This window comes from Faecalibacterium sp. An122, from assembly GCF_002160895.1.
GTDB lineage: Bacteria > Bacillota > Clostridia > Oscillospirales > Ruminococcaceae > Faecalibacterium.
This window is the reverse complement of the sequence record NZ_NFLL01000018.1, coordinates 1-48,515: the sequence shown is the minus strand read 5'-3', so window position 1 is coordinate 48,515 and position 48,515 is coordinate 1. Positions and strand designations below refer to the sequence as shown.

32 protein-coding genes and 3 pseudogenes are annotated in these 48,515 nt (G+C 54.7%); 8 read left to right on the top strand and 27 right to left on the bottom strand.

From position 1 onward, the window contains the following. Positions 1 to 192, bottom strand: a pseudogene (locus B5E67_RS15730) (mobilization protein); the annotation flags it as partial. An 837-nt stretch (positions 193 to 1,029) separates the two neighbouring features. Between B5E67_RS15730 and B5E67_RS10815 the strand changes: the two are divergent. The 4 genes and pseudogenes from B5E67_RS10815 to B5E67_RS10800 all read left to right on the top strand — a co-directional run bounded on the left by B5E67_RS10815 (position 1,030) and on the right by B5E67_RS10800 (position 4,615). Continuing rightward, positions 1,030 to 1,413 (top strand): GntR family transcriptional regulator, encoded by a 384-nt coding sequence (locus B5E67_RS10815; RefSeq protein ID WP_238317404.1) that lies wholly within the window; start codon positions 1,030 to 1,032, stop codon positions 1,411 to 1,413. A 41-nt stretch (positions 1,414 to 1,454) separates the two neighbouring features. Beyond that, complete coding sequence (locus tag B5E67_RS10810) at positions 1,455 to 2,330, top strand: ABC transporter ATP-binding protein (RefSeq protein WP_087385298.1); 876 nt, start codon at positions 1,455 to 1,457, stop codon at positions 2,328 to 2,330. Continuing rightward, entirely contained in the window at positions 2,327 to 2,971 is a 645-nt protein-coding gene (locus tag B5E67_RS10805; RefSeq protein WP_087385296.1) for an ABC-2 transporter permease, read from the top strand. The genes B5E67_RS10810 and B5E67_RS10805 overlap by 4 nt, the downstream gene beginning before the upstream one ends. Before the next feature lie 151 nt (positions 2,972 to 3,122). Further along, positions 3,123 to 4,615, top strand: a pseudogene (locus B5E67_RS10800) (recombinase family protein). Positions 4,616 to 4,674: 59 nt separating this feature from the next. Here the strand turns inward: B5E67_RS10800 and B5E67_RS10795 are convergent. The 23 genes from B5E67_RS10795 to B5E67_RS10685 all read right to left on the bottom strand — a co-directional run bounded on the left by B5E67_RS10795 (position 4,675) and on the right by B5E67_RS10685 (position 39,661). Further along, a complete protein-coding gene (locus B5E67_RS10795; RefSeq protein WP_158098881.1) occupies positions 4,675 to 5,763 on the bottom strand; it encodes a site-specific integrase in 1,089 nt (362 codons plus the stop codon). Between the two features lie 530 nt (positions 5,764 to 6,293). Further along, positions 6,294 to 6,755 (bottom strand): sigma factor-like helix-turn-helix DNA-binding protein, encoded by a 462-nt coding sequence (locus tag B5E67_RS10790; protein ID WP_087385292.1) that lies wholly within the window; start codon positions 6,753 to 6,755, stop codon positions 6,294 to 6,296. 1,345 nt (positions 6,756 to 8,100) lie between these two features. Beyond that, on the bottom strand, positions 8,101 to 8,271 hold the full coding sequence (locus tag B5E67_RS15945; protein ID WP_242956944.1) for an ABC transporter permease: 171 nt from the start codon (positions 8,269 to 8,271) through the stop codon (positions 8,101 to 8,103). Continuing rightward, complete coding sequence (locus B5E67_RS10780) at positions 8,252 to 9,727, bottom strand: PQQ-binding-like beta-propeller repeat protein (protein WP_087385290.1); 1,476 nt, start codon at positions 9,725 to 9,727, stop codon at positions 8,252 to 8,254. Before B5E67_RS10780 ends, B5E67_RS15945 begins: the two co-directional genes overlap by 20 nt. Before the next feature lie 60 nt (positions 9,728 to 9,787). Next, positions 9,788 to 10,108: a TIR domain-containing protein gene (locus B5E67_RS10775; protein ID WP_143405417.1), complete on the bottom strand. Its 321-nt coding sequence runs from the start codon at positions 10,106 to 10,108 to the stop codon at positions 9,788 to 9,790. Between the two features lie 42 nt (positions 10,109 to 10,150). Next, positions 10,151 to 10,819, bottom strand: coding sequence for a YdcF family protein (locus B5E67_RS10770; RefSeq protein WP_087366134.1), 669 nt, complete (start codon positions 10,817 to 10,819; stop codon positions 10,151 to 10,153). 14 nt (positions 10,820 to 10,833) lie between these two features. Beyond that, positions 10,834 to 12,150 carry a toll/interleukin-1 receptor domain-containing protein gene (locus B5E67_RS10765; protein WP_087385287.1) on the bottom strand — a complete coding sequence of 439 codons (1,317 nt, stop codon included), beginning with the start codon at positions 12,148 to 12,150 and terminating at the stop codon, positions 10,834 to 10,836. A gap of 46 nt (positions 12,151 to 12,196) precedes the next feature. Then, on the bottom strand, positions 12,197 to 12,769 hold the full coding sequence (locus B5E67_RS10760) for a hypothetical protein (protein WP_143405416.1): 573 nt from the start codon (positions 12,767 to 12,769) through the stop codon (positions 12,197 to 12,199). Positions 12,770 to 12,794: 25 nt separating this feature from the next. Continuing rightward, on the bottom strand, positions 12,795 to 14,228 hold the full coding sequence (locus tag B5E67_RS10755) for a hypothetical protein (RefSeq protein ID WP_087385283.1): 1,434 nt from the start codon (positions 14,226 to 14,228) through the stop codon (positions 12,795 to 12,797). Positions 14,229 to 14,237: 9 nt separating this feature from the next. Further along, positions 14,238 to 14,432 (bottom strand): hypothetical protein, encoded by a 195-nt coding sequence (locus B5E67_RS10750; protein ID WP_087366144.1) that lies wholly within the window; start codon positions 14,430 to 14,432, stop codon positions 14,238 to 14,240. A gap of 16 nt (positions 14,433 to 14,448) precedes the next feature. Beyond that, entirely contained in the window at positions 14,449 to 16,422 is a 1,974-nt protein-coding gene (locus B5E67_RS10745) for an Mbeg1-like protein (protein ID WP_143405415.1), read from the bottom strand. A 255-nt stretch (positions 16,423 to 16,677) separates the two neighbouring features. After that, positions 16,678 to 17,403 (bottom strand): hypothetical protein, encoded by a 726-nt coding sequence (locus B5E67_RS10740; protein ID WP_143405414.1) that lies wholly within the window; start codon positions 17,401 to 17,403, stop codon positions 16,678 to 16,680. A gap of 38 nt (positions 17,404 to 17,441) precedes the next feature. After that, positions 17,442 to 18,074, bottom strand: coding sequence for a hypothetical protein (locus B5E67_RS10735; protein ID WP_087385277.1), 633 nt, complete (start codon positions 18,072 to 18,074; stop codon positions 17,442 to 17,444). Between the two features lie 66 nt (positions 18,075 to 18,140). After that, positions 18,141 to 18,455, bottom strand: coding sequence for a hypothetical protein (locus B5E67_RS10730; protein ID WP_087366156.1), 315 nt, complete (start codon positions 18,453 to 18,455; stop codon positions 18,141 to 18,143). Between the two features lie 25 nt (positions 18,456 to 18,480). Continuing rightward, complete coding sequence (locus B5E67_RS10725; protein ID WP_087366159.1) at positions 18,481 to 18,774, bottom strand: WXG100 family type VII secretion target; 294 nt, start codon at positions 18,772 to 18,774, stop codon at positions 18,481 to 18,483. 50 nt (positions 18,775 to 18,824) lie between these two features. After that, complete coding sequence (locus tag B5E67_RS10720) at positions 18,825 to 19,076, bottom strand: hypothetical protein (protein ID WP_087366163.1); 252 nt, start codon at positions 19,074 to 19,076, stop codon at positions 18,825 to 18,827. Positions 19,077 to 19,090: 14 nt separating this feature from the next. Then, positions 19,091 to 23,668 carry an FtsK/SpoIIIE domain-containing protein gene (locus tag B5E67_RS10715; RefSeq protein ID WP_087385275.1) on the bottom strand — a complete coding sequence of 1,526 codons (4,578 nt, stop codon included), beginning with the start codon at positions 23,666 to 23,668 and terminating at the stop codon, positions 19,091 to 19,093. A 36-nt stretch (positions 23,669 to 23,704) separates the two neighbouring features. Further along, positions 23,705 to 27,616: a hypothetical protein gene (locus tag B5E67_RS10710; protein WP_087385273.1), complete on the bottom strand. Its 3,912-nt coding sequence runs from the start codon at positions 27,614 to 27,616 to the stop codon at positions 23,705 to 23,707. Next, positions 27,613 to 29,577, bottom strand: coding sequence for a hypothetical protein (locus B5E67_RS10705; protein WP_087385271.1), 1,965 nt, complete (start codon positions 29,575 to 29,577; stop codon positions 27,613 to 27,615). The genes B5E67_RS10710 and B5E67_RS10705 overlap by 4 nt, the downstream gene beginning before the upstream one ends. 41 nt (positions 29,578 to 29,618) lie before the next feature. After that, entirely contained in the window at positions 29,619 to 33,152 is a 3,534-nt protein-coding gene (locus tag B5E67_RS10700; protein ID WP_087385269.1) for a tubulin-like doman-containing protein, read from the bottom strand. Between the two features lie 63 nt (positions 33,153 to 33,215). Further along, positions 33,216 to 35,594 (bottom strand): vWA domain-containing protein, encoded by a 2,379-nt coding sequence (locus B5E67_RS15635; protein ID WP_158098880.1) that lies wholly within the window; start codon positions 35,592 to 35,594, stop codon positions 33,216 to 33,218. Between the two features lie 24 nt (positions 35,595 to 35,618). Further along, positions 35,619 to 38,003: a hypothetical protein gene (locus B5E67_RS10690; RefSeq protein ID WP_143405413.1), complete on the bottom strand. Its 2,385-nt coding sequence runs from the start codon at positions 38,001 to 38,003 to the stop codon at positions 35,619 to 35,621. A 1,067-nt stretch (positions 38,004 to 39,070) separates the two neighbouring features. Continuing rightward, on the bottom strand, positions 39,071 to 39,661 hold the full coding sequence (locus B5E67_RS10685) for a hypothetical protein (protein ID WP_087385263.1): 591 nt from the start codon (positions 39,659 to 39,661) through the stop codon (positions 39,071 to 39,073). 146 nt (positions 39,662 to 39,807) lie between these two features. On the opposite strand from B5E67_RS10685, the gene B5E67_RS10680 reads away from it, so the two are divergent. After that, on the top strand, positions 39,808 to 44,238 hold the full coding sequence (locus B5E67_RS10680) for a DUF4062 domain-containing protein (protein WP_087385261.1): 4,431 nt from the start codon (positions 39,808 to 39,810) through the stop codon (positions 44,236 to 44,238). Positions 44,239 to 44,388: 150 nt separating this feature from the next. Next, positions 44,389 to 44,679, top strand: a complete 291-nt coding sequence (locus B5E67_RS10675; RefSeq protein ID WP_087366191.1) for a RyR domain-containing protein — start codon at positions 44,389 to 44,391, stop codon at positions 44,677 to 44,679. A gap of 108 nt (positions 44,680 to 44,787) precedes the next feature. Here the strand turns inward: B5E67_RS10675 and tnpA are convergent. From tnpA to B5E67_RS10660, 3 genes and pseudogenes are all read right to left on the bottom strand, one after another. Then, positions 44,788 to 44,990: pseudogene (gene tnpA, locus B5E67_RS10670) on the bottom strand (IS200/IS605 family transposase); the annotation flags it as partial. Between the two features lie 198 nt (positions 44,991 to 45,188). Then, on the bottom strand, positions 45,189 to 45,380 hold the full coding sequence (locus tag B5E67_RS10665) for a hypothetical protein (RefSeq protein WP_087385259.1): 192 nt from the start codon (positions 45,378 to 45,380) through the stop codon (positions 45,189 to 45,191). Positions 45,381 to 45,449: 69 nt separating this feature from the next. Continuing rightward, a complete protein-coding gene (locus B5E67_RS10660) occupies positions 45,450 to 46,184 on the bottom strand; it encodes a MurR/RpiR family transcriptional regulator (RefSeq protein ID WP_087366194.1) in 735 nt (244 codons plus the stop codon). A gap of 304 nt (positions 46,185 to 46,488) precedes the next feature. Here B5E67_RS10660 and B5E67_RS10655 point away from each other — a divergent pair, with 304 nt between their 5' ends. Beyond that, entirely contained in the window at positions 46,489 to 48,213 is a 1,725-nt protein-coding gene (locus B5E67_RS10655) for a PTS transporter subunit EIIC (protein WP_087385257.1), read from the top strand. A 46-nt stretch (positions 48,214 to 48,259) separates the two neighbouring features. Next, a partial coding sequence (locus B5E67_RS10650) for a hypothetical protein (protein ID WP_143405412.1) occupies positions 48,260 to 48,515 on the top strand: 256 nt, incomplete at its 3' end.

Genomic DNA, 48,515 nt, shown 5'->3' with positions numbered 1-48,515 from the left:
GGTTTGCTTGATGGACTGACTGCGCAGGGAACGGCGGATAAGAGTGGAGATGTTGACATGGAGAATCTCGCACATGATCTCCAGTTCCTGCTTTTCTTCTGGGGTGACTCTGAACTTGATGAGCTGCGTTTTCCTCGGCGATCCGCTGTGCTGGGGTTTGTGGCTAGTCGAACGAATGCTAGGCTTGGTCATTGTACCTCCTTGTCGTTTGAGTAGCTCCTCCTTGGAGCTATGTAGACAAAGACGGCGCAGCCGAGAATCACGGGGAGCGTGTAGAGCAGGGGTTGGGGAAGGCACTCCCCAACAAGTACGACCGGAGCGTGGGACGCAATTTCAATTTGTGAAATTGTGGCCACGGGTCGATACTTGCTTTCCGCTTTTTCCGTAAGTTTTGAAAATCCAAATAACAAAACAAATTCGGTTTTGAAAGCCGGGAGTGTAAATGTGAATCGAGATGTCTCCTGCTTGTGTGGTCGCCGTTCACATCCGAATTAAGTTCCTGCCCCTGTTTTGCAGCGGCGCTGTCAGGCTCGCCCACATTTCTGCGGAGTCATGGCGCTATATCCTATCCGGACGGCTGATACAATTGTCAAGGTACGTATAAAGAATTGCGAACCGGTTGCCCAGCTGCAAGTCTCTCGAAAAGAAAAGGCTCCACAGCACCAAAAGATTTTGTCGTGGGTGGATGGCGGCAAAATGGTTTGGTGAAGCTGCGGAGTGGCTGCTTTAAAAGGCAAAAGATTTATTTCATAGTATCATATATAAAATGTTATTGTCAATACAGAAAATTCTGTGAAACTCAGATAAATATAGATAGAAATAGAGAATTTCGACAGAGAAATCATCTACATATTGAAGTGTATCACACGATTCTGTAAAACATTCGAAATGCAGCACATGGTTGAATTGCACAAATTTTATGTAAAAAATTATAAAAACCAGAGAATGCGCCCTTTCATGTTGACAGGGAAAGAGCAAAGTTATACAATGTACTTAATCAAATAGATACATTTACTGAAGGGGTTTTATGTGGATATTAATATTATTATAAGCAGTAGTTCAAGTATCCCCATTTACGAACAAATCGCAAAACAAATCAAAACGATGATTCGTTGTGGCAAGTTACTCCCAGGAGATAGTCTCCCTGCTATTCGCGTCATGGCAAAACAGCTTCAGATTGGCGTGGTAACGGTGCAGCATGCATATGAGCTTCTTCAAAAGGAAGGATTCATTGATTCTACAGTGGGACGCGGAAGTTTTGTAGCCAATATCAATCCAAATGATCCATATGATTATAATTTGTCTGAGATAAAAAAGATGTTGATGGAAACCGTAAAATTGGCAAAGGACGCTCACATTGGAAAGACAGAACTGTTGGAACTGCTGGAAGAGTGCTACAAAAAACACATTTAATTATATGGTCATGTACTATCAAACAACTACGGAGGCTGGCTATGGGCACAAATATGTTGGAAGTTTGTCATATATCAAAAGTGTACCAGAATCATAAAACCGCCTTAGATGATATCAGCTTTTCTATCCCTTATGGACACATTATAGGATTGGTTGGTGAAAATGGCGCAGGAAAAACAACTCTGCTAAAATCCATCATGGGTATTTTAGCAGCAGATTCAGGGAACATTTTCTTACTTGGAGAAAAATACACACCACAAAGGACAGCTATTTGGGAAAAGATTGGAGTTTGTTTAGATGAAAGCTGTATTCCGATCCAGTTTCATGCAATGGATTTGAATCTGATTATGAGTCATGTTTACAACCAATGGGATACGAATCTTTTTGATTCATTGTTGGATCGGTTTTCCATTCCGAAGAAAAAAAGAGTTGGCGAGATGTCCAAAGGAATGAAAAGTAAGTTTTCCTTTTCTCTTGCATTGGCGCATCATCCTCAACTTTTGGTGCTGGATGAGATTACCAGTGGTTTGGACCCATCATCCAGAAAAGATATTTTATCAATTCTGCTTGATTTTATTCAAGATGAACGTCATGGGGTTTTGTTATCCTCACATACAACCAATGATCTTGAAAGAATTGCAGATTACATTATTTTTCTGGTTCACGGCAGAGTTGGATTATCCATTCAACGGGACACCTTAATGGATCAGTACAAAGTGATTCGATTTTCCCAAAACGATTTAAAACCGCTTGAAACATGTGACTATATTACATATTGTATTCAGTCAGGTCAGGTGAACGCTTTGGTTTCAGATTCTGCCAGATTTATAAGTGCAAATAAAATCGACCATTATGTAGAAGACAAAGTGTCAATAGATGAAGTTTTAGTCATGCTCAACTGGGAGAAAACCGTATGAAAGGGCTTTGCATAAGTTATTTAATCAATGTACTTAAAGAAGAAAAATGGGCTTTTAGTGGTCTTGCAGCAATTGGAATAATCATTTCATTGTTTGCCGATTCCCAGGTTCTATTGTATGGTTATGTGGTCCTTTTGTCTGTATCCGTGATCTATCTTATTCTGCAAGTATTGGTTTCAAACGAATCGGTTGTTTGCTGGGATCAGTATGAAATGATTCTTCCGATATCACCTTATAAAACCATTTTGGCCAAATATGTATTTTCTTCGATATTTGCAGGGTTATGTCTATTTTATATCGTCATTCTGCTTTATGTTGCAGATTTCAGGAATGGCTCTTATTTTCTTGATTTGGGTATAAAAGATGCGTTGACCCTTGTGTGCATGTCCTTTTCCTTTATGCTAGATTCCTTGGCCGCCTTTTTTATAACTTCCCATGGCATACTGAAGATTTATAAATCCTATCGAATCCTAACTTCTTTGATTTTTTCAACCGCATTTTTGGCTTTTATGATTTTCATTACAAATCAGAAAGAAATGTCACTGTCTATCGGTAGAATTTTCTTCATGGCAATCTCCCTGGCAGTTTATCTTTTAAGCTATTTCATTGTATTGTTACAGTATAGAATGAGAAAGGAGTAAAACTGATGTTTTCATTGGTGCAAATTCTATTTGACATAAATTCAGGCAACCATTTGCAGGATTGGGAATTATATGAAGTGCATCCGTCAATCGGAGCGAATTGAAATCAAATCAATGATTTGCAAATTTCTGGAAACGAGAGGTAATCACCATGACTGCCGTCATCTATGCCCGCTATTCCTCCGACAACCAGCGGGAGGAGTCTATCGAAGGCCAGATCCGCGAATGTACCGCCTACGCTGAAAAGAACGGTATTACCGTGGTCAAGCACTACATTGACCGCGCCTACTCGGCCAGAACTGCAAACCGGCCAGAGTTTCAGCGAATGGTAAAGGACAGCGAACGGCGGCTGTTTGACATTGTCCTGGTCTGGAAACTGGATCGCTTCGCCCGTGACCGGTACGATGCAGCCCACTACAGGCACATTCTTCAAAAGAACCATGTGAAACTGGTGTCTGCTACCGAACCCATTTCGGACAGTCCCGCCGGCATCATGATGGAAAGTATGCTGACCGGTATGGCTGAGTATTACTCGGCTGAACTCTCTGAGAAGATTGTCCGCGGCATGACTGAAAATGTCCTGAAAGGAAATATAACGGCAGCACTGTCCCGATCGGCTATGTGATTGATGCAGACCGTCACTTTCAGATTGATCCTTTGAAAGCCCCCTTTGTAGTAGAAGCCTTCAAGCGTTACGCAGAAGGTGCTACCATGAAGGATATTATGAATTGGCTCAATAGGCAGGGTGTGAAGACTGGCCGAAATCGTGTCTTCACCTACGGCAGCGTCCATACCTTGCTGACCAACCGGCGCTATATAGGTGAAAACCGTTTTCAGGATATGGTAGTGCCAGATACGATTCCGATCATTATTGAGAAAGAACTGTTTGACCGTGTTCAGGAGAAGATGGCCAAAAATCGCCGGGCCCCGGCCCGGCACAAAGCAGAGGACGACTACCTGCTTACCACCAAGCTGTTTTGCGGGATGTGCGGGGCCATGATGTTCGGCGAATGCGGCACCGGTCGGAACAAGGTCGTTCATCACTATTACAAGTGTTACAATGCTAAACGCACTCACAGCTGCAAAAAGAAAACGGTCCGCAAGGTCTGGCTGGAAGACCTGGTGGTAAATGCCACAATGGAAATGCTCAAAGACGACCAGGCCATCGACGCCATTGTGGAAATGGTGATGCAGCTTCAAGACCAGGAAAATACCACGCTGCCCCTCTTGGAAAAGCAGCTGAAGGAAACTGAAACCGGCATCCAGAATATGCTCAACGCCATCCAGGCCGGCATCCTGACCAGTTCCACCAAAGAGCGTTTGGAAGCTCTGGAGGCCCAGAAGAAGGAGCTGGGAATCAGGATCACCGAGGAAAAGCTGGCCAAGCCTAAGCTCAGCGCCGACTTCGTCAAATTCTGGCTGACTCGGTTCCGCAAGCTGAACCCGCAGATCAAGAGCCACCGGGAAACCCTGGTCAACACCTTTGTGAATGCCATTTACCTTTACGATGACAAAGTCCTGCTCACCTTCAACTACAAAGAAGGAACCAAAACAATCTCACTGGATGATGTAGCCACCTTGGCTGCCTCCGGGGAAAGTGGTTCGGATTTGGGGTGCTTCGCTCCACCACTAAAAACAGCCTAGGAACGCAAGTTTCTGGGCTGCTTTTTTTGGCTTTGACCGCACTTTTGACCGCACCCCATTCAGCCATGTGCAAGAAGTCTCGAGAAAACAGCGTTCAATGCGTCGGCCTGCTGCTGTGCGTCTCCATCCAGCTCATGACTATAAACGCCGAACGTATCCATATCCTGGGAATGCCCCACCAGGGACTTGACAAGTCCTGCGGGCAGTACCTTTGCAATGCTGACAAATGTATGCCGCAGCTCATACGGTGTACAGACCGGAATATTATTGTACTTGCAGTACCGCGCCAGATGCTGCTCAAATTGTTTGGCCGTCGGAATATCAAAGACCAGCGTGTCCCGGGTCACTTTCCCCGACTCCCGGCGCTGTGCTTCCAGTTCCATGCGGGCCAGGTCAGACAGCTCCACACACCGGCGGGCATTTTGGTTTTTGCCATCGGTGATTTCGTTGTAGCTGTTGGTGGACCGGTGCAGTTCCAGACGATCCTTTTTCACATCCCGCCAGCGCAGGCCCCGCAGCTCCCCCGGCCGGAGGCCGGTCAAAACCGCCAGCCTATAGGCGTGGATCATGTCATCCTGTACCACCTTCCTATAGTACATGGTACGATCACTGTTGAACAACACTACAAAGTCCTGTGGCTGCAGTACTGTCCTTTCGCCCCGGGCTGCTGCCGTTGGTATGGTCAGGGACTCCGGAAACAGCGTCGTCAGCCGGGCTTTCCGGCAGTATTTCATAAAACTGCACAGGTCAGCCCGCAGAGACACCAGTGTCTTTCTGGACAGTTTGGACCGGGCATAGGCTCGATCCAGTACATCCTGCAGATCCTGTTCGGTCAACGCACCGATTTGTTTGCGGGCAATCACCGATGAAATATGGTTGTTCCAGCGGCTCATCATCGGTGCCCAGTTGGACCGGCTCGTAGTCTTCTGCTTTCCTTCCAAAAATTTGAGGTACGCGGCACCGACTTTCATGCGCTGGTCCTCTATTCCTTCATCCAGCCAGGCGTCCGCCTTTCGGTTTGCTTCCCGCTGGCCGTTCCGGCCCGGTTTGGAGCTGTAAAAACTGCGCCGGACCCCGTTCTTTTGCACATTGATCCGCCAGCGCTGGGATGATTCAAGCCATACTGCTGTATTGACGCGGACCCCCATATTCACACACCTCCTTCCAATCTGCCCAGTGGCCGCCCAGGCCGGATGCCGCCAATGCGGCACCGGGCCGTTCCACGGGCACTTTCTTCCAAAATGTACGCATACAAAGACCTCCATCCTGCCCCGGTCAGGTGGCACGGCGGACATACCGTTCGTTTAAATTGTTTTCACACGCAATTCTTTCTGAAATACGTTCAGCATTTTCTTTGTGGACATTTTGTCCACGCCTACTTTTGTCTCCTGATGGGTCTTGCGATCCTGGGCGGTGGGCTGAAACTGTTTTTGGGGTTCCTCCCCCATTTGTCCTCGACACCCTGGGGAGGGTTGGGAACCTTCTGGCGGCGGATTTGCACCGCTCCATCGGCCTTTCGGCCGCCCCGCCTTCTTTGTGGCCGGGCCGCGAGTTACGGAAGTATCATTGTCTGGAAGTACCAGGAGGCTGCTTATTCAATTTCCAAGGTCCTGAAACTTTTCTCCTTTGGAGAAAAGTTCCTTACACTTACGAGCCATCGAAAAGGGCACTCCCAAAATTAAAACTTTTTCAAAAATTTAGTTATTTTGCAAATTCCCTTATAAACACTCCACCTTGCGATGCCATATACTTTTGAAATTTCAGCAAGCGTGTATCCTTCAACGAAGTACAATGTCAACAGTTTCAAATCCTCCTCCGATAGCTTTTCAATGCCGGAACTCAGTCGCTCATCTTGGATTTCTCTCACACATGCAAACTTGGCTTTGGTTTCATGGTAGGTATCTTTCACTTCACAGGCTTTTTTGAATTTGATGAGGTCTGCGTTGCTCTCATCATCTCCGGTTTCTTCGACCTTGACGGTATTTGTCGAGTATGCTCGCTCGATGTTGAGAGTGTTCAAGTCAAACTCATACATGGCTTGAATCGCTTCCTCAGACATCCCGGCCTGCCGGTACGTCACTCTCAGACGTTCCCATTCAGCATTGAGCTTGCGGCGTTCGCTTCCGTTATTGAATCCCATGGCAAACCTCCAAATTTTCGCTCAAACGTGAAACGTCAAAAATCTGGAAGGCTACGGATATTTGGCTATCTGTGGGGTCCACCGAAATCGGAGAAACATAAAAAGCCTTTCCCTTTCTCGGGAGCAGGCTTCCTGAAGCTAAAAAATAGCCGGACAACAGCGAACAGAGACCCTCAAATGAAAAATCTCCATCCGCTGCTGCCCGGCTATTTGGTGCTACGTTTCATACATCGCCTGAGAGTGATGGCCCATTGCTCGGTGCCAACAGTCCTTATTCAGGGTGCAAGCACCCGATTTATGTAAATGTTTTGTACTATCGTGGTTGCTGGGAAAGATCGATCCGCAAGATCTCACGACACCGCCAGCACTTCATGTAAATGATCCCGCTGCATTTTTTGGTTATCTTATAGAGTCTCAGTTTGCACTTTGGACAGAACTTCCAGTATGCTGAGGCTTCATTACCGAAATGATTGACCATGTTTCTCTCCCTTCTGGAGGAAACTGGTGTTCATCATAGCGAGATGTTTTATTTCTTCGTTTCCTACACATTCTGCAGCAAGTGCAACCTTCCTGCCAAACAGAATAAAGCCGTACAAGATAAACGAATAAAAAGACGCAGTCACCCTCCAAGTTATGGAGTTGTGGTAACTGCGCCCTCATGCACACGTAAACGCCCTCGAACGAGTTACCTTTTTTAACTCGCTCAAGTTTTACTACAAAGTGTTCAATGCAACGCTACTTGTATGTGCTACTGTGCGTTACAAGTGATTACACAGAAAAAGTTTCGATTTATCAATATTATTTTTTGCCGAAATAACAATGCTGAAGATTTTTTTATTTTTTGTTGCTATCACCGGCCGCTTCTTTAGACGAATCAGCTTGTTTTTTGATAAACCATCGCCCTAGCTGGCCCGTAAATCGAGGGTCAATATGTTTAAAATATAGAGCTTTCTCCTTTTTCCGAATCACAACCGTAAATATGTCCTGTGGTGAATTGTTCCCTGGCATCCCAGCCAAGCAGAACTCCGTCACCAGACCCTATCAGAATAGCGACTCCCCACGTGAGCTTCTGATCCTACAAAGAGAGCGGTGGCCTTGATTTTGTCAGAGCCGCTGCAGGGTTGCACGAGTGTGGCAAAAGGCTGCTTGTAGGGCGGCTTTTTTCTTTTGACATCGTCCAGATAGATTGCATTTATTTCGTCTTGCGGTTCAATCCTTTCAAAATGAACCATGGCAAAACCGCACAAACCATCCGAATTCCAGCACCGATTAAAACCTGAAACATATTTGCATCGTAATAGCCGGAGAGATTGAAAACAGCTGTGATGGGATATACCGTCTTGAGTTAACTGGACATACTTGCGAATAGTTCGGCAAATACCAGCGCCAGCCAATACCCCTTTTTGATCCGGGCCACCAAAGCAGTGATTGGCAAAATGGCAAAGAATGCGCCAATCCCATCCAGAAGATATCGTTTCATATTTTCCAAAACGAGGTCAATGGACAGAGCTTCCAAGTGCAAAACAGCCTCCATGAAAGCGGAACTGAGCCTCCAATTCCATCTCTTCCAGAACAAATCCACTCTGTGCATCCAGCCGCAAGAATTGATTCCCCATCAAAAGCAGCACACAGGGCTGCTCCCCTACCGTTCTGACCAGCACCTGCATGTCATCACAGGTTCCGCTGGAAAATTGTTTTTGCCAGACCCACCGGCCGCTTTCCAGATCCACTCTGCCGCAAACAATTTGGGCCATGGTCTGAAGTTTGTACACCCAGGGCTCCCCGGGATAATTTTCACTCTCCAGCCAGCTTTCGTCTTTGTTCCACATTCCCACGGCCAGCGCTCCATCCCCCAGGAAGGACAGTGTTCTTCCCGCGCCCATCTTCCATGGGAAAATCTGTGTCTGCCTCTCCTCCAGGTCGTAAACCAAAGCCGCACTATTCAGCGGTTCACCGGGGAGCGTGTCGATAAAGAACGCAATATAACGTCCATCCTCTGACGATTCCAGAGCACTGTCGCTCATAGAATATCCATCTATTTTCACTTCGTCCTGGTAAATTTCCCGGCCGGTGGTTCGATCTACCAGAGAGACAGCAAGGGTGCTCTGGATCAAAGAAGTCCAGATCACCACCACCTGATCCTTCTTTGGCAGATACAGTGCATAACAGTCACTGTAGGGTTCATCTCCGGTCGCACGCCAGATTTCGGTCCCTTCTGCATAGTCATAGCACACTGCATCTTTCCCATCCGTATAGATCAGTTGACGGGCATTGTCCACCAGCAAGTGCTCGGAAAGGTTTTGGACGCCTGTGCCGTTTACCGGCAGCTTCTGATCCAGTTTGCCTGTCTGGGTATTCCACAGATAAATGTTGTTTCCATCCCGCGCAAAAAGAATTCCATCTGCTGCAAAAAATCCCCCTGTATGTTTGTTTTCTCTCACAAAAACGCCGGTTGTGAACGCCTCATCGCCGATTTGATTTTCGGTTGTATAGACTTGCAAGGCCTTGCTCAGGGCGTATTCTGCCTCTGGCACGGCCGGCCGTGGATCCCCATCACGCTGTAATCCCCGCAGTGCCAACTCGATTGCACCCATTGCATCATTGGCCTGGAGTTTTTCTTCTGCATTGAAAGCCTGCAAACGGGACTGCTCGATCAGCGTCGCTGTATACTGCTGCTGAATTCGCACATTCTGCATCATGGCATAGATCAAAAAAGACGCCATACAGCAAAACACACCCACGCCGGCCACTGTCATCCGTTGCAGGCGATAAAGCCGATGCCGCTGTTTCAGGGTATCATAAGTTGTGTCCAGCATGGGCGCAGCAATCCGCAGCAGCACATCTCTGCGCAATTTCCGCCGTATCTGCGACACTGTCATGCCGCGGGCATCTGCCGCAAGCGCTTCGCCGTGAACGCCTTCCCGTTTCCGAAGCTGCTCCGGGAAGGCATTTTCCGGCCCGCCTTCAATCAATACCGCCAGAACACGGGAACGATCGTGATGCTCCAGGAAGGTTTCGATTTCCCAGTTGACTCAAACCGAACCGGCAGACCGCGGCGAGCAGATGACAATCAGCCATGGCGTTTTGGACAGGACGTCTTTCAGCTCCTGTGCAAAATCTGCACAGCTGGACATCTCCCCCTGGTCCAGAAAAACCCGCCGGAACGGATGCCTTTGGCGATTCGGCCCGCTCTTTCCGACCGCCTTCGGAAGCCTGAACTCCTCCAGCATCCGCTGCACCTCGGCTGCCACCACGCTGTCGACAGCGCCATGCGAATAACTGATAAACGCGTCATAGTTCTGGTCTGCCAAACTGGCGGAAACGTTCGATTCCATGCTTTTTCGTTTCATCATACAATCCTCAGCCGGGCAAAACCGCCCTGTTCGGTGTCCGGGTTATTCGCTCTTTGATTCTGCAATCAGCTGCTTGTCATACCCCTGCTGCACCAGAGCCAGATAGGCTTTCCATACGTCGTTCGGGATCTGCTGGGGAATTTGGAATCCATTTTTTCCGTAAAGCCTGATCCTCTGCAAATCTCCCACCATGATGTTGATAAAGTCATCCGGGCTCACTTGGGCGGAAGACCGATAGTACTCCAGATATTCTTCAAAGCTGTTCTGGGGAGAGGTCACCATAAACGACAGCGCAGGCCACTGTTTTTTGAGCGTTGCATACAGTCGCCGCTCCTTGAAGGGCTTATCCACCACAATCACCGAATGTACCGGGAGCTGCCGGTCCAGAATCAACTTCTTTGTATATTCTATGTTTTCACCGGTGTTTGTGGACTGATTTTCGATGTAAATTGCCTGTTCCGGAACGCCCGCAGCCATTGCCACTTCGGCAAACTGGTCTGCCTCCGGTTTGTTCCAGATGGCGCGGGTAATCCTGCCCAGACCTCCTGTAAAAATAAGATATCTTCCATAACCGGACAGGTATAATTCCGCCGCCCGCTCAGCCACATGGAGATCGTGGCTTCCAAACGCTATGATCCCCTCTGCGGGCACAATTTTCTGATGGAGATGATGATACTCCCAAAGTGTTTTTGCATCGTCCATAGCCGACATTTCAGCTTTCTCCCCTATTCAAAGACTTCTTTTAAATGCGCCAGCTTTTGTTCTTTTCCTTTCCAATAGTTCTTCTTTGCATTTTCCAGAGCCAACCGATAATACTGCTCCGCTGACTCTTTATCCCCTACATAGCTGTAGTATTCAAACAGATTTTGGTACAGACCAACGTGATAAATTTCATCCAGGTGATTCCTGCACTTTTCAAAGGAAGCTACAACTTCCGGCAGCAAGTCCCGGGCTTTCTCAAACTCATTGTTCAAGAGGAACAATTCCAGAAGCCGCCTCTGGGTATAAAAAAGTTCCTTTGGATTCATCCGGATTTCTTCCATGTGCGCCATCAGATAATCACTCATGATTTCCTCTTTGTTGATGACCGCCAGTTCCCGCTGCGGCAGCAGCAAAGCATCACTGTATGGAACATCAAAAATCTGATTTTCCTCTTTTATATATTCCACCAGCTTTTCGCACAGGTCATTGGCACAGCCAAAATTTCTTTCCTGCTTGTAGGTGACAGCCATCAGCCACCTTGCATACACGATTCGCTTGAATCCCACCTCATCGCCGCCCGCCTGGCTGCTGTAGATCGTCACCGCCTTTTCGAGCAGTTTTCTCGCTTGTTTGATGTATTGTCTGGATCCGGAATGAATGTAGATTACCGCCAGCCGTATATAGATCTCTGCCGCGCCTGTAAGATTGACCGAGCATTTTTCCAGCGCCTCCAAAACATTCCCAATCCCATACCGATCCAGCTGATACTGTTTTATCCAGCTGTCAATGTATGCTGCATTCGGATTCTGCTTGTATGCAGCTTTCAGGGCGGACAAAAAACGCATCAGCTCTCTGTTCAGGAAAGTCCGGTCTTTCCCTATGATCCAGATCTCAACCTCTGAAATCTCGCCTGGCTGCACAACTGAAGCGGCGCCCTCATAGGTTCCGCATTCCAGTTTGATTTTGTCAATCAAATCTTTCAGCGCGTCAGAACTGATTTCAAAGGCGTAATACCGCTGCACGTCGGTCAAAAAGAAGTTGAACACATCGGTCAGGGTACAATCTTCCAGCACAAACGGGATGACACACTTGGACTGGGTAAGGGCAAGGCTCATTTCCTTAGGGACCCATTGGGACTGCTGCGCACTGGAGGTCACCATCAGCAGAAATACCTTGCAGGATTTGATGGCAACCGGAATTTCTTTCGCATAGCTTGACCCGGTTGGTATGCTTTGCGGCGCCATCCAGCAGGAAATACCATTGAATTCCAGAATTTCCTTGATGGCACGGACCTTATGAAAGTCCTTTGAACTATAGCTTATAAATACAGATTCTTTCATCGTTTTTATCTGTTTACAGTCCTTCCCGGGACAGGGTCTTTTGCTGTCAGGCGGTGGGATCTGTTACCGAGACTTCCGCGTCCATAATATACCATTGATCTTCTATGTAAGACATATAAAATGTGATATACCGTGCAAAAGTCTGATCCCGCACCACAAACGAGCACCTTGTATCCACATAGGCCCACTTGCCCTGAATTTGTTCATCCAGAATCTCCGCATCCATGCTGCTGGAAATTTCAGACAAGCTGTCCATCATCTGGTCCGAGCCGGTGAGCTGAACCAGCAGCTCTTCCATCGCTTCGGTCCCGCTGTAGCCACTGACCGCCAGCAGCAGCCGAATGGGGTCGGCAATTTCAGGATTCAGGATCGACAGCATCGAATCTGCATCCAGACTATCCAGACTGTATTCCAGCTCTATAACGGTATTTTCCAGCTTATCCTTGCGCTGCCCGGCTATGATCCGGCCGCCCAGAAACACCACCAGCGCAATAATAAGCACCACGCCGGCTGCCGCAGCAATCCAGATCGGTAATTTTGTGCCGCGATGCCCCCTGCGGCGAGAACGCGTTCCCCTATGCCTGCGGGTTCGCGGACGGGTAGCCGTGGTATGTGCCATGATCCATCATTCCTTTCGTGTTGCTTTATTCCATGGATGCCGCATATTCTGCGGTCATCCTCTGTGCCAGCTGGGCACACGCCTCATTCTTTTGGGAAAAATCTTCCAGAAAGCCCCGCACTCTGCGCTGATAGCCACCCGCTATGCCCTGCTGTACCAGCTGTTCCACCCGCTGTTCCTCTGGAACCACAGCGGAACTGTAATACTGGGCCGCCCACAGTGCTTTCAGAATATCGCCGTCCTCCAGGCGGTCATCAATATAGATGTCCACCAGCTCGTCCACATTTTCGCCGTTCTGATACCCCGTCTCAATCTGCTCCAGCGCATTGGCATCATTGCCAGCTTCCAGGCTCTTTTGCAGGCTGAAGGGAGCGCTGAACAGGATCACCACCGTGATGACCACAAACACAGCCGCCACCAGTCCCAGGATGCTTCCCATCGCAAGCTTATCTTTCGATTCCGATCCGATGTTCTGCTGCTGCGCCTTCTGTTCTTCCCGCTCGGCCTGGGCCCGGAGCCTCCTTTCCCGGCGGATTCGCTTTTCTTCTTCGCTTTGGCGCTGTTCCTCCGCACGGCTGCTGCGCTCACGCTGATCCCGGCGGCGTTCCCATTCCGACCGCTGCCGGCGGTCCAGTTCCAGTGCAAACCCCCGCAGCGTCTTTTCCTGGCCCAGCGGGATACAGCACCAGGGCAAAAGCAGCCGAACCAGCGGATTGTCTCCGCAGACCGGATGCGGAACGGCTCTGCCTTGCAGCCGTTTCTCCTCTGCATCAGCAGTGCTTACTGCCTCCCGGGCAAAGGGCGGTTCGCCCTCATTCAGCACCCAATACAGCAGCACAGCCAGCGAATACAGAGTTTGCCTCTCTCCGTCTGCCTCCGTCCAGAATCCTTCCGGCCTCCATTCTGCCCGTCCCGGCCACCAGGGCGCCAACAGTGCCTTCTCCTCCGAGCTGAACAGCACCAGATCCGGCGTCAAGCATCCCGGCCGAAAACCGGCGTCGAGCATCTGTCCACAGCTGCTGCAAAGACCGCTCCAAATCTGACACAGTCGATCTTCATTCCCCTTGAATTCCTGCCAGACCCGGCGCAGAGGCTGCGCCGCCGGGGTCAGACAGAACAGCATCATCTGCTGGGGATTGATCAGATTGACCCGGAACTCCGCCTGTAGAACCGGAAGGATCCCTTCCGGCACCCTGGCGTGCATCTCCTGCATGGTTTGCAGATACCATGCGGCGGCTCCCTCCAGCGCCGCATCCCGTTGCGCCGGTGCTGCCTGATCGATGTCCACTGCCTGCTCCAGGTCTGTGCGATGTATCCCAATTCTCCACAGCAGTCCCCTCTCTTCCCCTGACAGGGAAACGCTCCAGCAGCTTGCCGCATCGGTTTGTATCAGCGGCTCGCTGTCGGTTTGAATGCCAAAGGCAGAGACTACACTGCTGTATCCGTAATACTGTTCCATGGGCTGACCTCATCCCAGGCGGCGGAGCTCTTCTGCCGCCGCACGATATTCCCTTGCATAGCTTCTCATCTTCCGGCAGGCTTCAAAGTCTCCCAGGCCTGTGATGGCCTCTTCCAGTTCCTCTGCTGCCTGCTCCAGCTGGGCCGCTGTGTCTTCCAGCTGACGGCGCACGCTGCCCACCTCATTTTTCAGGCTCCAATCCATCGGCTACCATCCTTTGTCATTGTTCCTGCGGCACTGCCCTGCGGATTCTGCTGCATGTATCTTCGTAATCCTGCGCCACCGACCGGACATTCTGCGCGGTCTGCCGGATCTCCGCCGCATGGTTGACCCGGCATCTTCTGCTGTCCAGCCGGTACAGCGCAGCATAGCTGTGGAAAATCCCATTTTGATCCCGCTCTCCGGAACTGTTCAATCTGCGGGTCAGACGCGCCAGGCGGCTGTCCACCCGATCGGCCAGATCGGAGGCCTTTTGAATTGCTGTCAGGGCATCGCTCAGGTGTTGAGAGTCCACCTTCAGGGTGGTGGCCGGGGCATAGCGCACACAATACCCGCTGACATACCGCTCTCCACCGGTCAGCAGACGGTCGCTTGCCCGTTCCAATCCGATCAGCACCGCGCCGGAAGCAGCGTCCTGCCAGTTTCCTCCCGGCCGCACAGATGCAGCCCTGGATTTTTCCAGCACACTGCACCCAAACTGCCGCAGCATGCCAGACGTGGTATCCCGCAGCCAGTTTTCCAGCTTGTTCAGTGCACCGGTACAGCCGTCCCGGAAGCTATCCACCCACTGTTTCAGAGTGCGAAACGCCCCCGAACGGGTAAAGCCATCCCACAGACTTCGCACAAATGCAGAAAAACGGTTTTTCGCCTCCTGGATGACTGCGCTTACCTGACCGCAGATCCGCTGGATGGTCTTGGCAGTCTGTTCCACGCCGCGGATCACAGTCTTTCCAAATGCTTTGGCCGTCTGTCCAATCCAATCCCGGATGGCAAGTACCGCCCGGGCCCATTCGGCCCCAAGGGCCGCCATGGATGCCGCCGCAAAGATTCCCATTGCAACCACCACGGCCGGCCCCGGAAACACAATGGAAAAAAGGCCTCCTGCACTGATCTGATCCTGTAAATAGGCCAGCGCCAAATCCCGGATATTTTCGGGTGTGAGCAGGGTCCCCAGAATTTTGCGCAGGACCAGCCGTTCCTCTTCCGAAAGTTCGTTCCAGACTGCCTGCATCCCCTCCTGGAAGGCTGCCGGCAGCTGGCTGATATGGAATCGGCCTTCTTCGTCGGTACACTGTTCCCACAGGGTCTGCTGTAACTGCTGAAGCCAGGGTCCGAGATCCTCCAGTTCGTAAATCCCATTCGCATCGCAGATGCGCGCAACCAGCCCGATTGCTGTGTTGAGCTCTGCATCCGAGAAGGTCAGCAGCTGTTCAAAAACCCGCTCCATCTCAATGCTCAGCCGGGTGCGCTCCTGGCCGAACACCAGCGAACCATCTTCCTGGAAATACCAGTTTCGGGAATCATGCGCCATGAAAACATCTGTAAATTTTCCCTCCGAAGATTGAAAATACCGGTAGCCGTCGTGGTCGTTCATCAACTGTCCCACAAACGAGTTGCTTGGAGACAAGGCGTACAGTCCATCTCCCAGCCTTTCACGCAGTGCGTCATACCGCCGGACGAAATCCGGGTTCTCCAACAGGCTGTTGCCGAACCCCGGCCCGTCGTAGTTGTAGATTCCCAGAATCCGATCCTGCTGCTCTGCGCAAATACCCGCGTACAGGGCCTCGTTTCCGCCTTTGGAGTGCCCTGACAGGATAAAGCCTCCTTCCGGATACTGCTGCATCAGGGCGTTCACATATTGGGCGCTGATTTCCTGCGCCAGGACCCCCGTTTCAGTGGTCTGCATCAGACCGTCTTCCAGCCAGGAATCCACCTGCGGGCCCGTGCCTGCCCAGCTGCAAACCTTGGTTCCATCCGGCAGCACAAAGGTTGCCATCTGTGCATAGGACCCGCAGACCGAGTCCGTTCCTTCAATGGCAAAAGAGCCCTCGTAATCAACGCAGTTGGTAATTTGCAGCTGGGCATAGCGCGGGCTGTCAATCAGCATCTGGTAAAGCGCTTGCTTTTGCTGCAATTCGGCACGTTCCGATTCGGACAGGCCTTCCACTGACAATTCCAGCTCAATCTGATCCAAACGGGAGCGCAGCGCATCCGCCAGCTTGAGACCCCGGCGGTTATTTTCTGAAATCGCCGCGTTTGAGATTTCATGGATCGGGGTATCCTGCTGCGCCACCTCATGCAGAAGCTGTGTATCTCCGGCCAGCTGAAAAAACACAACTCGGTCAAAATCAGTCAGGTTATCTGCGCGCAGCCCCTCCCTGCGATACTGCTCCGAAAGGCTGTTCGTTCTGTCAAAAAAACTCTGACTCAATCTGGACGCCTCCCTTTTTCAACCTGCCACAAGTTCGCTGAGAATCTGTTCGGCGCTGCGCCCTTCCTCTGGCGCAACACGGACCCGCAGCCCGCCCTGGATGGCATCCTGCCAGTCCGCCTGTACCGGCTCAGCCTGCTCCCGCAGCTCATTCAGCTTCTCTGCCGGAACCGCAGCTGCATACAGCGTGCCTGTAAACCCAAGCTCTCCCAGCTGGGCGCCCAGCCGGGCCGCCCTCTGGGCCAATTCTCCGGCATACTGTTCCTCAACCAGCAGATACCACCGGGCATAAATGGCATCCTCCTCCTGCACCAGGGACAGCGGATCGTCCGCGGTCCACTGCCGGGCAGGCAGCTCCCGGATAAATCCAACCCAGGCCGAACAAAATTCGCCGTCTTTCAGATGCTCGCCGGACACCTCCGTCATCTGGCGGCTGAGGCTCCGTAGGGACAGGTTATCCCGTATCTCACCCGCGCCGGAGCGGGTGATAAATACGTCAAAGGTCCCTTCTGAGCTGCTTGTCACCTGCACCGAATACCAGCCCTCCTGCTGGCGGCCTACCAGACCGAGTGTAAAATCCTCCACCCCCAGACTGGTCAAATACTGTCCGGCCTGTGCCCGCAGCTGATCGTAAAAGCTTCCTTCTGTACCGGCGGCGCCGCTCTCCAGGCACCCGCAAAGGCCCAGACAGACCAAAATCCCCACCAGAAGTCTTTTCAGCCGTACTGCACCCTTTCTTTTCATACAGCCTTCCTCCTTGTCCGGCAGCTTCCCCCGCGGGGTCATCCGTCCTGCTTTTCCAGTTCCCGCAGGATCTGCTGTGCTGTGCGGCCCGGCACCGGGGCCACCCGCAGCCGCAGTCCTCCCTGTGCCCATTGCATCGCCGACAGAAACCCCATCGACCCGCGGGCCTCCAGAAGGTTCATGGCCTGGTCCGGAATGCAGCCGACATACAGGGTGCCCGTCCGGCCCAGACGGGCCAGGGCTGCCGCCACTGCGGCAGCGCGGGGCGCCGGCTGGGGTGACGTGGTCAGAAATACCCAGCGCACGCCCAGCGCATCCCCCTGCGCCACCTGCTGTATGGCTGCCGTATCAGGCCATGGTTTTGCCGGCACTCCCCGCAGAAAGGAAACCTGCGCCCAGGCTGCTTCGCCCTGATGCAGCAGTTCCCGGCATTCTGCGGTACACTGCCGGTCCAGTGCTTCCAGCACCCGATCACTGCGCAGCTCCCAGGGGTCTTTCGCAGGCCGGACAAAAATCTGGAAATCCCGCTGCCCCGGGCTGCTGATCCGAAGGGCATACCATCCCCCCGGCCGGCTGGAAGGCGGCCCCGCGGCTGCATCTTTGATTCCAAGCCGCTGCGCCTCCTCCAGCGCTCTGCTTTGCAGCGCCGGGTAAAAAGACTTGTTCTCCATCCAAACCACCGCCTTCTGCCCGTCATCGGACTTTCTGCTCTACAGCAAATCAGCATCGGAGCACCGTTAGATGTCCCCGGAAGCAAGCTGATTGGCTGCATTCTTCAACTGACTTTGCAGATTGTTCATGTTGCTGCTGTGTGTCTGCACAAACTCTCCGAAGGTCTCCACGCTGGTCTTGAACTTCTGGAAGGTGCCCTGCAAAGAATCAAACTGCTGACGCATCGCCTTGCCCTCCGGGCTGTTGAAATCCGACGCGGTGTTGTCGATGATTCGCTTGGCTGCTTTCAGAATCTCAAACATCTGTTCTGCGCTGTCGTTCAGCTGCCGCCCCTGCTGGTAAAGGGCATCAATATCAATCTGAATGTGGTTGGCTGCCATTGCAATCTTCCTCCTCTCCCGCTGCTCAGCGGTTCATGGCACGGATGGTCTGCTGAATAAAATCGTCCACCCCATCTGCTACACCTTTTTCCATAAAATCGATGTACTGCTTCAAGCAGTCCTGCAAACTCTCCATGGTAGGCTGAAATTCTTTGAACTTGGCAGAAAAGGCGCGGTAGGCATCGTCATCCCACACCTGATCCAGATGCTCAATCAGACTCTTGCACCGGTCGCACTCGGTCCTCAGCTGATTGTTCTGATTTCTGAGATCCGACGCGCTGTTCCGGATGGCGGAAGTGTTATAAACAGACATGGACATTTTAGATTCCTCCTTTTTTGTGTTCCAGGCATCGGACAATGCCTGGCGGATTAAAACAGAATCAGTCTCGTTCCATTGCAAATGCTGCTCTCGGAAATCAGCAGATCCGGCGGATAGGCACCGCCCGTCTGGGCATTACACAAAATACCCGCTGTCTGGCCCCGGGCCAGCCAGTGTTCCGGGTCTCCTGTCATTTGGCAGATCAGCTCCACTGCCTGGCCAATCGTCAGTTCAGGCGGCAGCAGGGCATCCAGCGTCTGTGCCTGGGATGGAATCCGAATTTCCACCAGATATTTTTCCATATTCGGCGCCCTCCTTACCACGCTGCAAAACGGCAGCCTGACAGTATGCCTTGACGCAAAACTCCGGTTTTGACCTGACCGGCCTCCACCTGCCTGCTCTCAAACAGATACTGGCTGCCCTGCCGGGGCTGCTCCAGCACCAGGCCATCCCGAATGGGCCGGAAGGGTTCCAGTGCGGGCAGCGGACATCTGAGCCCCTCTGCATACTCCGAAAACACCAGATCATAGATGGGGAACTTGCCGCTCTTGGAGCGATAGGCCAACAGATTGTTCAACCGCGCCGCCCCAGCAGCATCCAGCTGCGTCAGTAGTTTTGCCGGCGCAATGACCACCAGGCCCATGGCAGACAGATGCATCGGCTGCCCAGCAGACATCTGCGCCCGGGCCTGTTGAAATTGTTCATTCATTCGATCAAAAAAATCATTGACCGCCCCTGCGCAGTCCTGCCCTGCGTATACCTTTACATGCTCCGCCGGCAGCGGGCCGCACTGGCCTGTACCATCCAATACACAGACCATGCCTCCCGCACAGGCCCGGGCCAGCAGCCCGATCAGCCCCCGCACCAGGCCCATCTCGGAAGGAAGGCTACACTGAAGCAGCGGGTCCGCCTGGAAATTCCAGAGCACCGGCGTGCCATCCCGGCATACAGCCACCGGCACCGCTTCCCTTGTACAGGGGAAGCGGTCGAACCAATCCGGCTCCAGATCCTGCGGCACCTGTTCCTCCGCCGGGGCCGTACTGCCGTATTTCTGCGAGATGCTCTGCACCAGCGCACAAATCTCTTCATAGGGATTTGCCGCATGTGCAAAAGGCACATCCACCTGGAATTCATAGATGGAATATCCCTTGCCACGGCCTGGCGTTTCACAGCGGATCAGCCCGCGTCCCCGGCCATCGGAAGGCGTCATGCCCTGCGTCCGGCCCAGAATACTGGCGTATTCATCTGCATTGGTCATCCGCAGCACATATACCTGCGGCAGCAGGCTGCGGAGCGAATAATGGACGCTTCGCTCATCCGTGCCGGTCAGCAGCAGGGTCAGGCCGTATTTCTTGCCAACACGCGCCAGCTCCCGCAGCCGGTCCAGCAGCTCGCCGCCATTGGGTCCGCCGGTGAATCCGCCTAAATCTTGCACCACACACAGACAGTACGGCAGCACATGTCCACTGTCCAGATAGCGTTCCAGGTCACCGCCAAAGGGCTGCAATAGCACCCGGCGGCGTTCCAGTTCTTGATGCAGCAGCTGAAGCATCTCCTCATACCGGTCGTACTCTCCTGCCAGCGCCACAAAGGCGGTGTGGCTGCCGCCCTGATACGCCTGCAAAGTGCCGGATTCAGCATCTGCCAGATAGAACTGCACCTGCTCCGGCGTATACTTCTTCATGCACTCAATCAGCACACGGCACACAAAATCGCTCTTGCCGGAACCCGCTGCACCATACACCACGCCATGCCCCAGGCTCGAGAGAGACAGAAAGACCGGTTTATGCCGGCGCTCAAACAAGTCATCGTACTCACCCACCTGGACCGCACAGCGGTCTTCCTTTGGCTTATCCAGCTGGTCGGTTCCCTCCTGAACCATAGCCAGCGGCTCGGCCCAGAGGAAGTGCTGGGTATATTTCTCTGCCTGCGCTGCTGCGGCAACCGCCTCCAATACTGCGGTTACCTCCTTGCGGTCGGGATTTTCCAGCGGACGGCTGGGGGCTGCCGAGCGCTTGACCCGGCCCTGTTCATCCAGCAGATCCACCGCCAGATCTTTGGACGGCTCATACCGGCTGCGCGGCTGGTAGGGCGTACCGCTGTAGCCGGACTGTCCCAACTCGTAGATCTCGTTCATGCCCACTTTCAGGTAGAAGCGGCCCGCCTGGGCCAGCTGTGCCGCATCCGGCGTATCCAGAACCGCCATACTGTCGCTCTTGTCCTGAACCTTGAGGCAAATCCGGAACCGCACGTTGGACCGGATCTGTTCATCCACCACGCCGTCTGGCTTCTGAGTGGCCAGAATCAGATGGATTCCCAGAGAGCGGCCAATCCGGGCAATCCGAATCAGCTGTTCCATAAAATCTCCCTGCTGATTCTTCAGTTCTGCAAACTCGTCTGCCACCAGAATCAGGTGCGGCATCGGCTCAGCTACCCGGCCTTCCCGATACAGGCTCTGATAGGTGTAGATATCCACCGAGTTCAGATGCAGCTGCTGGGTAACCTGCTGGAAGCTCTGTTGACGGCGTTCCAGCTCGCTCTCAATGGCAAGGAAACTGCGGCGCAGTGCATTCCCGTCCAGATTGGTGATGCAGCCCGCCAGGTGCGGCAGACCACGGAACACATCCGCCATGCCGCCCCCTTTGAAATCAATCAGCACAAAGGCTACTTCATCCGGCCGGTAGTGGATGGCGTAATCCAGAATCATCGAGATCAACAGCTCGCTTTTGCCTGAGCCGGTGGTTCCTGCCACCAGTCCATGGGGCCCGTGGGCTTTTTGATGCAGGTCCAGTGTGACCGCAAAGCCATCCCGATCCCGTCCAATCGTCGCCGCCAGGGTGTGGACCGGATCACTGGTCCGCCAGGCGTGCAGAATATTGAGCTGCTGGGTGTTTCCCGCCTGCTCCATCTCCAAAAAGCTCAGCGATTCGGGAAAACCTGTGCCCCGCTCCACATCATTCAGACGAATGCGGCTCATGTTTGTGAACAGCGCCAGCGCATCTCCTGTATAGCAGACCGAGGTACTGAAGCGCTGTTCCTGAACCGTTCCGCCCCGCCGCAGCTGGAGCGCGCTCCGGTCCAGATCTACAATCGCAGTACAGTTTTTGGGCAGCTGCTTTTCGCTTTCACACAGTTCAAGAAGGGTGATCCCCAGGTTTTCCTGGCATCCATACAGCTCCCGCAGCGCTTCGGCGCGCCGGCCCAGCTCCTGATCCGCATGGACAATCAGATACCACGGGTTCCACCGACGATGTTCCGGAGTGGCGCCGCTCTCCCTGCGTGCGCGATAGGTTTCCAGCAGCATCTGGGAAAGGGATTTGATCTCGCTCAGATCGTTGGCAATGTACTTGACCCGGCCATCCTCCCGCCAGACGTGGGGCATCCACTTGGCAAATTCCCAGCTGGTGCGCTCTTTTTCTCCATAGATCAGGACAATCCGCAAATCTTCATAGCTGTGCAGGGCTGTCAGCTCCACCAACATGCCGATGGTCTGCCTCACCACATCATCCCGGTTTCTGCCCACAATGCCCACCAGCCGGTCGGCTTTGAGGTCCAGCACCACCGGTGCCTGATGCAGAATCGGCAGCTCCTGGACTGCTTGTTCCATCTCCTGATAAAGCGGCGGAAGGGGGCCGATGGCCGTGGGTTCCGGTTTTTCCAGACGGCAGGCCGGGGCAAAATCACCGGTTCCCACCTGGACACACAGAAAGTCCGGGTCGTCGGCCAGACGCTCCCACAGGCCTTTCCAGCCGTCTCCTGCACTGCGGGCGGTACAGCTGAGCACCAGGCAGGAACCTCCGCCCGGCTGACTCAGACTGATCCCCTCTCCATCCAGCGGCGGATTGCGCAGCAGGAGGTTGAACCGCTCCACCTCGCATTCATGCTGCACATTTTGAGACAGCTGCTTTAAATATTCCCGATAATTTTCTTCTTTGCGCAGCTTTTGGGCGGCGGCCTGCCGCCGGGCCTGCCGCCGGCTGAACACCGGCACCATCAGGGACAGAACTACGCACATCACCATCAGCATACTGGAAAACAGCGTACCAATGCTTTTGCCGCTGGTAGCCGTGGTAATCATGGTTACCAGCATGGCAAAGGCCATCAGGGTGCTGGGCAGCATGGCCAATAGGCCCACCGGCTGCCGGACTTCCTCCTGCAGGCCGGGGGGAGGCTGTACGCGGATGGCATCCCGCTGCGGAAGCAGCGAGTGGGACGGCGCAATATGAAAGGAAGCATTCTGCTTTTTGCCTTGTTCCATGCAGCGTGCCGCTGTCAGCGGCTCCAGCGCTACATGGGCGCGGCCATCCGGCACGCTGAGCTGCAAAAAGCCCGCGCCTGCCGTCATCCACAAACCTGCAAAATAAACCCAATCCCCCGGTTCCAGCCGGGCCCGGCTGACTGCTGCCCCGCGGCAGTACAGCAGCCAGGGCGCCCGTTCCAGGTTTTTGACCTGCACGCCGCCTGCCTGCACCACCAGCTGAAGCGCCGGTCCGTCCACGCCAAAGCCATCCCACCGCACCGCGCAGGAACGGTCGCCGCCTATCAGCAGGGTTCCTTCCGCCGGCAGTGCATACAGAGGCAGCGTCTGGTCTTCCTGGGGGTCTTCATCGGGCAGAAGCCGCACCAGCTCTCTGGATTCCACCTGGATACTACAGGGGGTGCCCGGTTGCAGGGGCAGTTCGGTCTGCTCCAGCTGCCGAACCCGAAGCGGGTCGATGGCAAGAAACCGGCAGCCCTCTTCACATCGAATCTTCCACCCCTGTCCGGAACGGAGGATGACAGCAATCTGCATCCGCCGGTCTCTCAGACTGGCATACACCGGTATTTCACCTGTATCCTGTGTGCCGGTCCGGATCATCTCCATCCGGCTGCTGCTCATGACGGATATTCGCATGGATTCATCCTTCCCCCTTTCGCCTCGTTGGAACGGTTACAGCGGCGGAATTCTGCCAAACGGCGATTTTCTGCGGCTGGTCCTGCTGCCCTTCTGAAATGGGTAGTGCTGCTTGTACATCCGCAGGCCATCGCCATATTCGTCGTGAACTTGCAGACGCAGATATTCATACCGCTTTGCCCGCTGGATCTGATCGTGGCTCAGCATCATCTGGATTTCAGTCCAGACAGCCATGCCTTCATAGATGGGAAGATTTTCCTCGTTGGAAGGAATCTTATCCCCCCAGTTTTCATACTGCCAGATATGGGTCAACTCGTGGACAATGGTACTGGCCAGCGCATCCCGGGGCGAGCCGTTTTCCAGGTACAGCTCCCGGCCTCCACGGGCGCGCTGCCTTGCAAAGCCCAGTGTACGCCCATCCATTCCGCCTGTGGGCTTGAACTCTTTGCCCAGCTCGGCCGCAATTTTCTGGGCGTTCACCGACCGCACCTTGATGGGGCAGCGGATGGAAATCCCAAAGGTCTGCTCCATCTCCCGGCGGGTATCCAGGAAGAGCTTTTTCACATCCCGCGCGCGCCGCACGGCCGTCTTGTTGCACGCAGGACACCGTTCCCGTCCATCCTTCAAAACCGTAAACTGGCCCGGCTCCATGGGCGCACCACAGAAATCACACAGATGTTCCCCGTCTTCAATGTGACGGACATACGCCTCGATTTCGGGATCCCCGGTGCGGGTATGATGCAGCAGGGAATCCAAAAAGCCGTACTTGCAGAGGAATGCATACAGCTGGTCCAGTTTCAGGAATGCGGCGGTTTCCTCTGCGCCATAAGTAAGGTATTCCCGCAGGGTGTGCAGGCGCTCTCTGGCGCCTTCGCCGGTCATAACGCGGTCATCCTCACCCTCAAAGTCAATGCCTTCTTCCCGCAGCACAGACTGCTGGGCCTGCTCCGGCCTGTCTAACTCTGCATCCCGGCCTGGTTGGGATTTTCCCTCCCAGCGTTCCCGCGCAGGGTCCTGATACCAGTCCAGATAATCGGCCACGATTTCCAAAATTCTGCGCAGATTCCGCTCTGCGCTGACCAGCAGACCGAGATCCATCAGGCAATCCTCGATGAGATACAGCGCCGGTTCTCCTTCGCACGTCAGCACCGGAGACAGCGCCGCCCCATACGCCAGTTCGGGCCGGGGCCCATTGGTGGCCGCCGACAGGAAATCTGCTTCGCCCGGATACAGGGTCACAAACAGCTCATTCAGCAGGACACTCACCGGATAAAGAAGCTGTACATCGGGCAGTAAAATCCGAACCACCTTTTTGCGGCGGTAGCTGCGCAGGACCGGCTGATCTCCCAGGTCCACCCGATGGGCCGTCTGGAAGTCCTCCCGGGAATGCATAACATAATAGCCGCTGGTTTCCACCTCCACGTTCGCCTGCCAGATCTGTACCGACAACCCCCGCAGATCCTGGATGGGCCCGCAGGGCTCCAACTCATTCAGCTGATAGCTGCGCAGCTGCCGGTAGCACTGGCGGCTCACAATATGGTCGGCTGCCCGCCGCACCACCATGCCTTCTTCCCGGGTGATGCGTTGCAGCTGATAGTACCGGCCGTCGTAACTGAAGAACTGTCCCGGCAGCAGACTCTGGGTCACCTGGCCCATCATCCGCGCCCCCATAAAGCAGCGACCATTCTGTTCATTTTCCACCACAAAGCAGGCGGGCCGCAAAACTTCTTCATACAGCCGCCGGAAATCGTCCGGAGACACAGAAAAATACTTCCGGCTGATGGTTCCTGCGCCCAGCTCGTCCGGCTCCTCCCGGTAGATTACCCGCACGATGTCCTCCGGCAAATCTGTGTCCTGCACCAGCAGTTTGCAGAATGCCTGATAGACGTCCTTTTCCTTGTGACCGCAGAGCGTCAGTTCCTTTTTCACCATGGACTCTTCCTGCGGACTGGCGGTCATCATCAGCAGCAGCCGCAGTACGGTATTCCGCTCGGTGCGGGCAAAATCCGGACACAGGGCCGGGATTGCCTTGGGATCGTTTTCCATCATCTCTGCATTGCAGCGCATATAATCCCGCAGCAGATAGTTCTCGCTGAGTATGTTGACAAACGCGGTGCCTTCCGCGTGGGCCGCATAGACCCGCGCCAATTCAAACATATTGTTGTATTCATCTTCCACAATCACAAAGGCATCCGTCAAACGGTCCGCCTGCCACAGGCGGTTCTCAAACCGGATTCGCTCGTCCAGCACACTCTGCTCGACGCGGCAGTCGGCATAGGTGCACAGCGCCGCGGTATACTGTTCCGCGCTCCAGCGCATATCCCGCATCGGAATCCGGTTGTTGCAGTACCAATGGGACTGGCTGATTCCATGCCGGAGCGCCACCACAGAAAGTTCCGTTCCAAAGCCGAGATACCGGCTGATTTTGGGCAGAATCCGGTTTGCGACGCTGATCCCCTCCGCTGCCCAGAACATCTGATAGCGATGGTTTCTCGGAATGGGCGAAGCCATCACCTCCACCAGGCTCTGGCGCAGCGTATGACTCAGCGCGTCCACAAGGCCGTCGCTGTTCCGGTCGCACGCAGCATAGACAGGCGGCTGCTTGCCATCGCCCTCACACAGCTGGCAGATGGTGCGCAGGCCAATCTGTCCGGTTCCCATCAGGTTGCTGGGCTCCAGAAGGATCACCAGTGACACCTCTCTGAAAAAGTCCGTACAGCTCTGCTGCAACGGCATATTGTACAGATCATTGAACCGCAGCAAGCCTACATCCGGCAGAGCCGCTCCGCTGCTGTCCCTTTCCTCCAGCCATGCCACCGACCACAGCGACCGCAGATTGCAGCTGCGCTCCAGACCATCCTGTATCCAGCCCATCACATCCTGATCGCCGGACGAACGTCCCAACACCACCAGAATCTTGTGATGGTTCAGCAGCTGATGTACCACCGGCAGCATGAGGCAGTCGGTCAGATCGTGATAAAACGGGTCACAGAACAGCACACTCCGGCCCTGCATCAGGGCCAGCGCACCCTGGACTGTGTCCTGCTCAATCTCCTCTCCACAGGCAATCTTGTTTAAAAAATAATTGCTGGTGATCTGATCGATCGCGTCCGGGCTGCTGCTCAGCTTTTCCAGCAGATTTTCCTCCTCTTTCGGGGCGGGCAGCGGCGCTGCATCCCAGCTGTCCTGATACAGCAGTCTGTCTCCAAACAGCCTTTCCAGTTCCAGGCGCAGTTCTTCCAGATCTGCCGTCTCTCCCTCCTCGCTGCCGCCCTCCTGGGCCGCGTACTCCTGGCGGGTATAGCCTCCCAGAAAGAAACTGCACTCTCCCATAATCAGCACACCGAACACCGGGTACAGCGGGTAAGAATAGAGCGGGTCGGAGGGATGCAGCAAAACCAACAGAATATCCATTGCCCCCAGCGCAATGAACGCCCCATAGAATACACGCACCAGGTCTCTCAGCTGGCGGCAATGGTCCTTCAGCATCGGACAGGGATCCCCTGCACGCTTCTCATAAAACCATTCGGTCGCCCGGCCATACAGAGAAGGAAAGCGCTCGTACAGCTTTTTGCACGCCAAAAGTGCAAATCGCTTGAAGATGCAGAACGCCGCCACCAGGACGGTATTGGCCAGCATCTGGACGCCGTACCCCCGCAGCAGATAATCCAGCGCGAGGGAAAGCAGTCTGCTCACCACCGCCCCGATGCCGGGGATCAGACCGGTCAGGCCGGCCAGCCACCGGATCAGAACGATCAGTCCGTTGAGAATTCGGTCAACCAGAATCAGGGTGGGCACGCAGTATGCCACCGCCAAAAACACCATGAGATACTGACGGACGCGCTGGCTGCGCTTCAGGTTGATTCTACTGCTGTGCAGGCAGAGCAGCACAAAGGGAACGGTCAAAAGACAGGAGCGGATCAGTTCAAACAGGCTGACGTTACTCACTTGAAAAGCTCCTCTCTCTCAAATTCCAGGCCCTGTACAAAGGGATAGGGCACACGGATCTGCCGGCCCGACCTGTCCCGTTTGAGGATGCTGCGCCGGGTGCGCAGTTCGTAGGCCTCATTTTCTTCTGGCGGAATCTCGACGTTGAAGTACTCCGGCTGGCCGCTGTGCTCGTCTTCCATCCGTTCCAGCCCCATGCTCTCCATCCAGGAAATCGTCTGGCGGCAGCAGCGATCCAGCGCCCTGATATGACGCTCCATCCGGTCGGTCTGCTCCTGCACGGCAACGGTGCGGCTCTGGATTAAATCCAGCGCCCCCCTGCCCCGCATATAGGTGCAGATCTGGGTGAGATAACCGCTGTAAAATTCACACATGGCGTTGATTTTGGTTCCAAGGGTCCGCATCACCGCGTTGTAGTCTCCGACCTTCCGGCGCAGACCATGCCGGAACCACAGCAGAGTCAACAGGCCCACAACCGCCAAAATGCCCAGCCGTATAGCGCAGGCCAGCAAAATCGGCCCAAGCTCTGTTCCCTGCATCCGGGCACGAATCCACTCCGGCACAAAACCGGCCAGATACAGCAGCAGCGCGGCTACGCCTGCGATGGTTGTCATCCGCCGGCTCATCCGGCCTCCGATGGTTTCGCGGACCTGACGGTCGGCCTTCCGCCTGTCCCGACGGATCCTTCCCAGCGGCAGCGCTTCATCTGCATTGGTCTGGAACAGAGCGATCTCCTCTTCCATCAGCAGATGCTCCAGCTCTTCCTGTTGGTACAAATCCAGTTTCCGCACCTGTATGGGCACCACACTGCTGTTGCGGTGCGCATACAGACAGGCCTGGTCCAGCGCTCTGCGAGGTGCCATCAGCAGTTTTTCCATCGCTCTGCCGCTCTGACGAACCGACCGCCCCCACCAGTCCAGCTCATCCTCGGGACAATCCCGGGACAGGCCCAGATCGCCGTCCTCCACCTGGAGCTCGGAACTGTTCACAGGATCCATTGCCACCGTGACCTTAAAGGTGAAATCCGGCAGTTCCTGTTCCTTGGGCGGCTCCTCCTGATGGGCACGGGTCCGCAGGGCCGACGCGCGGCGCTCCATCATTCTGCGGATGCGGGACAGCCGGTTGCAGTAGTCGCTGAGCAGCTTTCGCCACTGTTCGGTGCTCAAATCCAAATGAATCTGGTATAGTTTTTCCGGCTCTACCCTGCCGCCGTCATAATCGTTGATGGCCAAGGTCAGCGCCGCCATCCAAAAGCGAAATTCCTCCAGCGTACCCCGACCATACCGGGACCCCATACAGTCCATGGTGAAAAATCTTGCCCGGGCCGGGTAGCGGTTGCGCTGTGCAAAACTCAGATCCTTTTTTGGTTCGGGACTGTCCGGCTCCTGGTTCTTTTTGCGGACCCGGGATGCCGGATACGGGCGGCTGACCAAAAACCATACCGCGCAGGGTTTTGGCCCCGAAAACTGGTATTTGTCCTCCAAAACGCTCCACTTGATTCGCTGCTGCCGAATCGATTCCCGCGTGGTTTTCAGGACGGTGTCCCGCATCCAGCGTCCGGTCTCCGGCTGCTGGACCAGGTCATCCGCAAATTCGTAGATGGGTTCAGGCACCCCTCCCAGCATCTGGGCCAGGCGGATCAGCGGGATATTGCTTTCCTCCACCTCATAGCCGTCCTGCCGGCCATTGCAGCAGAAATCAAAGGGATTGTCCAGTTCTGCGGGAAATTCCTGCTCCTGGTCCAGATCATCCTCCCGCTGGATCAGCGCCACCAGCGCCCTCCATTCGGTCTGGGCGGCCACCAGGCCGCTCAACTCCGGAAGCGCGGACTTGTAGTCTTTGCCCGCTGGGTTCCAATGGCAGAAAGCAATCTGCCCTTCCTGCTGGAACGGAAGGAAAAGCGTGCTGTACTCATGCAAAAACGAATCGGAATCATCTGTCGTGATGATAACAGTCAGCACCCGCGCCACCTCCTTTTCTCAGTTTTTGCCTCTGCCGCCCGTCATGCGCCAAAGGGATTTTTGGCCTGGGCATCTCGAATTTCATTCGCTGCACGGTCAATCTCCACCAGGACATTGTGCAGGTCACTGGAATCAATCAGGTATTCTTCCCGGAACCGGCGGTTCAGGGCACTGGTCACCATTCCCACCGTCTCATCCAGCAGCCGGTCCGGGCGCAGCGGCTCGCCATTGTTCATCCGGCCCTGCTTGGTCATGTTTTCCTTAAAGCGGATCAGCTGGTCCACCATCACCACCGCAAAGGCCGCATTCTGCAAATTCTGGCCGACAAACCGCGAAATATAGTACTCCACCAGTTCAATGATCGCATCCCGCAGCAGATTCATGTTGTCCACGTTGTATTCATCCACCGGCTTGCTGTACTTGTACCAGTAGAGGATATCAAAGATGGACGCGTCGGTCTCTTTATCAAACTCCTGAATGCGGAAGTAGTTCACCATATTTTCGCCGTGGTTCTGATGTACTTTCGCAGGGTCATGCCACCGGATCCGCCGGACAAACAGCGTCTCGCCAAACTTTTTGCGGTCCCGCAGTTCGATCTCAATCTGGGTATCCAGCGAGCGCAAAATCCGCGCCACCTGGGGCGGATTGATGGCCAGTGCATCCGCCAGCTCACTGAGTTTGTCGCAGGGGTTGGCCTTGGCGGCGTCCCCTTCCCGGCTGGGCACGATAAAATCCCGATTGTCATTGCTCTCCGGGGTATACAGATGATCGCTCACCTGATACTTGATGTTTTCCGAAATCAGACCCCAGACCATTGCACGGAATACACCCTTGATCTCTTTTTCATGGACCTCATCCGACAGGTCCGGCAGATACTTGGCCAGATGCCAGTTGCGGTCAATATGGGGCGTGATATCACTGTTGCGGGCCAGCACCGGACCCAGCTTGCTGACACGGCTCTTGTATGCCTCATAGTAGATGCCGGCCCGGCGCTTCATCGTCCGGGAGTTGATCTCCGGGCTGAACTGCTGCAAATCCACAGCGCGGATGCCGTAAAGTGCATGATAGAAAATCAGCTCGCAGTCATCCACCGAGTCATCCGCATAGCCGCCTTCCTCATTCAGTGCCCGGGTGATGAATCCTTCATACCGCCGGCGCACATTCTCACTGTAGCAGCTGACTTTGATGGGATGCCGGATTTCTCCCTGGGGCCGTTCGATGAAGGGTTCTGCCATGTTGGCTGTCTGCGTCAGCTTGCTCTGGCAATAGGCCTCCTGCTCCGTCATGGTGATGTCCTTGCGGTCTGCCATATAGCAGGCCTCATTCATCAGCGCATCAATGACATTGATCTCCAGTCTGGCGCCATTCTTGCGCAGCACGGCGCGGCGCCAGTAATCCATGATCTCGTTTTCATACATCTTTTTGAGGCCGCGGCTGTCAATCTCCTCGCGGCTCAGGCCCATCCGTTTGATTTCACAGTAGATGGTCCGGCTGACTTCGCTGTCCATGCTGCTGAATTCATAGGGCATCTCTTGCTCCATGGCGTCCAGGCACCGGCTGTTGGCACAGACATAGTAAGTCGTACTGCCCTCACAGTTGCTATACCGGCCGCGGATCAAATTCCGGTCGCGGCGTGTATCCTCCAGGCAGACCCGCAGGGTGCTGAAAAACAGCTCCATGCAGTTGACCAAACGGCCGACGTGTTCCCGCAGCGCTTCCAGCACCCGCATCCGAACCAGCTGATCCCGCTCTTCATCCACGCTCTTTTGATGGTTCTGGAAATAGTCCACCAGATCGTCCACCGCCGTCAGATTCACGCGCTCAGGGAACACAAATACCTTTTTGGTGACCCGGTAATCGGTGATGTCCTCGCGGATGCCCTCCGTCTCCTGGTCGTCAATCTGGTCATCCAATTCTTTCAGGTCCTTGTGAATTTTTTCCAGCCGCGTGCGGCTGTCTGCAATCCGCTTATCCAGCAGATTTTGCAGTCCATACAGGAAATACCTCACCGAGGCCGGATGCGCAAACTGGTCCTTGTTTCCCCGCAGCCAGTACTCCATGTGGGTGCGTTTGCTGGTTTCGGTCAGGTCGCCTTCGGCCAAAATGTGATTGTTGATGATGGAAGATGCCACAATCTGCGCACTGGCCAGCGAACGCTTGTGATATTCCATCAATTTGGCATAGGCAGCGTCGCGCTCTGCTTCAATGCCCTCGGTCTCATTTTTGCCCACTGAAGTCAGGGTGTTATAGCTGGTTTGCAGGTCCTGCTTGGCATTCTCCATCTGGACATCGGCTTCGATCTCCTGGTGGATCATCTCCCCCAGGTCGATCAGATAGTGCTCCCACTTGCCCACATCCTGGGTGGGATTGGCTGCATCCTGTGCCCGGCATTCCTTGCGGATGCGGGCGGTCAGTGCGCTCTCCTTGTCGGTTTCCACCGTATTGATGTAAAAGTCCCGCAGGCTCATCATCTCCGCCATGGGGTCCCGCTCCATCAGCTGCTCCTGGCGGCGGCTGTACTCCTCATACTTTCTGTCCAGATACAGCCAGCCCTCACCCATGCTCTTCAGCGCCCAGACATCCGCCATATAGCGGATTACGTCCTCTTTGGGATAGATCATGCAGCTGCTGCCTGCACCGCAGAACCGGTTGCGCCCATGGCCGGCGCAGAGGGTCAGAATCGTGTTGTCCTCGCTGGAATTGCTCCGGCCGCTCAAAGCACTGATGGACTGGGCATACACGATGTTGGCTGCCTGGTTCATGTACTCCTCAAAACTGGACAGCCGCTGATCGGAGGTATTCTGCGCCCCATACAGGAAGCAGAAGTTAAACGGCGCCAGCTTGTAATCCACCCGGGAATCAGTGGTCGGGTCCGGCATGGTCAGGGACAGGCTGTGCAGGATGCCGCTCTCCCTCTCACAGTCGCTGCGGCGCATGAACGCATCCAGCTCCCGCAGCGCCGCGTAGCCGTTGCAGCAGAGATTGTTGATCTCCTCCGGGCTCTTGGCTGCAAAGAAGATATCCGGCAAAAGCAAAAATCCACGCATCACACTGGCATTGCGCTTGAAGTGCTTGTCCAGATAATTTTTGATGTACATGGCCGCAGGCAGAATGATGCCGCTGCCTGTGCCGCCTGCAAGGCTGGAAACCACAATGACCCGCAGCGCCTGTCCGTTCACCCGTCCATCCAGCGGATAGAGACCATCAATGGCTTGTTCCAGCGGCTCCAGCGCACCTTCCCGCACACAGGTGTCAAACGCCAGCCGGCTGATGGCGCGCACCTGTCCGGCGCCCTCGGTGGGGGTCTTGGAATTCATAATGTGATGGGTGGGAAACCACACATCGCGGGCATAATGGTTTTTATCCAGATACTCGCCCACCGTGTAGGGAGCCGAGGTCTGAATCGTCACCAGAAAAGGATTTTTCTCCCGAAGCGTGCGCAGATCATTCACATCGGTATCAATGCAGACAAAACGAACCTGTTTTCTCTGCTGGGAGTTTGTCTTATTTGCAACCTTGGCGACAATCTTGCTGCCCGTTCCGCCCAGACCGACAATCAATGTAGGTGCGTTCATAAAATTTCCTCCTGCTCTTTTTTGTTCTGCTTTTGCTTCCGCTTCCACCGCATCGCGGCAGGTTCATCGACCATGTCTCCTGGATTTTCCTCTTTTCCTGCGGGAGCTCCCGGACTTCGCCGCCTTTTTGCTGCGTACCCCAAACTTGAACTCACAGGTCGGGGGAATGCTGCCCTTGCAGGTATTGCTCCGGCAGGTAATCTTGATTTTGCTGTTCCGCGGCCGGTGGTTGTCTCCCGGTTTGACCTCCTTGCCGTCCACATAAACCGGCTGGATGCTTCCCACCTGCGCAAACTTTTCGATGTTGAGAATCTCAAACCGGCGATCCTTATTGTTCAGGCATCGGTTTGCCGCCCGGATGTGCAGGGCGGGCGCCGAGATCTTGCCGCCGAACGACATATTGATCCGCGCTTCCTCCGCGCGGAACACACTGAACTTCCGGTGAATCACCATCTCCCGCTCAAATTCTCCGCCGGCAAAGATGCCCGGAGTCTTCTCCACCACGGTCAGCGTAACCTGAAGCCGGGCCGGCAGCCGTTTCTTGCGAATGAACCCCAGAATTGCTGCCAGCGCCAGCAGCAGCAGACACATGGCCTTGATCATCCGGGGCAGCACCTGCCGCAGCGGCGGCGGGCCAATGTTCACTTCACAGGACTGGGAAATATGCACTTCATGATCGGCTGTGCCACTGGTCCAGTCAAGCCAGAGGACGGCTTTGCCGTAGTAGGTGTCGTCTGCCCCCTGCCCTGCATAGTGGGGCAGAACCAGCACCTGGTTCCCGTCCGGCTGCGTGGTCCAGAGAATTTCCCGGTCATCCAGGTGACGTTCATACAGCGCCGCATAGATACGGTACAGCCATCCCAAAGCCCCGCTGCCGGCGCTGCCGGGATCGGCGGCTTCCATTCGGACCTCCAGCACGGCGCTGGCCATTTCTTCTGCGCCCGGTGCCAGCAGTTCCCCGGTTTCCGGGTTCTGAATCTGGGGGACAACCTGAACGGCCGAACCGTCCTCCAGAGTATCCAGCAGGAACTGATATGTTGCGCCGTCCTGGCTGACCTGTGGGAGCACAACCTCCAGCTGACCCGTCCAGACCTCCGGCCCCACTACGCTTTCAATGGAAACCCGGATTTGCTGCTGCCAGTCCAGCTGCGCCAGCAGCTCACCCATCAGCTCGCCGGAAGAAAATTTCACCGCGGTGCCGCCCTGTTCCAGGCCGGTCAAGGTATAGGTCTCGCCGCCATTGCTGTAGGTCAGGGTACAGGATTCCAGCTTGACCAGATTGCTGCGCACCGGCTCTCCTGAATCAGCATCCACCAGCTGAGCCGTCACATGATAGCTGCGATTATCCACCTCGGCTGTCTGCCGGTTCAGGTGATACTGGTTTCCCTGCTCGTCCTCCATCAGCAGTTCAATTTCCACCGCTGGGGTGTAATAAACTTCCACGTTGGACAAATCCGACATCGGCACCTGATAGGTTCCCGCTGGGATGGTGCCTTCGGACGAAAAGGATGCCAGAATGCCCTCTAGATTTGTGTCCACCAGAATGTTCTGCTGTTCCTCCGGGGTGTAGTTGCTGGGCATCTTGTCGCTGTAGCGCACTTCGGTCTGGGTCACCGCCTGTAAAGTATCCTCTCCGCCGGACAGCGCCCCAATCTCAATCTTTTGCCCCTGGGCAAAGATGGTCAAATCCCACACCGGAATATCCGTTGTAAATTCCAACCCGTATGCGGTCTCCTTCAGATAGCTGTGGTCCAGCGCTCGCTGGTTAAACACCTGATTGGCGACTTCGATGATGCCGGACAGAATTTCTTCCGAATTTTCCACGCGATACGAGTAGATTCCCAACTCTGGGGCCTGCCCAATGCTCTGGGTTCCCTCTCCCATCACAAAATAGATGACCTTGATCCCCTGTTCTGCCGCCTGACGCAGGTACTCTTCCACCTGCTCAATGGGGGTATCAAATTCGCCGTCCGTCAGGACGATCAGCCACCTGTCCTGCCCCTGCTCCACCGTTTCCAGATAAGCACAAGCCGCTTTAACACTGTTGAAATAGGTTCCCTGGCTCAGGTGGTCCATCTCATGTACCGTCTGAACCCGCTGGTCTGCATCCATGCTGCCCTGAATCCGCACCGGGGCGCGGCTGCTTTCCACCGAATTGCGGTAGGCACTCATAGGAAAGATGCTCATGCTGTCCTCTTTTTTGAGCATCGCCGCAAACACTTCCATCGCATATTTTGCGCGGCACCAGTTTTCTGTATAGCCATTGTCCTCGCGGACCATGCTGCCTGAATCATCGTATACCACCGCAATCTGCCGGGCATTCCCCATGCTTTCCACGGCCGCCGCAGCGGACGGCACCCACCCAGCTGCCATCCACAGCATCACCAGAACCAGCACAAGCACTGCCATCCAGCGGCTTATCGTTCCATCCTGCGTTTTCACCCAATTCCCCCTTTGCCCACTGTGTTACACAGCCAATGCCAGCCGTTTTGTCAACTGTTCCACCGTCAGCGTCTCTAACGCTTCGGGCTCTGTTTCGGCCCAGGCATATAGCTGTGCCAGCTGTTTCTGCGCTTCGGGTCCAGCCCCTTTGCTGTTGATCTTACCGCGCAGCGCATCCAGCAGCGCCAGCCGGTCCTTCCGTCCAGGGGCCAGTTCCCGCAAACTGAGGTAGGCCCGCAGCTTTTGCCGACCATTCTCTCTGGCCCATTCCTCAATTATGCTGTAAATCTCGTACTTTTCCGCAACTTCCCGCAAGGCCTGGATGTCATACATCTTATAATCATCCTTCCAGGGCTGTTCCCGGGTGGGTTTTTCCTCTGATTTTTCGCCGCCGGCCCGCCAGGCGGACAGCGCCTGTTCATACCGGCTCTGGGCAAACTCTTCCTTCAACTGATGCAGTTGCCAGGATACCCGGTCCAATCCATCCAGCTGTGCAAAACGGGCCGGGTCCCGCCGGGGCAGGTCCGCCTCCCAGTCCTGGTCTTTCAGCCGGGACACTGGCTCCGGGCCCGCAAAGTCAGTCAGGCATACATGCAGCCCGGACGCTTTGTCCCGGGATGTTACCTCTCCCTTGTTTCGGCAAAATTCGACCCAATCTGCCAGCAAAACACTCCGGTACCCCGACGAGCGCATATAAGCGTTCCAGCGCCGGTGTTCATTGTACCCAATTGCATAATCCCGCGCCTGGTCTGCGGGCGCCTGCAAATACAAGTGCAGGCTCTCCCGTATTTTCAGGGGCAACTGTTCCGGGCACAGGTTGGGCGCCAAAAAGCCGCCGCTGTACAATTTATACTGAATATGCAGCGCCGCGGCCAGCGACGACCGGCGCTTGTATTCATTTTCGGCACTGAACTCGCCCTTTTTCTCCTGCCAGGCGTTATTGATCATCCAGGCAAAGTCATGCAGGATGCCCCACTGGTTACTGCCTGAATACAGATCCTGCACCGAGCCAAAGGGATGCAGGGTACAACCGTCCCGGCTGCCTGCCTGCCAGGCCTGGAGACTGGCTGTCAACGCATTGTTATTGACCACGTAGTGCACCCACCCATGGAATGACTCGGTCAGATGGATCGCCCGCAGGCGCCGTCCCAGCGCCATGGCCACAGCTATATTGCGCCGATCTGCGCCCAGACTGACATACCATATCCGGCAGTCCCGGAGCGGCTGCTGCATGAGGCGCGCTTCGAACGCCTCGCTCTCCGGATCAAGGGCTTCAAAGGCAACCTGACAGTACGCCTCCTGTCCGTCATTTTCCTCCAGCTCCGGAATCTGTGCATGGATGTGCCGGGCGAACCGTTCCGCATCCGGGCTGATGAGGTGGATGTTCAAATGCTTGTTCAGAATCTGCCCGCACCAGTACACCGTCCGAAACAAATTTTCTGCCCAAGCATCCGTGCCCAGAATGGCCACCGTGTAGGCTTCCTCCTGCTGCGGGCCGCGGACAAACGCATCATACAGCGGGTATTCGCTCAGCAGCCGGTACACCGTCATGGTGACCGGCGAAATCATCCGCAGGCGTATCGTCTTTTCCTCGCGATACCTGGAAAAAGCCTGTTCCAGAAGTTCCGGTGCGCTGGAATCATGGGTGTAGACCCAGATCTCTGTATCGGTCGCCCGACTCCAGAGACCTTCGCGGTGACTGGCCAGTTGGAGCGCATCCTGTAAGTTTCGCTCCTCGTCCTCCCGCGCAAGAACATAGCTGAGCGGACGTCTCCAGTTCAGTTTCAGCTCGCCGATGCCGTCCTTGAGACAGATCCACCCGCGGCGCCGTGCCTCCTCGATTTGGTTTCTCTCATCCTCTTCGCCTTCATTCGCCGCCGTATTGGCAAATACAATCCGAACACCGCTGTGGCGGCCAGCCTCCGATGCCATTTCCGCAGCCAGGCCAAAGGTGTTGTCATCCAGGCTAGAGAAAATCACCACCCTGCGGCACAGGTAGGTTTTATACCAGTAACGGAACTCAGGAAAAATATCTGCCAGAATGTTGAGAACCGCTGCACCGCCCACAATCGGGGCGCACATCAAAATCAGCGTTGAGTACAGATACGCAAACGCGCCCTCTGTATAAATGGCCTGTGAGATGACGTCATAGGATGCATCCAGCGTAAAACTTTGCAGGGCCGCAATCATCCCATAAAAGAAAAGATCCCACGGAGTCATCTGCGGGTATGTCAGCCGCTGGGATGCCAGATTGACCAGGAAAACAGCCAGGAAATACCACCCGGTAAACCGGATCATGCGATGGGTCTGTCCATGCCTTACGTTCTGGGCAAATGCAATGGCCATTGCCACCATGGAAAAGATCACACAAAAAAGGCTCATTTTATTCACCTTGTCCTTCCGGTTCATGATTGCGGCGCCAAGCTCAAATATAGCATTTTATTTGAATATTCCGGCCGTTTTGAATGCAGTTTATGATTACTTCTATAATACAATCTGCCTTCTATCCTGTCAACCTTCTGCCGCCCTGGATATTACGGTAAACCGGACCAAAAATTTTCTCATTTTTCCGGCAACCTGCACAACATATCACCCAAAATATGCAGCAGCATTTCTATTGACTTTCCCCTCGTTTGGCTTTATACTTTGTAATAAATTTTTCTGTCTGTGCCGGGAAAACGCACCTCAAAGATATGCCGATTGAGAGCATGATTTTCCGGTTTGTTTGGTGTGTGATTTTTCAATCGGACTGTCTTTTATCCTCTCCCACTGCCAATTTTAGCGGCTGCCATACAACCCGGGAAATCTGCCGCTCTCCAAAAGCGGTTTTGCCCTTTCATTTCACAAGTTCATCGGAGTGCGCTGTCCCGCCGGGGTTGTTCAGTTCTCTTCAAAAGTATCTTTCATTCGTCGTTTTTTCTCTACAACACCGACTGAATGCCAGTCGAAAGAGGCTGGCCGTTCCCCATGCAGGCCTGCCGCATACTGGCAGCTGCTTCCGGGTTTTGCACCCCATGGCACCGGCTGAACGCAGCTTGTAATCCTCCCTTCATTGAAACCATTTCGTTTTCTGATGGAGGCGGCAAATCGTTTGTCCTGCGGGATGCAGGACTGATTTTCTATGGTGTAAAACCCACTTGTTTTTGCGTGCGCTTCTGTCCATCACCTATCTGTGTTTGATCTTTTTGAGCCGTGTTTTCAGGGGCGATATATGATTTATATTTTTCGCTTAAATTGGATGAAAAAGCTGTATTTCTTTTTTTGCTGAACAATGGATTACAGACCGCAAGAACGGCATTCATGCCGCTTCTTTTTATTCAAATAATGGATGCATTTTTCATTCGTTTTATCGAATCATGCGTCAAATTCGTCCATTCATTACATCAATTCCTCAATCTATTACAAAAAACACGGAGAGGCCACCGTTCATTGCCTCTCCGTGTTTCTATATTTTTGATTTCAAATTCTTGTATTTTTTATAATTTTCGGCACCTCGCCGGGGAGCCAAACCAAGCCTTCCGGAGACGGTCCGGAAGCCGCCGCAGGCGGTTCAGCAGCCAAACTGCCACCAGACCGCAAAGTATACATCCGGCCCACACTGCCAGACTGAATACGACTTTGGCGGGAGCTGCAACCGTCTGCGGCTGAAAGAACAGGCTGCAAAATCCGCCCCCCAGGATGCCGGTCACCACCAGCATCCACTTGACGCAATGAAACGTTGCCGCACAAAGCCGGCTGCGCCAGGAACGCCGCAGCCTGGGCAGCTCGGTCCATTCGCGCAGGGCGTCCTTGTCCAGCCCGAGGATCTTTTCCATCTGCGCGTTGTACGTCTGATACTGCTGTACGATATCTTTGGCAGTGAACCACCTGAGCAGCTTAAAATATACCGCAGCGAGCAGAATGATCACCCCGACGCTCAGAGCCAGCCATAAAATACCTGCCACTGCTGTTGCGGCAACGACGGCAGTATCCCGGTCCATATAGTTGGAAAACAAAGGATAAAAGAACCGGAACGCCGGTCTCATCTGCCAGGCAACCAGATGCACCAGCTTATCGCCCCAATCCATGCAAGTTCACATCCTTTCCTGTATGGTACGTTTCAACCATATTTTAGCATAGCTTCGCCTTGTCCTGCAAGAATCCAGGCAAAATTTGTTCGACCGCCCCAAAAGCTCATCTCGGATTTTTTCTGACCGTCAAGGAGAATCACGCCATGGAAAACAGAACGTTCCGCCTCTTTATCAGCTCCACTTTCCGGGATTTCATGGAGGAAAGAAATCTCCTGGCTCAACAGGTTCAGCCTGCACTGGAGCGGCTTTGTGCCGCATACGGCTATCATTTTCAGCTCATTGACCTGCGCTGGGGCGTTACCACCCAGTCGGCCCTGGACCAGCGCACCATGGATATCTGTTTGAAAGAGGTGGACCGCTGTCTGCAAGTTTCTCCGCGGCCAAACTTTCTCCTGATGATCGGCAGCCAGTACGGCTGGATTCCGCTGCCCGCACACATTTCTCCCCGGCAGTTTCAAAGCCTCTGGGAGGCGGCAGCACCCGCAGAGCAGGAATTTCTAGGGCGGTGGTACGTCCTGGATCAAAACCAGATCGGCGGCGAATACTGTTTGCGGCCCCGGAACGGTCCATGGCTGGAGGATGCGCGCTGGCAGCAGGAGGAGGACAAACTTCGCGCCCTGTTGCAGCGGCTGCAGCAGGCTATACCGCCGGCAGCAGGCGAACCTTTTATGGCATCAGCCACCGAACTTGAAATCTGGCACGGCCTGCTGCACGCTTCTTCCCGGCAGGGCCACACCCTCGCTTTTTTCCGCACCGAAACGGGCGTACCGATTCCGGATTCTGTCGCCCGTCTGCGCAACCAGGTTCGCCAGCGGCTATCCGCTGACGGGCAGAGCGATGCCCTCACCGAGCTCACCGTGGGTCCGGCGTACCAGCAGCAGTTTGTGGACTGGGCCATCCAAAGCCTCAGCAAACGGATTCTGGCGGAGATGCAGCGCATCGAAACCCAGATGAAACGCCTTTCCCTGCATCAGGCCTCTCAGGAACTGCTGCATACCTTCCACGCGCCCTTCTATGGCCGCAGCCGGGAACTGGACCTTTTGGCCCAGGAGTTGCAGCGTCCAGGCAGCCGGCCCCTGTGTCTTCTGGGCGCATCCGGCAGCGGAAAAAGTGCGCTGCTGATGGAAGCGGCACTGCATTTTCCCCATCCGGATGACCTGTTTTTCTTGTTCTACGGTTTGGAACAGCATTCCTACCGGATTCTCGACGGTGTGCAGCAGCTCAGTGACGAGATCTCACAGCGATACGGGCTACAGATCAAAGAACCTCTGACCTATCGCAGGCTGGGCCTTCAGTTCAGTCATCTGCTGAAACAGATTCCCGCCGATCAGCACTGCGTCGTTCTGATCGACGCCGCAGAAATGTTTCAGGACATTGGCCTTCTCCATACAGCTCTGCTGCCTGAAACACTGCCGCCCCAGGTCCAGGTACTTTTCTCCACCACTGACCACTCTCTGGCCCAGCGTCTTTGCCCCCAGGTCCGCATTCTTCCACTGGATGACCTCGAAACGGCCGACCGTGAAGAAATTTTCCTCCGGCTGCTGGCCCAGCGCGGCCGCTGTCTGGACGCGCAGCAGCTCGCATTCCTGCGCAGCACCGCATTTTCCCAACCTTGCAGTCCCCTCTATCTGCAATTCCTGGCGATTTTGTGTAGTCACTGGCGTTCCGGCACACAGCCGGAAGCGCCGCCGCCGGATTTGAAACAAGCTGCCATTCAGATCATTCACAGCATGTACCGGCAGCTCGGCCACGATGAGACTCTGGTGCAATATGCTCTGAGTACCATCGTCGCATCACCTTACGGCCTCGCTGAAGAGGATCTGCAAACGGTTCTGCTGCAAATTCCTCAGGTGCGCGTTGCCTTTGCGATGGAGGACCGTTACGACATCGCCCACAACCGCCTTCCCTTCGTGGTCTGGTCCCGGTTGTTCTGGGACCTGGATGGCGCTTTGCAGCTGGTTCCTTTCCACGGAATCCTGACGGTGCGCTGCTTCCATGCTGTATTCGCCCAGGCTATCCAGGATCTGTTTGCCGCTTGCTATACCCAGGCGCAAACCTTTCTGATCCGCTATTACACCCAGCTGCCTGTCTATCTGGATGCCGGGGAACGGCTGGTCCGCACTGGCAAGGTGTTTAATCTCCCATCCCTCCTGCGCCGCACCCGGGATCTCGATGCCCTTGCCCGGCTCTACCAACCGGATTTCGCGGATGCCTCCGTCCAGCTGGGCGAGCTGGAACACATGATCGATGACCTGCTCTGGCTGAAAAGCAACGGCCAGCACAGCCGGGACGCTCTGCTGGCCTGTCTGCAACAGAACCAGACTATGCTGCAATGCTATCGAGACGCTTTCCCCCTCTGCGCGGATGCAGCCGGTCTCCAGCAGGCTCCCGAGCTGCCGCTGCGGCTGGTTTCTGCCCATCCAAATGGCAATGGCCTGCCCTTTCCCTTTCGAAAAAACGTTCCCCTCATCTGGTCGCCCAGCGGGGCTCAGTATGCCGTCTGGGCGGGGCCTGATGTCTTTTTCTACCAGTTGGACAGCCAGACCGAATACCTCCACCTCTCCCTGCACGCAAGCGATTCTCTTCTGCATCAGCAGGCCGTATGGCCGCGGTCTGATTTGTTTGTGCTGGCATACGGGGCTTCCGTTTATGTCTACCAGCTGGAGGCAAACTCTGTCCAGCTCCTTTATCATCTGGATGGTTCCCTGGACTCTCCTCCCCTCCATGGATTTTATTGTGATCCACAGCTGGAGCTCCTGTTTTTGCTCGCAACAGATGACACCACGCTGATGGCCTATCATCTCACCGATGGACAGCTGCTCTATTCCATCAAGACACGTTTTTCAACAGCGTCCATTGTATTCTCCTCTCAATTTGTGATTGTCCTCAATCCCGTCCGCTCACCCGATTTATTTTCTATCGCCGACGGCCAGCCCGTCCAGGACAGCCCTCTGCACGCATCAATGCGCGCCATCGCCTTCCGTTCCATCCTCTTCCTTTCCTCGATGCCTTACCGTCTTCTGCCTTATCCTGACCCGGAGTCCACATCCTCTATTGTTACCCCCGTGTCTTTCCGGTTCGACGAGCTTCCTCCGACGCTGCCTCAGGGTGCCATCGTGATCCATCCAGACTCGCCAAAAACACGGCAATGGTTTCTCCCTCCGGACCCGCAAAAACTGCGCTGCCAGTTGAGCAGTCTGCGGTCTATCGTCTATGGCTATTCCTCCCTGCTGCTCTGGCTGGATCTGCCCCAGAGACGCTTTTATCAAATGCCTTTTTCTGACCCCATTCAGCTGTCCTGGGTCCATCCGGATGAAACCTTATCGGTCCTGACCGAACAAGGCATGTTCCTGTTCAAAAAGCAGGACTTTGCCCCGGTTTCACAGGAAGTCTCTTCCTTTGCTGTTGATCCCCTCGTATGGCAGTTCCGCTCTTCCACACATCTGCTCGGTGCAATGTTCCATTCCTATTTTTTCGCCATTCATCATCAGTTTTATCTGCAAGTAACTCTCCCCCTGAAGCAATTATTCCTGGCCGCCTGCATCACCCATCCCTGGCTCTCCCGACTTCCCGGGCAGGATAGTTCCTTTTCCTTTGTACTTACGCTGCTGGACGGCAGCTCCTCTGCGTCTTCTCCCGTCTCTGCCAGTCTCCGGTGCACCGGCCCCGGTGGAAGCTATGCGGTCGCCTATGAGCGGGCTGGGTGCATCTTGGTTTATCACCCCAACGGCCGGCCACGGCTGGAACTGCGCCCACTGGGTCAAACCCTTAACAGACATTTGCAGAAAATGTATTTTTCTTCGGACGAACAGTTTCTCCTGGTGCAGGGCAGCAGTTATCTGACCGTATACCATCTGTCCTCCGGCCGGCCACGGCTGCGGGCAAAGCTTCCCCCCTTTCTCGACTGCCGCGCCTCTTTTTCCGATGACAGCGCCAGCCTCACCATCTCTGTGCCAAATCGGTCTCCTATCACTGTTTCTCTGGCGCGGCGGCGCCGTCTCAACCTGTCCCGTACCAATACCCCTCTGGTACCGGTCCTTCGCCTGGCTTCTTTTCTGTTCATGATACGCCATACCGATACCCCGCCGGATGAAATTCTCTCAGACATGCTGTCCCTGCTGACCGAGCCGGAGACGGTCCGCCTCGGCTTCTCCACGCCCGGCGTCTACCGTTGCAGCACTCTCACCGTCATCCTCAACTGGGTCACAGGCACCCTGACCCTTTTGCAGCAGGGCCGCTCCCGTGTGGTGGAATCCCCGCTTTTGGATCTCCGGCTCAGCTTAAAGCAGGAAGACCTATCTGCTTTGCCCTTTGACCGTTTTCTCCAAGAAAAAAACGACAGTTCCAGCGTGCTGATCGATCTGGGCCAGGCACACTATCTTCTGGTATCCCGGCTCTTGAACTCTGTCTTTCTTCTGGACGCAGCAAACGCCCGGATTCTGGCCGCATACAAGCATCACGGCCCCATCCTGGACGCTCGCTTTGCAGACGGGCAGCTCACCCTCTTTTCCAATACATGCTCGGTGCAAATGTTGCAGATCCGGCAGGACTGGCGTCCAAAAGACAGCGAATAAGGGTAATGTTTTCCTCTCTGGGAGCCCGCTTCTGCATCCTGTGTCCTCAACCGGTGGCAATGCCCATAGAATTTTGCTATAATGGTTTTATCATTCCTCTGCATGCTGCCTCGTTGCCTTGATTTCTGCATTCTGAAAGGAGAATTTGCTATGGAAACCTACCATCCCGCTCCTGTGGACACTTCAGACGTTATCCTCAGTCCGGAACTTCTTGCGCTCACCGAGCAGCTTGCTGCATCGGTTCATGATACCTGGGCCATCGGCCGCATGCAGGAAGGCTGGCAGTATGCTCCTGGAAAAGTCAATCCCGATCAAAAAACCACCCCTCTGCTGGTTCCCTATGACCAACTTCCGGAATCGGAAAAGCAGTACGACCGGAATACCGCTCTGCAAACCCTCAAGCTCATCCATAAGCTCGGGTACAAAATCATCAAAGTATAACGCTGTTTTAGATGACAAAAGGCTGGCTGTCTGTGCTTTTCACACAAACAGCCAGCCTTTTGATGCTGCTGCCGAGCTGATGCGCCAGGTCTGGTTGCAGTCATTTCACAAAATGTGAATATGTTCTTTCATTGCATGTGCTTCAACTATTTCCACGTGTTTGTAATCACAGAGCATCCGCAGTATTTTCCCGATATCCTTTCTTAGCTTTCCGTAAATCACTTTTCTGCGATACTTGGGCACAAGTACAATGTGGTATTTGCAATTCCAACACGTATCCAACACGTATGTGATAAACTTTTTTCGTCCATATTGGATGAATCTCCTTTTGCTTGTTGGTGCGGTTGGCGTTACCCGCTTTCATTTTAGCAAAAGAAGGTTCTTTTTTCATCGTATCAACGCTCGTGCTATACTCGTCCACAAGCATAGCTTGTGGTTTTGTAGTCCACCACCAAAAACAGCCTAGAAACTTGCGTTTCTAGGCTGTTTTCTTTTTGTCCGACCACACTTTAGGTGTCCATATCCTGGGAATGCCCCACAAGAGATTTTACAAGCCCGCCGGGCAGCAGGCCACAGGATGCCTGCACCGGCGTTCCCATGGGGCCCCGGACTTCCACCGTCCGGACGCTTCCCTGCAGCCCGGCCGCGCCGGTCCGGCGGTTTTCCACCGGCCGGCCCGGGGCCGCCGCCTCCAGATACACCGGCAGCCGGTTTTCCCTCTTTGGGGCCTGGGATGCAAAGTGTCCCGGATATGCCCCTTCCCCTGCTTTTCACACTGGCGGCAGATAGTTCACCAGCAGTTCCACAAAGATATCAAACAGTACGGGGGATATCGAGTCCGCCTCCGGGTCTGCCGAGAGGAAAGGCAGCAATACCAGCTTGTCCACCTGGTCTGCGTAGCGGGGGTCCGGGCGGGCGGTCACCAGCATCACCTTCCCGTTGGTCTGCAGAGCCTCTTTCATGATATGTTCGCCGCCGCTGACAGAAAAGATCATGAGAAGATCGTCCGATTCCATATAGTCCGCAAGCTCGTTCAGGGCGTCCCGGCTGACCGCCTGGGCAAAACGGCGATGCTTGCGCATCAGGATTTCCAGCAGCTCAGCCGCATGGCGGCTCTTGCCGATGCCGCTTGCAAAGATACGGGGGAATTGGCCCATGTACACGCCCAGTTCCCGGAGATAGTCGGCGGTCAGAAGCTGTTCCGCTTCATGAAGCAGCTGATACAGCTGGCTGAAATAAAACAGGTGTTCCTGCCCGCGCTCAGACTGTTCCGTCTGCTGGGCCACCATCTTGATCAGGTCGGCGCGGAAATCCTGGTACCGGGCATACCCCAGCCCCTTCACAAAACGGGACAGCGCCGGCTGGGAAACTCCGCACAGCTCGGCAAAGGTACTGGTGGACATATGGGTGATGCCGGAGGGGTTCTGCATGATCCGATCGTAGATGATTTGATCGTTCTGGGTGAATTCCGATTTGTGCAGTTCCATACGCTGCAGCGGGTTCATAATACCTTCTCCCTCCCCAAATGATTCTCTCTATATCAGTTTAACAGAAATTCCGGAAAATACAATCCCGCAGCCGCTTCTGAATAAAAGTTTTATTCATTCATCTTGCAGAAAGGCGTCGGGCGTCCAGGGACCGCCCTTGCCGGCGGCCCATGAATCACATAAAAGCGACCAAAACCCAGCAGATTGTCAAAAAACGCGGGAGATTTTTGTATAAAACTTATATTTACAATCCGCGGAATCCACTGTATATTATATTCACAAGCCCGGGCAGCTGAACCATCTGAAACAGGAGGAAATCTACGTGGCACATAAATACGATGATTTAGCCGCATCGATTATTCAACATGTCGGCGGCAAAGACAATATTCACAATCTGGCGCACTGTTTTACACGGCTGCGCTTCACCTTAAAGGATGAAACCAAGGTGAATCAGGAGGCGCTGCGCAAAACCCAGGGCGTGATCCAGCTGGTCATGGCAGGCGGGCAGTGTCAGGTTGTCGTGGGCAGCAAGGTGGACGCCCTGTACGACCTCATCCGCCAGACCTGCGGTCTGGGCGAAGACAGCCTGGACGGCGGCGATGAAGGCAGCCACCAGCACAACCCCATCAACGCGCTGATGAACACCATGTCGGGGGTGCTGGCTCCCACGCTTGGCATCCTGACGGCCGCCGGCATCATCAAGGGCCTGATCTCCCTCTTTGCTTCCCTGGGTTGGGTTTCCACCGCCAGCGGCGTGTATATGCTGCTGTACGCTGTGGGCGACGGCTTCTTCTATTTTCTGCCCATCCTGCTGGGCTTCTCGGCAGCCCGGCGGTTCAAGTGCTCGGAATATCTGGGCGCAGCCATCGGCACTGCGCTGGTATACCCCGCCATGGTGAACATCGGCTCCACCCTGGAAGTGGCCGGCACCATTCTGGCCGGCACACCCTTTGCCATGGATTACTACAACACCCTGTTCGGCATTCCCATCATCATGCCGGGCAGCGGCTATACCTCCAGCGTGATTCCCATCATGCTGGCGGTGTATCTGGCCTCCAAACTGGAAAAAGCCTTCAAGCAGAGCCTGCCGGAGGCCATCCGCGGCATCCTGACCCCGGTGCTGGTGCTGGTGATTACCGTTCCCCTGACCTACATTGTGATCGGCCCTGTCTCGCAGGGCATCTGCGGCGCCATCTTTATGGTGGTCAAGGCCCTGTATGAGTGGGGCATCGTCGGCGGCATTCTTGCAGGCGCACTGGTCGGCGGCGGCTTCGGCGTGCTGGTTATGTTTGGCCTGCACTGGGTCATCATCTCGCTGGCCCTGTCCAACATCGGAATCAACGGCTTTGACTACATCATGGCTTCCGGCGGCATCGGCCCCATGATCGGCGTGGCGCAGGGCCTGTGCATCACCCTGCGCACCCGCAGCAAAAAAGTGCGGGATCTGGCGCTGCCCTCCTTCATCTCCCAGGTATGCGGCGTCGGCGAGCCGCTGATGTACTCCATCCTGATCCCATTGAAAAAGCCCTATGTCATCAACATTCTTTCCGGCGCAGTGGGCGGCGCGCCGGACGGCTTTGGCCCGGATCTGCTGCAGCCCTCCCGGTCCGCTCCTTATCGCCCGCTGGAAGACCATGCGGTCCTGGAGCTGGGCGGCGTACAGGTGCAGGCCATCCCCGTCCCAGGCCACACCGCCGGCATGATGGTGTTTTTGATCCCTGAGGACCGGATCGCCCTCTTTGGGGATGCCTGCGGCGAAATGACCCTGCTGAAAAAAGAAGCGCTGCCGGCGTATGCGCAAGCCCTGCGCCATCTCCAGACCTACGAATCACAGTTCGACACGGTGCTTCGCAACCACGGCACCTTCTGGTCGGACAAACGGATTCTGCGGGACAATCTGGCCCTGACCGAAGAAATCCTGGCCGGGCAGGACGCCGCTGTCCCCCTGCAGATGATGGGGGTTTCGGGTTTTGCAGGGCGTCCCCAGGAGCACCCCGGGAAATTCGGCAATATCTTCTATGCGGCCGCCCGGGACGCCAGCTGGTAACCGCCCCCAAAATCCGGACAACGTTACAAAGAGGAGAAGATCTCTCATGACAAAAGACCTGCGTTTTGACCCCCAAACCTATGCGGTAAAGCAGTACATGCTGGACGGAATTGAGGTCCGCTGCCGGGCGTTTGAGGACATTCCGTACTGCGCCGCACCTGCGGACCCGATCCAGAAGCTGAAGTGCGACACGAAGTCGCGTAATGTATTGCGTGTAAACGCTGCTCTATCCATTTGGAGTAACCCTACTGTGACCTGCACTGGTCAAAAGCCAGCGTTGGGAAGCTCACAGGACAATATGG

What these genes read in the sequence shown, in the direction of transcription:
- B5E67_RS10685 (WP_087385263.1), bottom strand. Translation starts at nt 39,661, where the DNA reads ATGGATTGGGGCGATAAGCTGGTGCATCTGGTTGCCTGGCAGATGAGA.
- B5E67_RS10690 (WP_143405413.1), bottom strand. Translation starts at nt 38,003, where the DNA reads ATGAACCGGAAGGACAAGGTGAATAAAATGAGCCTTTTTTGTGTGATC.
- B5E67_RS10765 (WP_087385287.1), bottom strand. Translation starts at nt 12,150, where the DNA reads ATGAAAGAATCTGTATTTATAAGCTATAGTTCAAAGGACTTTCATAAG.
- B5E67_RS10805 (WP_087385296.1), top strand. Translation starts at nt 2,327, where the DNA reads ATGAAAGGGCTTTGCATAAGTTATTTAATCAATGTACTTAAAGAAGAA.
- B5E67_RS10760 (WP_143405416.1), bottom strand. Translation starts at nt 12,769, where the DNA reads ATGGCACATACCACGGCTACCCGTCCGCGAACCCGCAGGCATAGGGGA.
- B5E67_RS10700 (WP_087385269.1), bottom strand. Translation starts at nt 33,152, where the DNA reads ATGAACGCACCTACATTGATTGTCGGTCTGGGCGGAACGGGCAGCAAG.
- B5E67_RS10750 (WP_087366144.1), bottom strand. Translation starts at nt 14,432, where the DNA reads ATGGATTGGAGCCTGAAAAATGAGGTGGGCAGCGTGCGCCGTCAGCTG.
- B5E67_RS10720 (WP_087366163.1), bottom strand. Translation starts at nt 19,076, where the DNA reads ATGGAAAAATATCTGGTGGAAATTCGGATTCCATCCCAGGCACAGACG.
- B5E67_RS10775 (WP_143405417.1), bottom strand. Translation starts at nt 10,108, where the DNA reads ATGATGAAACGAAAAAGCATGGAATCGAACGTTTCCGCCAGTTTGGCA.
- B5E67_RS10715 (WP_087385275.1), bottom strand. Translation starts at nt 23,668, where the DNA reads ATGCGAATATCCGTCATGAGCAGCAGCCGGATGGAGATGATCCGGACC.
- B5E67_RS10660 (WP_087366194.1), bottom strand. Translation starts at nt 46,184, where the DNA reads ATGAACCCGCTGCAGCGTATGGAACTGCACAAATCGGAATTCACCCAG.
- B5E67_RS10810 (WP_087385298.1), top strand. Translation starts at nt 1,455, where the DNA reads ATGGGCACAAATATGTTGGAAGTTTGTCATATATCAAAAGTGTACCAG.
- B5E67_RS10770 (WP_087366134.1), bottom strand. Translation starts at nt 10,819, where the DNA reads ATGTCGGCTATGGACGATGCAAAAACACTTTGGGAGTATCATCATCTC.
- B5E67_RS10680 (WP_087385261.1), top strand. Translation starts at nt 39,808, where the DNA reads ATGGAAAACAGAACGTTCCGCCTCTTTATCAGCTCCACTTTCCGGGAT.
- B5E67_RS10725 (WP_087366159.1), bottom strand. Translation starts at nt 18,774, where the DNA reads ATGTCCATGTCTGTTTATAACACTTCCGCCATCCGGAACAGCGCGTCG.
- B5E67_RS10790 (WP_087385292.1), bottom strand. Translation starts at nt 6,755, where the DNA reads ATGGGATTCAATAACGGAAGCGAACGCCGCAAGCTCAATGCTGAATGG.
- B5E67_RS10755 (WP_087385283.1), bottom strand. Translation starts at nt 14,228, where the DNA reads ATGGAACAGTATTACGGATACAGCAGTGTAGTCTCTGCCTTTGGCATT.
- B5E67_RS10730 (WP_087366156.1), bottom strand. Translation starts at nt 18,455, where the DNA reads ATGGCAGCCAACCACATTCAGATTGATATTGATGCCCTTTACCAGCAG.
- B5E67_RS10795 (WP_158098881.1), bottom strand. Translation starts at nt 5,763, where the DNA reads ATGGGGGTCCGCGTCAATACAGCAGTATGGCTTGAATCATCCCAGCGC.
- B5E67_RS10740 (WP_143405414.1), bottom strand. Translation starts at nt 17,403, where the DNA reads ATGAAAAGAAAGGGTGCAGTACGGCTGAAAAGACTTCTGGTGGGGATT.
- B5E67_RS10675 (WP_087366191.1), top strand. Translation starts at nt 44,389, where the DNA reads ATGGAAACCTACCATCCCGCTCCTGTGGACACTTCAGACGTTATCCTC.
- B5E67_RS10735 (WP_087385277.1), bottom strand. Translation starts at nt 18,074, where the DNA reads ATGGAGAACAAGTCTTTTTACCCGGCGCTGCAAAGCAGAGCGCTGGAG.